The organism is Streptomyces tremellae (genome assembly GCF_039540215.1).
GTDB classification, from domain to species: domain Bacteria; phylum Actinomycetota; class Actinomycetes; order Streptomycetales; family Streptomycetaceae; genus Streptomyces; species Streptomyces tremellae.
Genome location: NZ_BAABEP010000018.1, coordinates 71,430 through 119,422 on the forward strand (window position 1 = coordinate 71,430; position 47,993 = coordinate 119,422).

43 protein-coding genes and 1 pseudogene are annotated in these 47,993 nt (G+C 74.1%); 18 read left to right on the top strand and 26 right to left on the bottom strand.

From position 1 onward, the window contains the following. Positions 1-186 precede the first annotated feature (186 nt). A complete protein-coding gene (locus tag ABEA77_RS15390; protein WP_345646865.1) occupies positions 187-1,341 on the bottom strand; it encodes a hypothetical protein in 1,155 nt (384 codons plus the stop codon). A gap of 74 nt (positions 1,342-1,415) precedes the next feature. On the opposite strand from ABEA77_RS15390, the gene ABEA77_RS15395 reads away from it, so the two are divergent. Continuing rightward, positions 1,416-2,582, top strand: a complete 1,167-nt coding sequence (locus ABEA77_RS15395; RefSeq protein ID WP_345646868.1) for a cystathionine gamma-synthase — start codon at positions 1,416-1,418, stop codon at positions 2,580-2,582. Between the two features lie 47 nt (positions 2,583-2,629). On the opposite strand, the gene ABEA77_RS15400 is transcribed toward ABEA77_RS15395, so the two are convergent. From ABEA77_RS15400 to ABEA77_RS15410, 3 genes are read right to left on the bottom strand one after another with little or no spacing between them, the layout of a single operon-like run. Next, the gene (locus ABEA77_RS15400; protein ID WP_345646871.1) at positions 2,630-2,872 is read right to left on the bottom strand and encodes a hypothetical protein; all 243 of its coding nucleotides are present in this window, start codon (positions 2,870-2,872) and stop codon (positions 2,630-2,632) included. After that, on the bottom strand, positions 2,869-3,372 hold the full coding sequence (locus tag ABEA77_RS15405; protein WP_345646874.1) for a hypothetical protein: 504 nt from the start codon (positions 3,370-3,372) through the stop codon (positions 2,869-2,871). Before ABEA77_RS15405 ends, ABEA77_RS15400 begins: the two co-directional genes overlap by 4 nt. Before the next feature lie 31 nt (positions 3,373-3,403). After that, a complete protein-coding gene (locus ABEA77_RS15410) occupies positions 3,404-3,994 on the bottom strand; it encodes a MarR family winged helix-turn-helix transcriptional regulator (RefSeq protein WP_345646877.1) in 591 nt (196 codons plus the stop codon). Positions 3,995-4,313: 319 nt separating this feature from the next. On the opposite strand from ABEA77_RS15410, the gene ABEA77_RS15415 reads away from it, so the two are divergent. Both ABEA77_RS15415 and ABEA77_RS15420 read left to right on the top strand, forming a co-directional pair. Then, the gene (locus ABEA77_RS15415) at positions 4,314-5,342 is read left to right on the top strand and encodes an ATP-binding cassette domain-containing protein (protein WP_345646879.1); all 1,029 of its coding nucleotides are present in this window, start codon (positions 4,314-4,316) and stop codon (positions 5,340-5,342) included. Then, complete coding sequence (locus ABEA77_RS15420) at positions 5,339-6,178, top strand: ABC transporter permease (RefSeq protein WP_345646882.1); 840 nt, start codon at positions 5,339-5,341, stop codon at positions 6,176-6,178. Before ABEA77_RS15415 ends, ABEA77_RS15420 begins: the two co-directional genes overlap by 4 nt. An 18-nt stretch (positions 6,179-6,196) precedes the next feature. Here ABEA77_RS15420 and ABEA77_RS15425 read toward each other — a convergent pair whose 3' ends face one another. The 3 genes from ABEA77_RS15425 to ABEA77_RS15435 form a co-directional block, all read right to left on the bottom strand. Then, positions 6,197-7,033, bottom strand: coding sequence for a DeoR/GlpR family DNA-binding transcription regulator (locus tag ABEA77_RS15425; protein WP_345646885.1), 837 nt, complete (start codon positions 7,031-7,033; stop codon positions 6,197-6,199). A 145-nt stretch (positions 7,034-7,178) separates the two neighbouring features. Continuing rightward, entirely contained in the window at positions 7,179-8,537 is a 1,359-nt protein-coding gene (locus ABEA77_RS15430) for a GntT/GntP/DsdX family permease (protein ID WP_345646887.1), read from the bottom strand. After that, positions 8,534-9,952 carry a homoserine dehydrogenase gene (locus ABEA77_RS15435; protein ID WP_345646890.1) on the bottom strand — a complete coding sequence of 473 codons (1,419 nt, stop codon included), beginning with the start codon at positions 9,950-9,952 and terminating at the stop codon, positions 8,534-8,536. The genes ABEA77_RS15430 and ABEA77_RS15435 overlap by 4 nt, the downstream gene beginning before the upstream one ends. Before the next feature lie 200 nt (positions 9,953-10,152). On the opposite strand from ABEA77_RS15435, the gene otnK reads away from it, so the two are divergent. Then, positions 10,153-11,424 carry a 3-oxo-tetronate kinase gene (gene otnK / locus ABEA77_RS15440; RefSeq protein WP_345646893.1) on the top strand — a complete coding sequence of 424 codons (1,272 nt, stop codon included), beginning with the start codon at positions 10,153-10,155 and terminating at the stop codon, positions 11,422-11,424. Further along, positions 11,421-12,059: a class II aldolase/adducin family protein gene (locus ABEA77_RS15445; RefSeq protein ID WP_345646896.1), complete on the top strand. Its 639-nt coding sequence runs from the start codon at positions 11,421-11,423 to the stop codon at positions 12,057-12,059. Before otnK ends, ABEA77_RS15445 begins: the two co-directional genes overlap by 4 nt. A 132-nt stretch (positions 12,060-12,191) precedes the next feature. On the opposite strand, the gene greA is transcribed toward ABEA77_RS15445, so the two are convergent. Both greA and ABEA77_RS15455 read right to left on the bottom strand, forming a co-directional pair. Further along, a complete protein-coding gene (gene greA / locus ABEA77_RS15450; RefSeq protein WP_345646899.1) occupies positions 12,192-12,689 on the bottom strand; it encodes a transcription elongation factor GreA in 498 nt (165 codons plus the stop codon). Positions 12,690-12,926: 237 nt separating this feature from the next. After that, positions 12,927-13,328, bottom strand: coding sequence for a DUF4307 domain-containing protein (locus tag ABEA77_RS15455; RefSeq protein ID WP_345646901.1), 402 nt, complete (start codon positions 13,326-13,328; stop codon positions 12,927-12,929). A gap of 101 nt (positions 13,329-13,429) precedes the next feature. On the opposite strand from ABEA77_RS15455, the gene mca reads away from it, so the two are divergent. The 4 genes and pseudogenes from mca to ABEA77_RS33990 all read left to right on the top strand — a co-directional run. Then, positions 13,430-14,311: a mycothiol conjugate amidase Mca gene (gene mca, locus ABEA77_RS15460; RefSeq protein ID WP_345646904.1), complete on the top strand. Its 882-nt coding sequence runs from the start codon at positions 13,430-13,432 to the stop codon at positions 14,309-14,311. After that, the gene (locus tag ABEA77_RS15465) at positions 14,304-14,588 is read left to right on the top strand and encodes a hypothetical protein (protein ID WP_345646907.1); all 285 of its coding nucleotides are present in this window, start codon (positions 14,304-14,306) and stop codon (positions 14,586-14,588) included. Before mca ends, ABEA77_RS15465 begins: the two co-directional genes overlap by 8 nt. 431 nt (positions 14,589-15,019) lie before the next feature. Then, the gene (locus tag ABEA77_RS15470) at positions 15,020-15,847 is read left to right on the top strand and encodes an alpha/beta fold hydrolase (RefSeq protein WP_345646910.1); all 828 of its coding nucleotides are present in this window, start codon (positions 15,020-15,022) and stop codon (positions 15,845-15,847) included. Positions 15,848-16,062: 215 nt separating this feature from the next. Beyond that, positions 16,063-16,824 (top strand): annotated as a pseudogene (locus ABEA77_RS33990) (hypothetical protein); the annotation flags it as partial. 191 nt (positions 16,825-17,015) lie between these two features. Here ABEA77_RS33990 and ABEA77_RS15475 read toward each other — a convergent pair. The 4 genes from ABEA77_RS15475 to ABEA77_RS15490 all read right to left on the bottom strand — a co-directional run bounded on the left by ABEA77_RS15475 (position 17,016) and on the right by ABEA77_RS15490 (position 23,388). Beyond that, positions 17,016-20,291 (bottom strand): tetratricopeptide repeat protein, encoded by a 3,276-nt coding sequence (locus ABEA77_RS15475; protein WP_345646913.1) that lies wholly within the window; start codon positions 20,289-20,291, stop codon positions 17,016-17,018. A gap of 143 nt (positions 20,292-20,434) precedes the next feature. Beyond that, on the bottom strand, positions 20,435-21,133 hold the full coding sequence (locus ABEA77_RS15480) for a cyclase family protein (protein WP_345646916.1): 699 nt from the start codon (positions 21,131-21,133) through the stop codon (positions 20,435-20,437). After that, positions 21,130-22,470, bottom strand: a complete 1,341-nt coding sequence (locus ABEA77_RS15485) for an MFS transporter (RefSeq protein ID WP_345646919.1) — start codon at positions 22,468-22,470, stop codon at positions 21,130-21,132. Before ABEA77_RS15485 ends, ABEA77_RS15480 begins: the two co-directional genes overlap by 4 nt. A gap of 204 nt (positions 22,471-22,674) precedes the next feature. After that, positions 22,675-23,388 carry a GntR family transcriptional regulator gene (locus ABEA77_RS15490; protein ID WP_345646922.1) on the bottom strand — a complete coding sequence of 238 codons (714 nt, stop codon included), beginning with the start codon at positions 23,386-23,388 and terminating at the stop codon, positions 22,675-22,677. Between the two features lie 211 nt (positions 23,389-23,599). Here ABEA77_RS15490 and ABEA77_RS15495 point away from each other — a divergent pair, with 211 nt between their 5' ends. The 4 genes from ABEA77_RS15495 (at position 23,600) to ABEA77_RS15510 (ending at position 28,039) form a co-directional block, all read left to right on the top strand. Next, entirely contained in the window at positions 23,600-25,009 is a 1,410-nt protein-coding gene (locus ABEA77_RS15495; protein WP_345646925.1) for an MFS transporter, read from the top strand. Beyond that, complete coding sequence (locus ABEA77_RS15500; RefSeq protein ID WP_345646928.1) at positions 25,006-26,058, top strand: L-idonate 5-dehydrogenase; 1,053 nt, start codon at positions 25,006-25,008, stop codon at positions 26,056-26,058. Before ABEA77_RS15495 ends, ABEA77_RS15500 begins: the two co-directional genes overlap by 4 nt. An 8-nt stretch (positions 26,059-26,066) precedes the next feature. Then, the gene (locus tag ABEA77_RS15505) at positions 26,067-26,912 is read left to right on the top strand and encodes a PP2C family protein-serine/threonine phosphatase (RefSeq protein ID WP_345646930.1); all 846 of its coding nucleotides are present in this window, start codon (positions 26,067-26,069) and stop codon (positions 26,910-26,912) included. A gap of 80 nt (positions 26,913-26,992) precedes the next feature. Continuing rightward, the gene (locus ABEA77_RS15510; protein ID WP_425588278.1) at positions 26,993-28,039 is read left to right on the top strand and encodes an MASE1 domain-containing protein; all 1,047 of its coding nucleotides are present in this window, start codon (positions 26,993-26,995) and stop codon (positions 28,037-28,039) included. A 12-nt stretch (positions 28,040-28,051) separates the two neighbouring features. Here ABEA77_RS15510 and ABEA77_RS15515 read toward each other — a convergent pair whose 3' ends face one another. From ABEA77_RS15515 to ABEA77_RS15555, 9 genes are all read right to left on the bottom strand, one after another. Beyond that, positions 28,052-29,236 carry a thiolase family protein gene (locus ABEA77_RS15515; RefSeq protein ID WP_345646935.1) on the bottom strand — a complete coding sequence of 395 codons (1,185 nt, stop codon included), beginning with the start codon at positions 29,234-29,236 and terminating at the stop codon, positions 28,052-28,054. Positions 29,237-29,288: 52 nt separating this feature from the next. Then, the gene (gene fabG, locus ABEA77_RS15520) at positions 29,289-30,032 is read right to left on the bottom strand and encodes a 3-oxoacyl-ACP reductase FabG (protein WP_345646938.1); all 744 of its coding nucleotides are present in this window, start codon (positions 30,030-30,032) and stop codon (positions 29,289-29,291) included. Continuing rightward, positions 30,022-30,501, bottom strand: a complete 480-nt coding sequence (locus ABEA77_RS15525; protein WP_345647000.1) for a MaoC/PaaZ C-terminal domain-containing protein — start codon at positions 30,499-30,501, stop codon at positions 30,022-30,024. The genes fabG and ABEA77_RS15525 overlap by 11 nt, the downstream gene beginning before the upstream one ends. Before the next feature lie 5 nt (positions 30,502-30,506). Next, complete coding sequence (locus tag ABEA77_RS15530) at positions 30,507-31,565, bottom strand: MBL fold metallo-hydrolase (RefSeq protein WP_345646941.1); 1,059 nt, start codon at positions 31,563-31,565, stop codon at positions 30,507-30,509. 3 nt (positions 31,566-31,568) lie between these two features. Then, entirely contained in the window at positions 31,569-32,759 is a 1,191-nt protein-coding gene (locus ABEA77_RS15535) for a CaiB/BaiF CoA transferase family protein (protein ID WP_345646944.1), read from the bottom strand. Further along, complete coding sequence (locus ABEA77_RS15540; protein ID WP_345646946.1) at positions 32,756-33,250, bottom strand: hypothetical protein; 495 nt, start codon at positions 33,248-33,250, stop codon at positions 32,756-32,758. The genes ABEA77_RS15535 and ABEA77_RS15540 overlap by 4 nt, the downstream gene beginning before the upstream one ends. Then, the gene (locus ABEA77_RS15545; RefSeq protein ID WP_345646948.1) at positions 33,247-33,699 is read right to left on the bottom strand and encodes a MaoC family dehydratase; all 453 of its coding nucleotides are present in this window, start codon (positions 33,697-33,699) and stop codon (positions 33,247-33,249) included. Before ABEA77_RS15545 ends, ABEA77_RS15540 begins: the two co-directional genes overlap by 4 nt. 79 nt (positions 33,700-33,778) lie before the next feature. Continuing rightward, on the bottom strand, positions 33,779-34,465 hold the full coding sequence (locus tag ABEA77_RS15550) for a GntR family transcriptional regulator (protein ID WP_345646951.1): 687 nt from the start codon (positions 34,463-34,465) through the stop codon (positions 33,779-33,781). Positions 34,466-34,622: 157 nt separating this feature from the next. Beyond that, positions 34,623-36,017, bottom strand: coding sequence for an MFS transporter (locus tag ABEA77_RS15555; RefSeq protein WP_345646954.1), 1,395 nt, complete (start codon positions 36,015-36,017; stop codon positions 34,623-34,625). 335 nt (positions 36,018-36,352) lie between these two features. Here ABEA77_RS15555 and ABEA77_RS15560 point away from each other — a divergent pair, with 335 nt between their 5' ends. The 4 genes from ABEA77_RS15560 to ABEA77_RS15575 all read left to right on the top strand — a co-directional run bounded on the left by ABEA77_RS15560 (position 36,353) and on the right by ABEA77_RS15575 (position 40,904). Next, on the top strand, positions 36,353-37,099 hold the full coding sequence (locus ABEA77_RS15560; RefSeq protein ID WP_345646956.1) for an SDR family NAD(P)-dependent oxidoreductase: 747 nt from the start codon (positions 36,353-36,355) through the stop codon (positions 37,097-37,099). A 61-nt stretch (positions 37,100-37,160) separates the two neighbouring features. Next, positions 37,161-38,069, top strand: coding sequence for a LysR family transcriptional regulator (locus ABEA77_RS15565; protein WP_345646958.1), 909 nt, complete (start codon positions 37,161-37,163; stop codon positions 38,067-38,069). A 135-nt stretch (positions 38,070-38,204) separates the two neighbouring features. After that, on the top strand, positions 38,205-39,335 hold the full coding sequence (locus ABEA77_RS15570) for a zinc-binding dehydrogenase (RefSeq protein ID WP_345646961.1): 1,131 nt from the start codon (positions 38,205-38,207) through the stop codon (positions 39,333-39,335). 51 nt (positions 39,336-39,386) lie between these two features. Then, on the top strand, positions 39,387-40,904 hold the full coding sequence (locus tag ABEA77_RS15575; RefSeq protein WP_345646964.1) for a CoA-acylating methylmalonate-semialdehyde dehydrogenase: 1,518 nt from the start codon (positions 39,387-39,389) through the stop codon (positions 40,902-40,904). 51 nt (positions 40,905-40,955) lie between these two features. On the opposite strand, the gene ABEA77_RS15580 is transcribed toward ABEA77_RS15575, so the two are convergent. From ABEA77_RS15580 to ABEA77_RS15590, 3 genes are all read right to left on the bottom strand, one after another. After that, a complete protein-coding gene (locus ABEA77_RS15580; protein WP_345646967.1) occupies positions 40,956-41,636 on the bottom strand; it encodes an O-methyltransferase in 681 nt (226 codons plus the stop codon). Between the two features lie 54 nt (positions 41,637-41,690). Further along, a complete protein-coding gene (locus ABEA77_RS15585) occupies positions 41,691-42,584 on the bottom strand; it encodes an SDR family oxidoreductase (protein ID WP_345646970.1) in 894 nt (297 codons plus the stop codon). A gap of 97 nt (positions 42,585-42,681) precedes the next feature. Then, on the bottom strand, positions 42,682-44,151 hold the full coding sequence (locus tag ABEA77_RS15590; protein ID WP_345646973.1) for an MFS transporter: 1,470 nt from the start codon (positions 44,149-44,151) through the stop codon (positions 42,682-42,684). A 330-nt stretch (positions 44,152-44,481) separates the two neighbouring features. On the opposite strand from ABEA77_RS15590, the gene ABEA77_RS15595 reads away from it, so the two are divergent. Next, the gene (locus tag ABEA77_RS15595; RefSeq protein ID WP_425588280.1) at positions 44,482-45,051 is read left to right on the top strand and encodes a TetR/AcrR family transcriptional regulator; all 570 of its coding nucleotides are present in this window, start codon (positions 44,482-44,484) and stop codon (positions 45,049-45,051) included. A 135-nt stretch (positions 45,052-45,186) separates the two neighbouring features. On the opposite strand, the gene ABEA77_RS15600 is transcribed toward ABEA77_RS15595, so the two are convergent. After that, entirely contained in the window at positions 45,187-47,244 is a 2,058-nt protein-coding gene (locus ABEA77_RS15600; RefSeq protein ID WP_345646978.1) for a SpoIIE family protein phosphatase, read from the bottom strand. Positions 47,245-47,993: the final 749 nt, after the last annotated feature.

Below are 47,993 nucleotides of genomic sequence, written 5' to 3' on the forward strand. Positions count from 1 at the left end.
CGTACCGCACGGGCGGCGGGGGCGCCCTCGGCCCGCGTACCGCACGGGCGGCGGGGACGCCCTCGGCCCGCGTACCGCACGGGCGGCGGGGACGCCCTCGGCCCGCATATCGCACGGGCGGCAGGGACATCCTTGGCCCGCGTACCACGCGCGGCACCCGGCCACGCGGCGCCTCGGCGGGGCGCCTCAGCGGGGCAGCGTGGCCGGGCTGCCGCCGTTCGCCTCGTACCCGGCGACGGCCAGCGCCCGGTGGAGCGCGTACTCGGCGGCCGGGTCCTCGCTGTACGTCCACGGCACGGCGCCCACCTGCCCGTCGACCCCCACCAGCTGGGCCATCGCCTCACCCCACCGGTCCATCCTGACGAGGAAGAAGACCAGCAGATGCCGCACGTGCGGCAGCACCGGGTCGTCGGGCCGCGCCGAGTGCACCGCGTACAGCGCCCCGGCGACCGCTTTCGTGACAGCCTCGCTGCGGTAGAAGCCCCGGACGAGATTGACCTCGGGCAGGTGCTCGTAGAGCGCGAACAGCGGCAGCGCCGCGAGCAGCGAGCCCCGCGGGGCGCGGGCCGCGGCCGTCCGCGCGAAGCGGTCCGCGTCCTCCCGGGAGCCGTGCCACGCGGCGCCCCAGTAGCGCAGGGCCGCCAGGTGCGCGCCCATGTGCGCGGGCGCGCGGTCCATCACCTCCGCCCACAGCCGGTCGAACTCGGCGGGCGGACAGCCGAGGCCGCGCGCGGCGGACAGCTCCACGATGTACGGCACCGGGTCGCCCGGCGCGAGCAGCGCCGCCTCGCCGCACACCGTCCGCGCCTCCTCCAGCAGGATGCGGAACTCCTCCTCGCCCGGCCGCGAGCTGCGCCACGCCCGCTGCACCAGGAACTCCGCCTGCACCGCCGCGCCGCCGGCGTCCTTCTGCGCCTCCACCCGCCACTCGCGCAGCCACCTGCCGCCCGCGCCGGGCCGCCCGGCGAGTTCGAGCGCGGCGGCGCCCGCGAACCCCTGCACCCGCTGCCAGCGCGCCTCGCCGTCCGCGGGAGTCCCGGCGAGCAGCCGCGACGCGGCCCCCCACTGCTGGGTGCCCTGCACCACGTCGAGCACGTGCAGCAGCTCGTCGTCGGGCCCCGGCACCCGCACGTCGAGCTCCTCCTGGCGCAGGAAGCCGTACGCCTCCGGGTCCGCGGCGTCCGGAGCGTCCGCAGGCACCCGCCGGATCGGCCCCCCGGCCGGCCAGGAAGCCTCGCGCGGGGCGCTGCGGGCCGGGCGCGCGGCGCGCCTGCGCCGCAGGATCGGGCCGAGCGCGGCCGCGAGCAGACCGAGGGCGAACAGGAACCAGAGGATCTCCATGCCTCCATTGTCCCCAAGTCCGCCGCCGACCGGATGGCCGGGAACCGACCTGCGCGCCCGCTACCCTCGGCCCCATGAACCACGAGCACACCGGCGATTCCCTGAACTTCGAGACCCGCGCCATCCACGCGGGCAACACCGCGGACCCCGCGACCGGGGCCGTCGTCCCGCCGATCTACCAGGTCTCCACCTACAAGCAGGACGGCGTGGGCGGGCTGCGCGGCGGCTACGAGTACAGCCGCAGCGCCAACCCCACCCGCAGCGCCCTTGAGGAGAACCTCGCCGCGCTGGAGGGCGGCAGCCGCGCCCTGGCGTTCGCCTCCGGCCTCGCCGCCGAGGACTGCCTGCTGCGCACGCTGCTCGCGCCCGGCGACCACGTGGTCATCCCGAACGACGCCTACGGCGGCACCTTCCGGCTGTTCGCGCGGGTCGCCTCCCGGTGGGGCGTGGAGTGGTCCGTCGCCGACAGCTCCGACCCCGAGGCCGTACGGGCCGCCCTCACCCCGCGGACCAAGGCGGTCTGGGTCGAGACGCCCTCCAACCCGCTCCTCGGCATCAGCGACATCGCGGCGCTCGCGGGCGTCACACGCTCCGCCGGCGTGAAGCTCGTCGTCGACAACACCTTCGCGAGCCCCTACCTCCAGCAGCCGCTCGCGCTCGGCGCCGACGTCGTCGTGCACTCCACCACCAAGTACATGGGCGGCCACTCCGACGTGGTCGGCGGCGCGCTGGTCGTCTCCGACCCGGCGCTCGGCGAGGAACTCGCCTTCCACCAGAACGCGATGGGCGCCATCGCGGGCCCCTTCGACGCGTGGCTCGTGCTGCGCGGCGTCAAGACGCTCGCCGTGCGGATGGACCGGCACAGCGAGAACGCCGAGCGGATCGCGGACATGCTGGCGCACCACCCCCGCGTCTCCCAGGTCCTCTACCCGGGGCTGCCGGGGCACCCGGGCCACGAGGTCGCGGCCAAGCAGATGAAGGCGTTCGGCGGCATGGTGTCCTTCCGGGTCGCGGACGGCGAGGCGGCGGCCGTCGCGGTCTGCGACCGCGCCCGCCTCTTCACCCTCGGCGAGTCCCTCGGCGGCGTCGAGTCGCTGATCGAGCACCCCGGCCGGATGACCCACGCCTCGGCCGCGGGCTCCCCGCTCGAAGTCCCCTCCGACCTGGTGCGCCTCTCGGTGGGCATCGAGTCGGGCGACGACCTGCTCGACGACCTGAAGCAGGCGCTGGCGCGCGACTGAGCCGCCGCGCCGAGGACGCCCGCGCGCTCGGCGCAGAGCGGGCCGCGTCAGAACACCCGGGGCGGCGGCGCGACGACCGAGGGCGGCGCCGCCCACGGCCCGGTGAGCGCGAGCCACACGGCGAGCGCCGCCACCGCGGCGGCCAGCGTCAACACGGCGGCCAGCCGCCTCACCCGTCTGTGGCGGACGATCCGCGCGCCCCGGGCGGCCGCCGCGGGCGCGAGCCCGGGAGGCACCCGCGGGTGCGGCCCTTCGAGCATCCGCCGCACCTGGTCCTCCTTGCGGGTCACCGCGCGGTCCGCCCGTCCGCGGCGGCCCGCGCCAGGTCCCCCTGCCGGGCGGCGCGCGCCCCGGAACGCAGCACGGCGACGCCCCGCGCGCACAGCGCCCGCACCCGCTCGGGCGGCAGCCCGGTCAGCGCCGCGGTCTGCTCCTCGCCCGCACCCTCGTAGAGCCGCAGCACCAGTACGAGCCGCTCCTGCCTGCCGAGCGGTCCGAGTACGCCGCCGCGTCCGCGCCCGCTCCGCCAGGCGGCGTAGCGCGCGTACCGCACCACGAGTTCGCGCCGTGCCCTGTCGTACGGATCCTCGCCGCGCAGCCGCGGCCAGTCGGCGTAGGCGGCGGCGAGCGCGGCCGTCAGCAGCCGCAGCGCACGCGGCGCGGCCTGCGGCGGCTCGCCGGTCAGCAGGGCGGCCAGGTGCAGCAGCCGGCCGGCCGCGCCCGCGACGAACGACTCGAACTCGGGGGCGCGGCCACGCTCTGCTCCCGGGGCCCCGCGCGGCTGCCGCACGCCTTCATGGCAGCGCCGCCGGGGGCCGCGGTCAAGAGGCCGGCGGCGCCTCGTCCGGGTCGAGCCTCGGCTGCTTGGCCGCGGGCAGGCTCCTGTTGAAGCGGGCGAGCAAGGTGGTGAAGGAGATCCGCTCGTCCTCGGTCCAGTCCTCGGTGACCCGCTGCATCAGCAGCCTGCGGGAGCGGCGCACCTCGTCGAGGCGGGCGCGCCCGCGCTCGGAGAGTTCCAGGACGACGGCCCGCCCGTCGTCGGGGTGCGACGTGCGCTTGACCAGGCCGCTGTCGACCAGCGGCGCGACCTGCCTGGTCACGGTCGAGGAGTCGATGCCCATGCCGGCCGCGAGCGCCTTGACGCCCATGGGGCCCTCCAGGTCGAGGCGGTTGAGCAGCAGGTACGCGGCGCGGTCCATCGTGTTGCGCACCTGCCCCACGCCGCCGAGCCTGGTCTGTTCGGCACGCCGGGCGAAGATGGCGACCTGGTGCTGGAGGGCGTCGAGGAGACCGGCGCCGTCCGGGAATTCGGATGCTGCCGGAACGGTGTCCCTGGAATCCTGGCGGTCCAGCGCGCCCGTCGCGTCCTGCGAGACCGACGCATCGGAAGTCATGTCCTGAATGGGGGGCATGGCCGGGGCTCTCTCGTGCGGTGGTCGGTTAATGGTGGTCAAGGGTACGCGGAAGACGTCCTTCCTGTGGCGCTCCCTGCCGGGCGTCCCGGACCTGCGCGGGCGGGGACAGCGGGCGGGGACGGGGGTGGGGCGACGAGTTCCGCCCGCCCGGGGGGTCACCCGTGCGGGGGGTGTGCGGAAACGGCCGCACGGCTAGCCGTGCGCCTCGCTTGAAGCAACGCGATGTATCGCGATACCGTTCGGCCCGCCGGCGGCCCGGGACCCGACCAGTCCCCTGCCGCCGTCGGCCCAGGACCCACCAGTCAGGAGAACCCTCATGCCAGGCGCCATCCATGCCGAGGGTCTGGTCAAGACCTTCGGCGACGTACGGGCTCTGGACGGCGTCGACCTCGACGTACCGGAAGGCACCGTCCTCGGTCTGCTGGGACCCAACGGAGCCGGCAAGACCACCGCCGTCCGCGTCCTGACGACCCTGCTGCGGCCGGACAGCGGCCATGCGGTCGTCGCCGGGATCGACGTCCTCAGGAGGCCCAACGACGTACGCCGCTCCATCGGACTCTCCGGCCAGTTCGCCGCCGTCGACGAGTACCTCACCGGCCGGGAGAACCTCCGGATGGTCGGCCAGCTCTACCAGATGAGCGCGCGGCGGGCGAAGGCCAGGGCCGACGAACTGCTCGAACGCTTCCACCTCGCCGACGCCGCCGACCGCACCACCAAGACGTACTCGGGCGGCATGCGGCGCAGGCTCGACCTCGCCGCCGCGCTCGTCGTCTCCCCGCCCGTGATGTTCATGGACGAGCCCACCACCGGGCTCGACCCGCGCAACCGGCAGCAGCTCTGGTCGATCATCGAGGAGTTGGTGGCGGGCGGCACGACCCTGCTGCTGACCACGCAGTACCTGGAGGAGGCCGACCACCTCGCCCACGACATCGCCGTCGTCGACCGCGGCAGCGTGATCGCGCGCGGCACCGCGGACGAGCTCAAGGCGCGCACGGGCGGCGAGCGCGTCGAGGTCGTGGTGCACCGGCAGGACGACGTCGCCACCGCCCGCACCGTGCTCGGCGGCTTCGGCAAGGCGGGCGCGGTCACGGGCGACGCGGCCGTGACCGTCGCCGAGCACACCCGCAGGCTCACCGTCCCCGTCACCGGCGGCGCCAAGCTGCTCGCCGAGGCGATCAGGGAGCTGGACGCGCGGGGCATCGAGATCGACGACATCGGCCTGCGCAGGCCGACCCTGGACGACGTGTTCCTCTCCCTGACGGGCCACGCGGCCGAGGAGGCCGACGACCAGGGGCGCGACACCACGAGCGGCCCGGGGGACCGGGCGGAGGGGACGGCGTCATGACCGCCATCACGACCCAGGCACCGGCGGCGCGCGGCGGCCTCGCGGGCTCCGTGCGGGACTCGCTCGTCGTCGCCCGGCGCAACCTGATCCGCATGACCAGGATTCCCGAGGTCATCCTGTTCGGGCTGTTCCAGCCGATCATGTTCGTGGTGCTGTTCAGCTATGTGTTCGGCGGCTCCCTGACCGTCGGCGGCACCACGGACCCGAGCGTCTACCGCAACTTCCTGATGGCCGGGATCTTCGCGCAGACCGTCACCTTCGCCACCGCGGGGGCGGGCGCGGGCATCGCCGACGACATGCACAAGGGCCTGGTCGACCGCTTCAGGTCGCTGCCCATGGCGCGCGGCGCGGTCCTGACCGGGCGCACCCTCGCCGACCTCGTGCAGACCACCCTGACGGTGGTGGTGCTCGCCGTCGTCGCCGTGCTGGTGGGCTGGCGCATCCACGAGGGCGTGGGGAAGATGTTCGGCGCCTTCGGACTGCTGCTCCTGCTCGGCTACGCCTTCTCCTGGATCGGCGCGCTGATCGGCCTGTCCGTGCGCACCCCGGAGGCCGCCACCTCCGGCGGGCTGATCTGGCTGTTCCCTGTGACGTTCATCTCGAACGCGTTCGTGGACTCCAGCCGGATGCCGGGGTGGCTCCAGCCGGTCGCGGAGTGGAACCCGTTCAGCGCGACCGTGCAGGCGAGCAGGCAGCTGTTCGGCAACCCCGGCGTCTCCACGTCGACGGCCTGGCCGATGCAGCACCCGGTGTGGGCCTCGCTGATCTGGTCCGCGCTGATCATCCTGGTCTTCCGCACGCTGGCCGTGCGCGCGTACCGCTCCGCCGCCTCCTGACGGGCCGCCGGCCCGTTCTCAGGGCAGCTCGGCCCGCGCGCCGTCCCGGGCCGGCGCCGCGAGGCGCAGGTCCTGGACCTCGGCGCGGATGCCGTCCGCCGCGGCCCCCGCGAGACCCGCGTCCGTGACGAGGACGTCGAAGGCGCTCAGCGGCGCGACCTTGTACAGCCCGAACGTGCCGTACTTCGACGCCCCCGCGACCAGGACCGACTGCGCGGCCGAGGCCATCACCGCGCGCTTCACCTCGACCTTGTCCTGCGAGGGGGTGGTCACCCCGCGCAGCAGGTCCCAGGAGCTCGCGCTGACGAACGCGATGTCGAAGGCGAGCTGGCGGACGGTGGCGGCGGCGAGCGGGCCGACGGTCGAGCGGTTGTCGGGCTCGACCCGGCCGCCGACGTGCACCACCTCGATGTGCCGTGCCCGGCCCAGCTGTTCGACGGCGTTGAAGTCGTTGGTGACCACCGTCAGCGCCGCGTGCTCGGTGAGGGCGGGGATCATGGCGAGCATCGTCGTGCCGGCGTCGAGGTAGACGGTCATGCCCTCGCGCACCAGGGTGGCGGCCTCCCGTGCCATGGCGTGCTTCTCCGGCTGCTCCACCAGGGACTTGGCGGCGAAGCCGGGCTCCGAGCGCATCCCGTTGGCGATCCGTACGCCGCCGGGCACGGAGTAGACGAGGCCCTGCTGTTCGAGCTCCGCGATGTCCCTGCGGACCGTCATGTGGGAGACGCCGAACAGCTGGGTGATCTGCTGGACGCTCAGCACCCCCTCGCGCCGCAGGTGCTTCAGCAGTACCTCGCGCCGCTGGTCGGGGATGAGCGGCGGCCTTTCCTGCGAGCTTTCCTGCGAGGAGGTCACGCGGGTACTCCGTCTCGTGTACGGCGGCCGGCGGCCGCGTTGCCGTCCATTGTCCGATGGCGGGTGGCGGCGCCGCCGCCCGGTGCCGGTGCGGCCCCGGTGCGGGACCGGCGTACGGCAGCGGGCGGCGGGCTCCCGGCGGGCGTCAGCTCACCACCGTGCTGAGCAGCAGGACACCGCCGAGGCTCAGCAGGGACTGGAGCGACAGCATGAGCGTCCAGGTGCGGAACGTCTGGGCCACGGACAGCTGGAAGTACTCCTTGAACATCCAGAAGCCGGAGTCGTTGACGTGCGACAGCATGACCGCGCCCGACGCCGTCGCCAGGACGAGCAGCTCGGGCGAGAGCCCGGGATAGGAGCCCATCAGCGGTGCCATGATGCCCGCGGCGGTGACGGTGGCGACGGTCGCGGAGCCCAGGCAGATCCGCAGCAGCGCGGCCACGCCCCATGCGAGGACCAGTGGCGATATGGACCAGTGGGAGGCGTTGTCGGAGATCACCTTGCCCACACCGGTCGCGGTGAGCATCTCGCTCAGCGCGCCGCCCGCGCCCAGGATGAGGATGATGGTGCCCGCGGGCCCGAGGCCCTTGGAGGTCATCGCCCGCAGCTGGCCGAGGCCGAACCCGGAGCGCACGCCGAGCGCGAAGAACGCGAAGATCACCGCGATCGACAGCGAGAGCACCGGGTTGTCGCAGAACTCGAAGACGGGATGCGCCCAGGAGCCCTCGGAGACCTGCCCCTTGCCGAGGGTCCCGACGAGCATCAGGGCGGCGGGCAGCGCCACGGTGATCAGCGCGAAGGCCAGCGAGACCGGCCGGCCCCGGCGGTCGGGCTCGATCCGCTCCTCCGGCATCGGGCCGCCCGTGCTGAGGTCGGGCGCCGGGCCGAACCAGCGGCTGAGCACGCGGGTCAGGACGGGCCCGTTGAGCGCGGCGATCGGGATGCCGATGGCCAGCCCGTACAGCAGGGTCAGACCGGTGTTGGCGTGGTACGTGCCGATCGCGGCGGTCGGCGAGGGGTGCGGCGGCAGCAGGCCGTGCGAGATGTACAGGCCCGCGGCCATCGGCAGGCCCACGTACAGCAGATGGGTGCCGGTGCGCCTGGCCGTCGCGTAGACCAGCGGGACCAGCATGATGAAGCTGACGTCGAAGATGTGCGGCATGCCGATGAGCAGGGCCGCGGCGGTGATGGCGGTCGGCACCCACTTGATCGGGCGGGCCCCGATGAAGGAGGTCGCGATCCGGTCGGCACCGCCGGAGCCCAGCAGGATGCCGCCGAGCACGGTGCCGAGGCCGATGATCGGGCCGGTGTCGCTGAGCGAGTCGCCGAACCCCTTCTCGAAGGCGTCGACCGCCCCGCCGGGGCCGAGGCCGGCCGCGAGGCCGAGCCCGAGCGCCGCGACCGAGAGCGCGAGGAACGGCATCAGCCTGACCTTGGTGATCAGCAGCACCAGGACGACGATGGCCACCGCGGCCATGATCACGTGTTCCATGGCGGTGCTCATCGGTGTCCGCCCTCCTCTCCCTCGGTGCCCCGCGCGGCGTCGTCCGCCGCGTCGGCGCCGGCCAGCCAGGCACGCGCCAGGGCGGGGTCGGCCCCTGCCAGGTCGTCGAGGCCGATCAGCTCGCCTGCCGCGACGGGCCGGGCGAGGCGGGCGCCCGCGGCCAGGTAGAGCGGGGCGGTCTCGGCGGGTGCCTCCTCGGCGCGCAGCAGGACGGCCTGCACACCGGCGACGTCGTGGTGGTGGCCGCCCATCGACAGGGTGTCGCCGACGGCCAGGTCCTGGCGGGCCCGCCCGGCGAGCACCGCGCTGCGGCGCGGGCGGGCCGCGCCCCTGCCGCGGCCCCCGGCTGCGGCCCGCAGCGTCGCCGGGGCCTCGACACCCATCAGGTGGTACGGCAGGTAGATCGCCGCGTAGCGCCCGTCCCGGCTCACGACGTGGCCCTTGCCCGCCAGCATCCGCCAGGTCTCGGCGTCGTGGGTGCGGACGACGGCGAAGACGCCCCCGGCGAAGGACGCCTCACCGGGAAGCCGCAGCGCGCGGAAGACGTCGACCGCGCCGGGGCGCCGCAGGACGCCGCCGTGCTCGCGCAGCGCGTACACGTCGGCGAGCTCCGCGGGGCGTGCGACCGGGTAGTGCAGCAGCTCGGTGTCGGGGCGGAAGCCGGTGTGGTCGGCGACGACGGCCATCTCGCAGTAGTCGGCGGTGGCGCCGACGGGCAGCGCGCCGACGGCGCGGGCGCGGGCCGCCAGGGTGGCGCGCGGGTCGTCGCCGAGGTCGAGCAGGCCGGCGAGTTCCGGCGCGTGGACGGTGGCGTCGAGCTGCGTGACGGTGCCCGTGGCGGGGTCGAGCACCAGGTCGTACTCGCTCGACTTGCCGATGGCGACGATGTCGAGGCCGAGGCCGCGGACCCGTGAGACGAGGCCGATGAGGTTGGCGGGCTGGTCGCCCTCGACGGGCGTGTGGACGAGGCCGCGGGCCGCGGCGGTGCGGGCCAGGTGGATGCCGGCGACGGAGTCCACCTCCTTGCTCACCATCGCCACGTGCCGGCCGGCCGCGAGTGCCTCCTCGGCCATCGCGAGGCCGTGCGCGGGGCTGCCGGTTGCCTCGACGAGGACGTCCCACTCGGCGGCGGCCAGCGCGCCCGCGTCGGATGTGACGGCGGTCAGGCCCGCGGCTGCGGCCCGCGCCACGGCGTCGGCGTCCTCGCACACCGCGAGGGTGTCCGCCGCGTAACCGAGCTCGGTGCACAGGGCGACGACCCGGTCGGTGTCGAGGTCGCACAGGACGGCCGGGGTCAGCCAGGACAGCAGGCGGCTCTGGGCGAGCAGGGTGCGGGCGAAGCCGCCTCCGGCCCCGGTCAGCGCGTACCGGACCGGCGGGCCGCCGGCGGCTGGTGACTGGTCGCGCACGTTCATCGCGGACTCTCCTCGTCGGGTTCTCACGACGGCGGGGCGAAGAACGCGAGGGAGAAACGCGCCGGCGACCGCCGATTAACGCAAACTAAACACTTCTTCACGCTTGCGTCAACAGTGGTAACATCATTTCACATCCGGGTGGCGTGGGGGCCCAGCTCCGCCCAGGGAAGACACCCACCGGTGACCGATCAGGAGGACCGATGCCACACCTCGGGGCGATCGCGGACGACTTCACGGGAGCGACGGACCTGGCCACCATGCTCGTCGCCCGCGGCTTCAGAACCGTCGTCGCGGTCGGCGTCCCCGGCGGGGGACAGGACGCGGCGGACGTGCCCGCCGAAGCGGACGCCGTCGTCGTGGCGCTCAAGTCGCGCACCGCGCCCACCGGGCAGGCGGTGGCCGAGTCGGTCGCCGCCCTGCGCGCGCTGCGTGCCGCCGGGTGCGAGCGCTTCTACTTCAAGTACTGCTCGACCTTCGACTCGACACCGCGGGGCAACATCGGCCCCGTCGCCGACGCGCTGCTCGACGAGCTCGGCGCGCCGGGCACCGTCGTGGTGCCCGCCTTCCCCGCGACCGGCCGCACCGTCTACCGCGCCCGCCTCTTCGTCCACGACGACCTGCTCGACGAGAGCCCGATGCGCGACCACCCGCTGACCCCGATGCGCGACTCCCACCTCGGCAGGCTGCTCGCGCCGCAGACCGTACGGGCGGTGCACCGCGTCCCCCACGAGACGGTACGTGCCGGGGCGGGCGCCGTGCGTGAGGCGCTCGACGCCCCGCAGGCGCGCGACGCCCTCACCGTCGTCGACGCCACCACCGACGACGACCTGCGGACCATCGCCGCGGCCACCGCCCACCTGCCGCTCGTCACGGGCGCGGCCGGGCTCGCGCTCGGCCTCACGGGGCCGCACGGCGACCAGGAGTCCGCGCGGGCCCGCGCGACGGGCCGCGGCCCCGCCGCGGTCCTGTCGGGGAGCGCGTCGGCCGCCACCCGCGCGCAGGTCGGGCACGCCAGGCGGGTGCTGCCGTCCCGCGCGCTCGACCCGCAGGCGCTCCGCGCCGACCTCGAAGGCGCCGTGGCCGGACTGGTCGCGTTCGCGACCGGCTGCTGGCGCGAGGACCCCGGGCGGCCACCCCTGATCTACGCCACGGGCGAGGAGACCGCCGTGCCCGGCTCCGCGGACCCGGGGGCCGCGCAGCTCGTGGAGACGGCCCTCGCGCGCTGCGCCACCGCGCTGGTGGCCGCGGGCGCCCGCCATCTGCTGGTGGCCGGGGGCGAGACCTCGGGCGCCGTCGTCACGGCGCTCGGCGCACGCACCCTGCGCATCGGCGCGCCGATCGCGCCCGGCGTCGCCTGGGCGCACACGGAGGCCGTTTCCGACGGGTCCGCGCACCCGGTCGACCTGGCCCTGAAGTCGGGGAACTTCGGCGGCACCGACCTGTTCACCACGGCGTGGGGAGCGCTCTCATGAGCACGCCGCGGCAGGACCTCGTCGCCGCAGGCACCAGGCTCGCCGGGCTCGGGCTGAGCCCCGGCGCGTCGGGCAACCTCAGCGTCCGCACGGGCGACCGGGTGCTGATCACGCCCACAGGGGCCGAGCTCGGCGCTCTCGACCCCGGCGCGCTCACGGTCCTCGACCTCGACGGCGGACACCTGGAGGGGCCCAGGCCGTCGAAGGAGTTCCCGCTGCACACGGCGTTCTACCGACGCCACCCGGACACCACGGCCGTCGTGCACCTGCACTCCCGCAGTGCGACCGCCGTCAGCTGCCGGCCCGCCTGGTCGGAGCGGAGCGCCGTGCCGCCGCTGACGCCGTACTTCGTGATGCGCGTGGGCCAGACGCCGCTCGTCCCGTACGCCGCCCCGGGCGACGCCGTCCAGGCCGCGGTCATCGAGGCGATGCCCCTCGCGTTCCGCGCCGTCCTGCTGGCCAACCACGGCCCCGTCACGTCGGGCCGCGACCTGGCGGCCGCGGTCGACGCCGCGATCGAGCTCGAAGAGGTCTGCACCCTGCTGCTGCTCCTGCCCGAGGGCGAGCGGCGCCTCCTCGCGCCCCCCGAGATAGCGGAGCTGACCGCGCGCTACGGGTCCGACTGGGACCTGTGACGCCGGAAGGCGCGCCGGGGTACCGCTCGGCGACCTCCTGGTCGCGCCCCGTGCACGGCAAGGGCCGTGCGGCACCGGTGGATCGGTGCCGCACGGCCCGTGCGTGGAGTGTGGAGCGTCGAGTCGGCCGCGTCAGCCGGAGTACGGCTTCGCGGCGAGGATCCTCACCGTCGCCGTCTTGCCGTTCGGCAGCTCGTACTGCGCGTCCTCGCCGACCTTCTTGCCGTTCACACCGGAGCCGAGCGGCGACTGCGGCGAGTACGTCTCGATGTCGGCGCTCGCGTACTCGCGGGACGCCATCAGGAAGGTGAGCGTGTCGTCCTCGTCGCCGTCGAAGGCGATCGTCACGACCATGCCGGGCTCCACGACGCCGTCGTCCGCGGGCGCCTCACCGACCTTCGCGTGTTCCAGGAGCTGGGTCAGCTGGCGCACGCGGAGCTCCTGCTTGCCCTGCTCCTCCTTGGCCGCGTGGTACCCGCCGTTCTCCCGCAGGTCCCCCTCCTCGCGCGCAGCCTCGATCTTCTTGGCGATCTCGGTGCGGGCGGGACCAGACAGGTATTCCAGCTCTGCCTTGAGCTGGTTGTACGCCTCCTGGGTGAGCCAGGTGACGTTCTCGCTGGTCTGGGTCACAGGTGCTCCTCGTAGGTACTGGGAATACAAATGAACGCCCTACCAGTAAGGATGGGGCCTTCCCGGTCGGGCGAAACCACGAGCCTAACAATTTCCCGGCCACAGGGGGAAGGCAAAAGCCGCCTACCTGGCATCGCCGCTGGTCGGCGCGGTGTTTCGGCGGCCTGGGCGGGCGGGGCGGGGAGGCGCGGCAGGCGGGCGCCCGGCGCACTCCCGGCGTGATCCGAACGAAAGGCCCTAGCTGTCGGAGCAGCCCACGAGCTCGGCGGCCGTCGCCCTCCCGGTGGTGCGGAGCGTGACGACCTCGTCGACCTGCGTCCTGTGCTGGTCGTAGCGGACCGTCTTGCGGCCGACCTCGACGTGGTCGGTGTCGAGCGCGCGGACCGTGCAGCTGCCGGTGGTGGTCTCGCCCTTGCGCACTTCCAGGTGGATGCGCATCGCGGACGCGTCGACCGCCTCGTACGAGATGACCTGGCCGGACAGGCTCCGGTCGGTGAGGCTGTGGAACCCGTAGTAGCCGAGGCCGAGCACCGCGAGGGCGCCGAGCACCACGCCGATGATCTTCAGCCTGTGGTCCGCACGCTCGTCCGCCGAGCGGCCGTAGCGGCCCGCGGGGGCCTGCGTGCCTGCCTGGGCCATGGTCCGTCCTCTCGCGGCGGGCGCCGATGCCGGAATTTTCGCCCCCCGGTATCCGTCACTATAGAAGCCGCCCTTTGCGACGAATCACTGAGGATCGAGTCTTGACTGAGCAGCTGCGACTGATGGCCGTTCACGCCCACCCCGACGACGAGTCGAGCAAGGGCGCGGCCACGATGGCCAAGTACGTCTCCGAGGGGGTGGACGTGGTTGTCGTGACCTGCACGGGCGGCGAGCGCGGCGACATCCTCAACCCGAAGCTCCAGGGGGACACGTACATCGAGGAGCACATCCACGAGGTGCGCAAGCGCGAGATGGACGAGGCGCGGGAGATCCTCGGCATCAAGCAGGAGTGGCTCGGCTATGTGGACTCCGGGCTGCCCGAGGGCGACCCGCTGCCCCCGCTGCCGGAGGGCTGCTTCGGCCTCGCGGACGTGGACGAGGCGGCGGGCCGGCTGGTGCGGCTCATCCGCTCCTTCCGCCCGCAGGTCGTCACCACGTACGACGAGAACGGCGGCTATCCGCACCCCGACCACATCATGACCCACAAGATCTCGATGGTCGCCTTCGAGCACGCGGCGGACACCGAGAAGTACCCCGAGGCCGAGTTCGGCCCGGCCTTCCAGCCGCAGAAGCTCTACTACAACCAGGGCTTCAACCGGGCCCGTACGGTCGCGCTGCACGAGGCGCTGCTCGCGCGCGGCCTTGAGTCGCCGTACGGGGAGTGGCTGGAGCGGTGGGACAAGAGCGACCGCCCCGAGCGGACGCTCACCACGCACGTGCCGTGCGCCGACTTCTTCGAGATCCGCGACAAGGCGCTGCTCGCGCACGCCACGCAGATCGACCCGGACGGCGGCTGGTTCCGCGTCCCGCTCGACCTCCAGAAGGAGGTCTGGCCGACCGAGGAGTACGAGCTCGCTCGGTCGCTTGTCGACACCTCCCTCCCCGAGGACGACCTCTTCGCGGGCATCCGCGACAATGCATGACATGGATGCGACTCACGCAGTGACGCACATGGTCACGCTCGCCGAGGTCAACGAGAACAAGGTGACCCCCGGCCTGCTGGGGTTCGTCGTCTTCGCGGTGCTGGCGCTCGGTGTCTGGCTGCTGATGAAGTCGATGCACCGGCACATGGGCCGGGTGGACTTCACGGAGGAGCCGGCCAAGGCCCCCGGGGGCAAGGCCGTCGCCGCGCGCGGCACGGCTCCCGCGCAGCGCACGGCGGAGGCGACGGGCGCCAGGAAGGCCCCCTCGGACCAGTAGGCGCAGGCGGCGGGCCGCCGGTTTCCGGCGCCCGTCTGCCCGCGCTTGTGGCGCCCCCGCACCCACGGGGGCGCCATCTCGCGTTGTCCGGGGGCCGCGCACCGCGAGGCGCCCCCGACCCGCTGTGAGCGGCCCGCCCGGTGTTCGCGGCAGGCGCGGACCGGACGGTCAACCGGCCGCGGCACCAGGCGTGTTGAGGCCCCGGCGACCCGCGGAGGATGGCCGTGTCCCGCCCGAACTGCCGGATATGTCCCCAGCGGGTACCGTCGGTGGGACGAGGTGCTCGCGCGCACCGGGACGACCCGCTGCCGACCGACTCCGCTTCGCCTTCCCGTGCGTCCGCCGCCGGCCTGTGGTGTGAGAACCGCGTTCCGCCCCGGGCACCGGGCTCCGCCGGCGCGGAGCCGTCCCCGGCACCGAAAGGAACCACCATGCCCTTCGCCACCGCCGCCGACGGTACGCAGATCTTCTACAAGGACTGGGGGTCGGGGCAGCCCGTCGTGTTCTCGCACGGCTGGCCGCTCACCGCCGACGCCTGGGACGCCCAGCTCAAGGTGGTGGCCGACCACGGGTTCCGCGCCGTCGCCCACGACCGCCGGGGCGGCGGGCGCTCGGGGCAGACCTGGGAGGGCAACGACCTCGACACGTACGCGGACGACCTGTCCGCCGTGATCGAGGCGCTCGACCTGCGCGACGCCATCCTCGTCGGCCACTCGACCGGCGGCGGAGAGGTCGCGCGCTACATCGGCCGCCACGGCACGGGCCGGGTCGCGAAGGCCGTGCTGCTCGCCGCGATCCCGCCGCTCATGCTGAAGACCGAGGCCAACCCGGAGGGCCTGCCCATCGAGGTCTTCGACGAGATACGGCAGGGCATCCTGAAGGACCGCTCCCAGTTCTACCGGGACCTGAGCGCGCCCTTCTACGGCGCCAACCGCGACGGGTCCGCCGTGACGCAGGGCATCAGGGACCAGTTCTGGCTGTGGTCCATGACGGTCGGGATCAAGGGCGCGTACGACTGCGTCAAGGCGTTCTCCGAGACCGATCTCACCGAGGACCTGCGGAGGTTCGACGTGCCGACGCTGATCGCCCACGGTGACGACGACCAGATCGTGCCCATCGTGGCGTCCGGCGAGAAGTCGTCCGAGCTGGTCTCGGGATCGACCTACCGCGTCTACCGGGGCGCGCCCCACGGGCTCGCGATGGTGCCGGGGTTCGCCGAGACCTTCAACGCCGACCTGCTCGACTTCGCGCGCGGCTGAGGCGTGCTCGACTTCGCGCGCGGCTGAGGCGCGGGAGCCGGGCGCAGAGGAGCCGTCCTCCCTGGTCACGGTCGGCGAGGCCGTCTACGGCATCCTGCGCAAGCGCGGGGTGCGGGCCGTCTTCGGCCGACCCCGGCTCCCACGGGCTCTCCTTCCCCACCGGACTGCCCGACGACGTCCACTACTGCCCGGCCCTCCGGGAGGGTGCCGCCGCCATGGCGGACGCGTACGCGCCCAGGCGTCGCACACCACGGGCTTCCTCAGCCTGCACGCGGCCTCCGGCACGGGCAACGCCGTGGGCGGGCTCACCGACACGGCGGCCTGCCACACCCCGCTCGCGGTGCTCGCCGGCGGGCAGACCCGCCGATACGTGCCGTTGGGCGGCGACACTCACCCATGTCGACGCGACGAGACTGTGCGACCCCTGGTCAAGTGGTCCGGCGAAGCGCTGCCGCCCGAGGACGGCCCGGTCCTGCTCGCGCGCGCCGCCGGCCTCGCCAACAGCGCGCCGTGCGGCCCCGCCCACCTGTCGGTGCCGCTCGACGACCGGGACGCGGAGGCCGACGAGGACGCCGTGGGGCACCTGCTCGGGCGCAACGTCCCGCCGCCCCCGGGTGGTCGAGCCCGCCGCGCTCGGCGGGACCAGCGGCGCCCTGCGCGCCGCGCGCCACCCCGCGCTGATCCTCGGTACCGGCGCCGACACGGAGTGCGGCTTCACCGCCGCGGGCGCGCTCGCCGAGCGCGCCCGGCGGCCCGTGTACGTCGCGCCCAGCGCGCCGCGTCCGCCCTTCCCCACCAAGCACCCCTGCTACCAGGGGCTGCTGCCCTCGTCGGTCGGCGCCGTCGCGGACACGCTCGCGGAACACGATGTGGTCCCCGCCGTCGGCGCGCCGGTCTTCCGCTACCACGCCCCGGGCGGCGCCGGCTTCCTCGCACCCGGCTGCCGGCTCTACGGCGTCACCGACGATCCGGACGAGGCGGCCCGCGCCCCGTCCGGGCACCTCCTGACCGGGGACCCGGCGGACGCGCTCGTACGGTGTGCTCGCGCACCGTGCCGAGAGCCTCGACGAGCTGACGGACTTCCTCAAGGCCGCGGACGGCGAGCAGGCGCCCCGGCTGATCGAGGCGCCGCAGCGCTGAACGGGCCCGCGCGACAGCATAGTTGCCGTCAGGCCCGGTCCCTGGCCGTCTCCACCCCCATCACCTCCTGCGCGTGGCGCCCCGGCACGAGCCCCAGCGACCAGGCGCGCCAGCCGTCCTCCAGGGTCGTGCCCCTGGCCAGCATCACGGCGAGCGCCTCAGCGCACTCGTCCAGCTTCTGGTCGCGCAACGCGTGGTGCTCTGCCGCCAGTTCGGCCAGTTCCTGCTCCGCGACCGCCGTGCCGACCTCCGTGCCGCCGGGCGACGCGTACGGCAGCAGCGTGCAGCGCAGGAAGCGGGACCAGTCGGCGCCCCGCCGGTCGCCGTACGAGCCGAACAGCTCCGTCGCCTCGTCGCACAGGGCGAGCGCCTGCGCCGCCCGGTTGTTGCCCGCGTCCACGATCGCCAGCTCCACGCAGGTCCACCCCTCGCCATAGGCGACACCCGCCCTGCGGAAGTCGGCGCGCGCGTCCGCGAGGAGCTGCCGCGCGAAGCCGGAGTTGCGCAGGTTGCCGGTGCGCGCGGCGCGCTGGTCGCGGGTGGCGCGGCCCAGGTGGTGGCGCGCGCAGCCGAGCCCGTACACGTCCCGCATGCGGGAGAACATCGTGCGGGCGCGCTCCAGTTCGCGCACCGCCTGGTCGCGGTCGCCCGCGTCTTCGAGGGCCTGGCCGAGGTAATACAGGGTCCACGCCTCGCCGCGCGCGTCCTCGTTGTCCCGGTGGCGGGCGAGCGCGGCGCGCAGGTCCTCCGCGGCCTCGGCCGGCTCGCCCGCCATCAGGCGCGTACGGGCCAGCTGCGTCAGCGCCCACGCCTCGCCGCGCCCGTCCCCGGTGCGCCCGTACAGGTCGAGCGCGAGCCGCAGCGACTCCTCGGCGCCCGCCGGCTCGTCGAGCCGCAGCAGCACCTGCCCCAGCTGGAAGTGGGCCCACGCCTCACCGTGCACCGAGCCGTTGGCGCCGTGCAGTTCGAGCGCCTCCGTCAGCATCGCGAGCGCCTCGCGGACCCGGCCGCGGTCGCGCTCCACCGCGGCCAGCGCGTGCAGCGTCCACGCGCGGTCGCCCGCGAGCGGCTCGGGCTCCTGGAGCGCGAGCGCCTCCCGCAGCCTCCCCGCCGCGCCCGCCAGGTCGCCCTGGTGGTGCAGGGTGATGCCGAGCGAGCACAGCGCGAGCGCCTCGCCCGCGGCCTGCTCGGCCTCCCGGTAGAGCTCCACCACGGACGTCAGCGTCGTACGCGCCGTGTCCAGGTCGCCGACCTGGCGCGCGGCGATGCCCGTACGCCACTGCACGGAGCGCACCAGCAGGCCCTGGCCCACGGCGTGCGCCAACTCGTTGATCTCGCCGAGCCGGTAGAGGTCGCCGCGGAGCAGGCAGTAGTCGCACAGCGCGCCGAGCAGCCCCAGCACGGCCTGCTGGTCGACGCCCTCCGCCTGCCGCAGCGCCGCCGTGATGAAGCTCGACTCCTCGTCGAGCCAGCGCAGCGCCGCGTCGGGCGAGGTGAAGCCGTGCGCGTCCGCCGTGGTGCGGAACAGGTCGGCGCGCGTCGACATGTTGCCGTCGACCAGCCGGATCACGGTGTCGGCGAGCTCGCTGTAGTTCCTGATCAGCCGCTCCTGCGCGGCCGTACGCTCCTCGGCGCCCTCCTCGTCGAGCAGCCGGGCGAGCGCGAACCCGCGCACCACGTCGTGCAGCCGGTAGCGTCGGCCCCGCACATGGTCGATGAGCCCGGCGTCCGCAAGCGCCGTCAGCAGCCGCTGCGCCTCCTGCTCGCCCGTCGCGAGCAGCGCTGCGGCCGCCGAAGCGCCGAGCGACGCCCGGCCCGCGAGCGCGAGCCGTCGCAGCAGGCGGCGCGCCAGGTCGTCCTGGTCCGTGTAGCGCAGCCACAGCGCGCGCTCCGCCGACGGCACGGGGCCGTACGCGGCGAGGTCGCCGGCGAGCCGGGCCGCGGAGCGCGCGCCGAGCGCGGAGCCCGCGACCCGCAGGGCGAGCGGCAGCCCGCCGCACAGGCCGGCGATCCGGTCGACCGACGGTGCGTCGTACACCTCGCCCGCGGTCACCGGGGCCCCCGCCTCCTGCTCGGCCGCCGCGGCCGCGGCGGCCGCCTCCCGCAGCAGTTCCTCCGCGCCCGCCACGTCCAGCGGCTCCACCGGCAGCCGGTGCACCCAGGCGCCCAGGTCGTCCGGCAGGGCGAGGTCCTGACGTGCCGTCACCAGGATGAGGCTGTCGGAGCGTTCCGGCACCAGCGGCAGCACCTGCGCGGCGTCGGACGCGTCGTCGAGCACGATCACCACGGGCAGCCGCGCGAGGTGCCTGTGGTACAGCCCGGTGAGCCGCCGGACCTGCTGCTCCTGCGACGACGAGTCGCGGAACAGCAGCTGCTCCTTGGGCGCCCCGAGGCGGTTCAGCAGGTGCAGCAGAGCGTCCCGGGTGGACAGCGGGGCGAGCGGAGCCGCGGCCGGGTGCTCCACGCCGCCGCCGCGCATGTCGACCACGCACGCGCCCCTGAACTCGTCGCGCAGCTCGTGGGTGGCGCGCACCGCGAGCGTCGTGCGGCCGGATCCCGGCTCGCCGTGCAGCACCACCACCGTGGGCCTGGTCTCGGTGGCGGCGCGGGCCGCGCGCACCCACTGCGCGATCTGCGCCACCTCGCGCCGCCGCCCCGCGAACGGGCCCGCCGCCTCCGGGAGATGGCCGAAGGACTGGTCGAGCAGCGAGCGCCGCCTGGCCGCCGCGCTGCGGTCCTGGCCGCGCAGCGAGGCCACCTGCGAGGCGCGTCCGCGCGTCTCGCGGCTCGTCGCCGACCTGACGACCCGCTGCCGGTCGAGGAACGGCCGGATGCCGCGCACGTCGAGCGCGCCGAGCCAGGCCAGCCTCAACTGCTCGACCCGCGCCGGGTCCTGTGCGGTGGCGCCCGCGGGCCGCTGCCCCGAGGTCGTCCGCACGACCGTCGTCGCGGCGCCCGCCACGGCGGCGACGGCGCCCGCGCCGAGCGCGGTGGCGGGGCCCGTGCCGAACGCGGCGTCGGCGCAGGCGGCGGCGACCGCGGCGACCGCCGTCACCAGCACGGGCGTCGCCACGGCCCCCTTGCCGAACCGTCCGCCGAGCGGACCTCTGCCCGCCTCCAGGTCCCGGAGGGCCGTCTCGTACGCCTCGTACTCCTCGGCGGCCGTCGCCAGCAGTTCGTCGAAGTGTGCGCGGGCCCGCACGAGCAGCGCGGCGCCGTCGATCCCGCCGCCGGCGCGCCGCACCTCCTCCTCCACAGCCCGCACCAACAGCCGCTCCGCCTCGGCCCGATGGCGCTCCCGCATCTGCCGTCCCCCTCCGCGTCCGTGTCGTGTGTGCCAGGCTCCTGCCCGCCCCGCACCCGCGTGAAGCGGCGCCAGGAACACCCGTACGAAACCGCGACCGAACCGCGACAGCCCGGGACCGCGCGGCGGCCGGGCGCGGTGTATCAGGGACGGTACGCGACGGCGCGTACGGGGGAGCCCGAGCCGCCCCGCACGGGCAGGGGAGCCGTGGTGAGCAGGGTCCAGGGGGCCAGCTCCCCGAGGCGGGCGAAGTTCTCGCCGATGAGGACGCCCGCGCCGAGCAGCAGCCGGTGCGCGGGGCAGGCCTCGGAGCCGTACGGGTCGGGGGACGGGGTGTCCACGGCGACCAGCGCGACGCCGCGGTCGAGCAGCTCGGCGGCCAGCTCGGCCGTGACGTACGGCCAGGGCTCCAGGTAGCCCGGGGTGTTCCAGCGCGCGCTCCAGCCGGTGTCGACCAGGACGCGGTCGCCGGGGCCCACGGGGCCGTGCGCGGCCTCGAACGCGGTGAGCGCGGCCGGTGCCACCGCCGCCGTGCCCGCGGGGGCGCGCAGGGTGGCGGCACGGCCGGTGAACACCCCGGGCGGTGTGTCCGCGATGCCGGCGCCGCCCGGCACGAAGTGCACGGGTGCGTCGAGGTGGGTGCCGGTGTGTTCGCCGAGTGCGACGCGGTGGTGCCTGGAGAGGTCGCCGCGGCTGTAGCACTCGACGAGTTCGTGTTCGAAGCGCGGGTGGCCGGGCCAGACCGTCATGCCCTCCTGGAGCGGATGGCTGAGGTCGACGGGGGTCAACAGGCCGATGGAGTCGGCGAGTCGGGTCATCCGGTGGGCTGCGTCTGTGGTCATGCGGGTGTGCTCCCCGGTGTCTCGGGGCGCCGTGCGGCGCCCTTGATCCGCAGCAGGGGTACCAGGCCGAGTACCGGGCCCGCGACGAGCACGCAGAAGGTGGCGCCCCAGCCCCAGTGGTCGATCAGCCAGCCGGCCGCTGTGGAGACCACCGCGCCGCCGAGGCCGGTCGTGATGCCGATCATCAGGCCCATCGAGGAGCCGGCCTGCTCGGGCGCCGCGTCGATGACGACGGAGTAGATGACCGGGTAGGGCGCGTTGCGGAACAGCCCCCACAGCAGCAGGAGCAGCCACGCCTGCCACGCGGTGTGCACCAGCAGCAGGGGCAGTGTGGTCGCGATCCACCCCGCCACGCACACCACGAGGACCGGGCGCCTGCCGATGTGGTCGGAGAGCGTGCCCCAGACGATCTGCCCCACCCAGCCGGTGAGGCCGGAGGCCCCGGAGGCGAGTACGGCGGCCCCGGTGCTCATGGTGGTGCGGTCGTGCAGGAACACCACGAGGAAGGTCATCAGCCCCAGTTCGCACCAGAGGAAGCCGAAGTTGACCATGATGGCGCGGCGCACGTCGGCGACCGCAAGCACATCCCTCAGCAGGCGGAACGGGCTGCGCGCGGCGGCGGGCGCCCGCTCGACCGAGGGCAGCGGCGTGGTCAGGCCCCTGGCCCTGATCCACTCGTACACCCGCTCCTGGTTGCGCCGGGTGCCCACCCGCACCTGGGCCAGCATGATGGGCACGCCGATCAGCGGCAGCACCAGGAAGGTCGCCTGCCAGCTCATCACGCTCATCAGCGCGGCCACCAGCGCGGGGCCCGCGAACTGCCCGAGCGGGAAGCCGACATGGTGGGTGCCGACCGCGAAGCCGCGGTTCTCCACCTGCCACCACTCGCCGACGATGGCCACATTGGTGGGTTCGCTGCCGCCACGGCTTACCCCCATCACGACCCGCATCAGCTGGAAGGCGACCCAGCTCGACGCCAGCAGGAAGGTGAAGGTGCCGCCGATCACCGAGAGGGCCATCGCCGCGGCCCACACCCAGCTGCGCCGGTAGCCGTTGCCGACCACGTCGGAGAGCCAGCCGAACAGCACCGCGCCGGCGACCGTGCTGACGAAGAACACCGAGTTGAGGGCGCCCGCCGCGGTGTCGCTCAGTCCGTAGGACGCCTTCACCTGGGGCAGTACCGAGGGCAGGATCGCCGCGTCGAGCGAGGTCATCAGGATCGCGAGCGAGGTGATCAGCAGGGTCCACCAGGAGACGGGATGGGCCCGGATCGCCCAGCGGCGGCCCCTCCCCGGTCGCGGCCCTGACGTCCTCACGGTGGGCGGTACGGCGCTCATCGGCCCTCACCTTGCCTTGACGGATGTGTCGCTGCGGCCCCGCGCTTGCCGGGCGGCCTGCTCGGGCCGCGGCGGGGAGAGCCGGTGTGACGGCGTGCACGCCAGGCGTCCTCCTGGCGTACCAGCGCTGGTATACAAGCACCGGTCGGGCAGGGGGTCAAGGGTGGTGCGCACGCCGGGGCCGGAGGGCGGGAGAGCGGGGGCTCACTCCCAGACGACGACGTTCCGCCGAACCGGGACCGTGTCGGAGTCGGAGGCGAACAACTCGGGGGAGCGGGTCCTGATCTGCTCGATGTCCTCGAAGACTGCCCGCAGGTGCCGGCGCATGGTGGCGCGGGCCCGGTCGACGTCGCTGTCCAGGACCGCCCGGAGGATCTCCTCGTGCTGCCCGGCGAAGACCGCCGGCGAGCTGGCCTCGTACAGGCCGAGGCGGCGCGCGCGGTCGAGGTGGCCCTTGGCCGACACGACGGTCGACCAGGACCTGCCGTGGCCGCTCAGCCGCAGCAGCCCCCGGTGGAACTCCTCGTCGAGCGCGAAGAACTCCTCCACGTCGCTGCCGTGCCGCTGCTGCTGCGCGAGGTTGTCGCGCAGCTCCGCGACGAGCGCGGGGTCGAGCTTGGCGGGGAGGTCGTCGAGCGCCGCGAGCTCCACCGCCTCCCGCAGGAACTGCGCGTCGGCGACGCGGTCGGGCGCGACGCGCGAGACGAACGACCCGACCTGCGGAAAGACCTGTACGAGCCCCTCCTCGGCCAGCAGGATCAGGCTCTCGCGGACCGGCGTCCTGCTCACCCCGAGCGACGCGGCGAGCTCGTTCTCCGACAGGGCGCTGCCCGGCGGCAGTTCCAGGGTCAGCACCCTGCGCCTGAGGGTCTCGTAGACGACCCGGCGGTTGGTGCGCCGTCTGTCGGATGCGGCCATGCCGTTCACCTTAGTCGACCGTCCGGACGTGCCGGTCCGCCCGTCCCCCGGCCCTGCGCGGGCCCTCCGCCAACCTTGACCCACTCATCGACCGATGCTTGTATACCAGTACTGCTATGCCAGCTGGACGCCGCAGCGCCCGCCCTACCGGCCGTCCCCGCCACGGCACGGCGGCACAGGCGAACGGTACGGACGCAAGGAGGCGCCCACGATGACGCACACCACCCAGGCACCGCCCGGGCCCGCCACCAGGACCACCGGCGACCTGGCCAGGGCCGCCGTGTCCGGATGGCTCGGCACGGCGCTGGAGTTCATGGACTTCCAGCTGTACTCGCTCGCCGCGGCCGTCGTCTTCAACAAGATCTTCTTCCCGGACGTCAGCCCCGCCATCGGCCTGATCGCCGCGATGGCGACCTACGGCGTCGGCTATGTGGCCCGGCTCGCAGGGGCCGTCTACTTCGGCCGCCTCGGCGACCGGATCGGCCGCAGGAAGGTCCTGCTCGTCACGATCGTGCTGATGGGCGCCTCGACCACGCTCATCGGCGCCCTGCCGTCGTACGGCGCCATCGGCATCGCCGCGCCCTGCCTGCTCGTCGCGCTCCGCCTGATCCAGGGTTTCGGCGCGGGCGCGGAGATCGCGGGCGCCACCGCGCTGCTCACCGAGTACGCCCCCGTGCGCCGCCGCGGCCTGATCTCCTCCCTGGTCTCGCTCGGCACCAACTCGGGCACGCTCGCCGCCTCCGGGCTGTGGGCCGTGCTCCTCGGCACGCTCTCCGACAGCCAACTGCTCAGCTGGGGCTGGCGCGTGCCGTTCCTCTCCAGCTTCCTGCTGCTGGTCTTCGCGGTGTGGCTGCGCTCGCGGCTCAAGGAGAGCCCGGTCTTCGAGGAGCGCCCCGACGTGGTCGACGGGGTCGCGCTCTCCCGCAAGGAACTGAAGGAACTGGAGGACGGGGCAGGCGCCGAGGGCGCCGCCGCGGACAGGGAGGCGCGCCGCGCCATCGAGGCAGGGCTGCGCCAGCGCAAGGGCAGGGCGTTCTTCCTCGCGCTGGGCCTGCGCCTCGGCCAGGCAGGCAACTCCGGCCTCGTGCAGACCTTCCTCGTCGGCTACATCGCCACCAGTGTGGCGGTGAACGACTCCGTGCCGACCACCGCCATCGTCTACGGCTCGCTGCTCGGCTTCGCCACCGTGCCCTTCGTCGGCATGCTGGGCGACCGCTTCGGCCGCAGGCCCGTCTACCTCGCCGTCACCGCGCTCACCGCGCTCCTCGCGGTGCCGATGATGTACACCGTCGTCCACGGCGGCACCGCGGCCCTGACCCTGGCGATGGTCGTGGGACTCAACTGCGGCGTCCTCGGCCTGTTCGCGCTCGAAAGCGTCACCATGGCCGAACTCTTCGGCTCCCGCACCCGCTTCACCCAGCTCGCCCTCGCCAAGGAGCTCGGCGGCATCCTGACCACCGCCGCAGGGCCCGTCATCGCGGCCTCGCTGACCGCCGCCACCCACCACTGGTGGCCGATCGCCGCGATGCTCATCGCCTACTCGCTCATCACGTTCACCGCCACCTGGTTCTCCCCCGAGACGAAGGGGCGCGACCTCGTCCGATTGGAGGACGCGGCATGAAGGCCGTCGTCGTACACGGCGCGGGCGATCTGCGGATCGACCACCTGCCCGACCCCGAGCCGGGGCCGGGAGAGGTCCTCGTCGCCATGGAGTGGGGCGGGATCTGCGGCTCCGACCTCGCCTACTGGCGCCACGGCCGCTCCGGCACCGCGATCCTGCGGCACCCCATGGTCCTCGGGCACGAGGTCGCCGGCCGTGTCGTACGGCCGGGGCCCGGCGTCGAGGGGTACGAGCCGGGCCTGCCGGTCACCGTGCACCCGGCCCTGACCGTCGGCGACGCCGCGCTGCCCGACAGGATCGCCGGGCGCACCAACCTGCACCCGCACGTCAGGTACTTCGGCTCCGCCGCCTTCGACCCGCACACGGACGGCGGGTTCAGCGAGCTGCGGGCCGTGCCCGCACGGCAGCTGCGGCCCCTGCCCGAGGGGGTGGGCACCCGTGAGGGGGCGCTCGCCGAACCGCTGGCCGTCGCCCTGCACGCGGTGCGCCGCGCCGGCGACCTGCGCGGTCGCCGCGTCCTCGTCAACGGCGCGGGCCCGATCGGCTCACTCGTCGTCGCCGCGGCCGGGCTCGCGGGCGCCGCCGGGGTCACCGCCGCGGACATCGCGGACTCCTCGCTCGCCGTCGCCCGCGCCCTCGGCGCCGACGACCTGCGCAACACCGCCGCGGGCGACGCGCTCCCCGACGACGTCGAGGTGGTCTTCGAGGCGTCGGGCGCGCCCGGGGCCCTCGGCCCTGTCCTGCGCGCCACGGCGCGCGGCGGCACCCTGGTCCAGGTGGGCAACCTGCCGGGCGCCCCGGCGCCCGCCGCCCTCGGGGACCTGGTCAGCCGCGAGATCACCTGGATCGGCTCGTACCGCTTCGTGGAGGAGATCACCGACGCGCTGGGCGCCCTGCGCGGCGGGCTCGACCTTTCGCCGCTCGTCACCCATGTCTTCGACCTCGACGACGCGGCCGAGGCGCTCGCCGTGGCCGCCGACCGCTCCACCGGCAGCAGCAAGGTGCTGCTCCGGCTCGGCACGGAGAGGGATGCATATAGTAGTAAATGAGGTGATAGATGTATCGCAGTGGGACGGCCGACGACGGCGAGGAGCTGCTCGCCGAGCTCCAGTCGCTGACCACCCAGGCGCGGAAGCTGGCCGAGATGCAGCGCTCCCGGGTCGAGCTGGCGGTGGCGTTGCAGCGGGGCATGCTCCCCAGGGAGCTCCCGCAGCCGCCCGGCGTCCGGCTCGCCGTCGGATACGTGCCGGCCAACCACGGGCTCAACGTCGGCGGCGACTGGTACGACGTGTTCGCCCTGCCGGACGGCCGCGTCGGTATGTCCGTGGGCGACGTGCAGGGGCACAACATCGAGGCCGCCGCCTTCATGGGCCAGGTACGGGTCTGCCTGCGCGCGCTCGCCTCCGTGACCGGGGACCCGGGCGAGCTGCTCGCCCGCACCAACGACCTGCTGGTCTCCCTCGGCGCGGACCTCTTCGCCACCTGCACCTTCCTGCTGCTCGACCCGGCCGAGGGCACCCTCGACTGCGCCAGGGCGGGCCACATCCCCCATGTCTGGGCCACCGCGGACGGCGCGGCCGGCGTGGACGACGGGGAGGGCGGCCCCCCGCTCGGCGTGCTGCACGGCGCCGAGTACCCGGTCACCCGGCACCGGATCGCCACGGGCGGCGTCTTCGTCCTGCTCACGGACGGTGTGGTGGAGGGACCCTCGCTCGTCCTCGAAGAGGGCCTGCGCCAGGTGATGGCGCTCGCCTCCACGGCCGCCGTCGAGGGCGGCGACATCGACGCCCTCGTGGCCTCGGTGATGCGGCTCGCCGGGACCGTGGGGCACGAGGACGACGCCGCCGTCCTCGTCGTCGGCCACGACGGCGGCGCCGCGCGCCCAGGGCCGCCGGGGGAGTGAGACCGGGCCCGGGCCGGGACCGGCTCGCCGGGACACGGAAGGCCGCGCTCACCTGGCACTCCCGGCCCGGCCGGTGTCAGATGGCTGGTGTGTGGCGTACTCGGCAGCTCCGGCCCTCCGTGCAGGCGGTCCTGAGGGTGCTGGGCGTGGCCGCCTGCTACTACGCGGCGGGCCGGCTCGGCCTGCTCGGCAGGCTCGTCGTCGAGGGCGTGGTCGTCACCCCCATCTGGCCGCCCACCGGCGTCGCCGTCGCCGCGCTGCTGCTGTACGGGATGCGGGTATGGCCCGGGATCGCGCTGGGGTCCCTGCTGGTCATCGCGTCCCTCACCACCCCCACGTTCTCCACGCTCATCACGGTGGCGAGCAACACGGCCGCACCGCTCTGCGCCTACCTGCTGCTGCGCCGGGTGGGCTTCAGGCTGGACGTGTCCCGGCTGCGCGACGGGCTCGCCCTGGTCTTCCTCGCCGGTCTCGGCGCCATGCTGATCAGCTCGACGGCGGGAGTCGGGCTGCAGGCGTGGGCCGGGCAGCTCGCCGGCCGGGACTTCTGGCCCGTGTGGCTCGCCTGGTGGGTCGGGGACGCGATGGGCGTCCTGCTCGTCGCCCCGCTGCTGCTCGTCGCCGTGCGCGGCAGGCCCAGGATGCGGCGGTGGAAGGAGGCGATGGGCCTCGCCCTCGCGGCCTGTGTGATCGTCCCGGTGACCGTGCTCAGCCCGATCAGCCTGCTTTTCCTCGTCTTCCCGCTGCTGATCTGGGCCGCGCTGCGCTTCCAGCTCACCGGCAGTGTGCTGTGCGCGCTGTTCGCCTCCGTGCTGACCACCTTCGAGGCGAACGCAGGTCGCGGCGCGTTCCTCCACCTCTCGGGCGTCGAGATCATGACCAAGCTCCAGGCGTTCAACGGCACCGCGGCCCTCACCGCCCTGCTGCTGTCCTCCGTCATCGCCGAGCAGCGCACCACCCGCCGCTCGGTGCAGCGCGCCTGCCAGGAACTCGCCGAGCTGCTCGAACACCTCGCGGCGGGCGAACCCACGCCGCAGCTCACCACGGGCGACGCCGCCCAGGCCGGCCCTGGCGGGCCCCGGGCCGCCGCCCGCGGCGAGGACAGGGCCGCGCGGCCCCCGCCGTGACGGGCGGGCGGCTCACGCTCCGGCGCGCGGGTTCTCCAGGACGACGGCGAGGCCCTGGCCCACGCCGATGCAGATCGCGGCCACGCCGTAGCGCTCGCCGCGCTCGCGCAGCACCTTCGCCAGGGTGCCGAGGATCCGGGCGCCCGACGCGCCGAGGGGGTGGCCGATGGCGAGGGCGCCGCCGTGGACGTTGACGATCTCCGGATCGATCCGCCACGCGTCCACACAGGCGAGGGACTGGACCGCGAACGCCTCGTTCAGCTCGACCGCGCCCACCCGGTCCCAGCCGATGCCCGCGCGGGCGAGTGCGCGCTCCGCCGCCGCCACCGGCGCGTAGCCGAACCGCTGCGGCTCCAGCGCGCAGGAGCCGCGGCCCGCGATCCTGGCGAGCGGGTCGAGGCCGATCGCGCCCGCGGCCCGCCCGGAGCCGAGCAGGAGCGCGGCCGCGCCGTCGTTGAGCGGGCTCGCGTTGCCCGCCGTGATGGTGCCGCCCTCGCGGAACGCGGGTCTGAGCCCGGCGAGCACCTCGGCCGTGGAGGCCGGGCGGATGCTCTCGTCGCGCGTCAGGGCCGTACCGGGCACGGGGGTGACCAGGTCGTCGTAGAACCCCGACTCCCAGGCGTCGTGCGCGCGCAGGTGGGAGCGGGCGGCGAAGGCGTCCTGCCGCTCGCGGGAGATCCCGTGGATCTCCTGGAGCTGCTCGTTGGCCTCGCCGAGGCTGACCGTCCACTCGGCGGGCATCCGCGGGTTGACAAGACGCCAGCCGAGCGTCGTCGATACGGCCGTCACGTCACCCGCGGGGAAGGGCCGCTCGGGCTTGGGCAGCACCCACGGCGCGCGGGTCATCGACTCCACACCGCCGGCGAGCACGACGTCCGCGTCGCCGGTCTCGATCTGCCTGCTCGCCGCCATCGCCGCGTCGAGGCTCGAACCGCACAGCCGGTTGACCGTCGTGCCGGGCACGCTGACGGGCAGCCCGGCGAGCAGCGCCGCCATGCGCCCCACGTTGCGGTTCTCCTCACCGGCACCGTTGGCGTTGCCCCACACCACCTCGTCGACGCGCGCGGGGTCGAGCCGGGGTGCCTTGGCCAGCACCGCCGTGATCGCGTGCGCGGCCAGGTCGTCGGGGCGCACGCCCGCGAGCCCGCCGCCCCACCGGCCGAACGGCGTGCGGTCCGCGGCGTAGAGGTACGTCATCGGTCACTCCTTGGTCTGCTGTGCGAAATGGGCGCGCCCGCGGGCGCCACTCCTACATGTGGCGTCCGCCGGTGACCTCGACGACCGTCCCCGTGATGTACGAGGAGAGGTCGCTCGCGAGGAAGAGGGCGGCGTCGGCGACGTTCCCGATCTCGCCGATCCGGCCGAGCGGGACGTCCCGCAGCCGTTCGCCGAGCACCTCGGGCGGCATCGCCGCGGTCATCGCGGTGTCGATGAGCCCCGGCTGCACGGCGTTGACGCGGACGCCGTAGCGCGCCGCCTCCTTGGCCGCGGCCTTGGTCAGGCCGACGATGCCGGCCTTCGCCGCGCTGTAGTTGGTCTGGCCGGGGTTGCCCACCTTGCCGGAGATGGACGACATGTTGACGACGGAGCCGCGCGTGCCCGCCGCCCGCATCGCCGCGCAGGCCGCGCGGGTGCCGAGCCAGGCGCCGAGCACATGGACGTGCAGCACCGAGACGAAGTCGTCGACGCTCATCTTCCGCATCACCGCGTCGCGGGTGAAGCCCGCGTTGTTCACGTACACGTCGAGGCTTCCGAAGGCCGAGACGGCCGCGTCCACCGCGCCCGTCACCGACGCCTCGTCCGTGACGTCGCAGCGCACGCCCGCCGCGGCCACGCCCTCGGCCATGAGCTCGGCGGCGGCCCGCTCGGCCGCCGCGCCGTCGATGTCGGCGACGACGATCCGCGCGCCCTCGCGGCCGAAGCGCGCCGCGATGCCCCGGCCGATCCCGGTGGCGGCGCCGGTGATGACCGCCGTACGCCCCTCAAGCAGCATCGCCGGCCTCCTCCCGCGCGCCCGCGGAAGCTGGCTCGCGGCACAGGATCAGCACGGTGATCACACCGTCCTGCACCACGGCGCCGTGCTGGTTGACCAGCTTCAGCCGCCGCCGTACGACTCCCGACGTGCCCTTGCTCGTCAGCCGGGTGGACTCGATGGTGAGCTCCAGGTGGATCGTGTCGTTGATGAGGATCGGCCCGGTGAACCGCCAGTCCTCGATGGCGAGCATCGCGCCCATCGACTCCTTGAAGAGGCCGAGGCTGTCGAGGAGCCCGGTGGCCATCGACAGCCCGAGGACGCCGTGGGCGACGCGCTCGCCGAACATGCCGTCCTTGGTCGACTCGCGGTCCAGGTGGATCGGGTTGAAGTCCCCGCTCAGCCCCGCGAAGTTGACCACGTCCGACTCCGTCACGGTCCTGCCCTTGCTCACGAACGTCTGGCCCTCGACCAGATCCTCGAAGAACATGCTGGTCACGTCCGGTGTTCCTTTCGATCGTCCCGCGGGCCGACGGCCGTCGGCGTGCTCGTCCAGAGCCGCGGTGTGCTTGTCGTGCCGGTCACCAGGCCGGCGTCCCGCGCGTCCAGCAGGTAGGCGAGCGCCTCTCCCGTGGCGGCCAGCCTCGCGTTGCCGTTCAGGTCCTCCCAGCGCTGCCGCCTGCGCATCCGCCGCGCGACCTGCCACGCCGTCGCGGGCTCGGCGGCGAGGCCGACCACCTCGGCCCGCTTGCGCTCCCGGAAGCCCGCAAGCTCCCCGGCGCGCGCGGCGAGGTCCGTGAAGGGTTCCCCGTGACCGGGCAGCACCGTGCCCGCGCCGGTCGCCAGGAGCTTCGCCATGCTCTGCCAGTACGAGGCGACAGGGCGCGGCACGGAGGGCGGCCGTGCCACGGCGTTGCCGCGCCGCCGCCGGAAGACGTGGTCGCCGGCGAAGACCAGGCCGCGCCGCCGCTCCACGAAGCAGAGGTGACCGGGGGTGTGGCCCGGGGTCTCGACCACGTCGAGGCACCAGTCGCCGACCCGTACGGTGTCGCCGTCCCCCGCGCACCGCACCCGCGGCAGCGCGTACAGCCGGGCGCCGAGGGCGCGTTGCTGGTCGAAGGCGTACGCGCGGGTTCCTGTGTCTGCGCCCACCGCGTCGAGCCAGTCGCCGAGCTCCGCGCCGTACCCGCCCTGGTCGGGCCCGGTCCTGCGGCGCAGTACCGCGTGGTCGCGCGCGCTCATCACGACCTCGCTGCCGGAGTGCTCCTGGAGCCACCCCGCGGCGCCCGAGTGGTCCTCGTGGTGGTGGGTGACGAGGACGTGCCCGACGGCGGACGGGCTGGTGCCGGTCGCGGCGATCCGGTCGGCGAACGCCCCGATGACGTCCGGTGTGCCCCACGGGGTGTCCACGACGGCGGCCCGGCCGCCTCCGGTGATCAGATACGAGTTGAGGGAGCCCGTGCTGTGGCCCGGCAGGGGGGTGCGCAGCAGCCACAGCCCGGGGGCCAGCTCCCTGACGTCCGCGGCTGCGTCCCGCGGTGGTACCTGTGCCACCTGTCAGATCACGCCCGCGGTGCCGAGGTCGGTGAGCTCCTCCTCGGTGAGGCCCAGTTCGCCGAGGACCTCGCGGGTGTGCTCGCCCAGCGCGGGCACGCCCCTGCGCACGTCGAGCGGTGTGTCCGTGTAGTGCAGCGGTGTGGCGACCACCCTGGCCTGTCCGCCGTCGCCGCGCGGCACGTCGAGGAAGGCGCCGAGCTCGGCGAGCTGTTCGTCGGCCGCGACCTCGTCGAGGGTGTTGAGCCCCGCGCAGGACACGCCCTTGGCCTCAAGTCCCGCCAGGCACTCTGCCGTTGTCCTCTCCGCTGTGATGGCGGAGAACGTCGACACCAGCTCCTCGGTGTTCCGGTAGCGGTCGCCGAGGGTGGCGAAGCGCGGGTCGTCGGCGACCTCGGGCCGGCTGAGGCCCTCGCAGCACCGCCGCCACATCGACTCGTTGGCCGTCGAGATGACGACCCAGCCGTCCTTGGTGCGGAACGCCTGGTTGGGGATGCCGAGGCGGTTGGCGGTGCCGAGCGGCTTCGGCACGATCCCCTTGAGCCAGTAGTCGGCGAAGAAGTAGTTCATGATGCTGACCTGGCTCTCCAGCATCGAGGTGCGCACGTGCTGCCCCTGCCCGGTGCGCTCGCGGTGGGCGACCGCGCCCAGGATGCCGATGGCCGCGTAGAGCCCGGCGGAGAAGTCGGAGACGGCGGTGCCGCAGCGCACCGGGTCGCCGTCCGGCTCGCCGGTGAAGCTCATCAGCCCGCTGTACGCCTGGACCACCAGGTCGTTGGCCGCCTTGGTCGCCAGCGGCCCGGTGTGGCCGAAGCCGTTCATCGAGCAGTAGATCAGGGAGGGCTTCTCGCGCGACAGCGACTCGTAGTCGAGGCCCCACCGCTCCATCAGCCCGAGCCGGAAGTTCTGCACCACCACGTCGGCGGAGAGGATCAGCCGCCGCACGACCTCGATGCCGCGCTCGGCGGAGAGGTCGATGGCGACACTGCGCTTGTTGCGGTTGAGCGCGAGGAAGGCGCCGCCCATGTCGTCCTCGCCGGTGTGCTGCCCGTACCGCCTCGCCGCGTCGCCGCCGGGGCGCTCGATCTTGATGACTTCGGCGCCCATGTCGCCGAGGGTCTGCGTGGCGAGGGGGCCCGCGAAGATGTGCGTGAAGTCGACGACGCGCAGGCCTTCGAGGAGTCGCCCGGTCATGCCGCGCCGCCCGCGTCGTGCGGCTGCCCGCCCGCGGCCCGCACCGGCTCCTTGCCGGGGGAGTAGTTGAGCAGCGCGGTGTCCTGGTAGGTGATCACGAGGTCGCCGGTCTCCGTCTCGCGCACCTCGATCTCCATGTCGAGGTAGACCCGGCCCTTCTTCTCGTACCGGCGGGCCACCACACCCGAGCAGGTCAGGCTCGCGCCGACCGGCGTCAGCTTGTGCTGCTTCGTGCGGAACTCGTAGTGGATACGGGCGTTGGGCCCCGGGCCGTCCGGGCAGTTCTCCTTGATCAGCCTGATCTTGTCGATGTGCGCGAGCGGGGGAGGCACGAGCTGGCCCTCGAAGCCGGGCAGGGCGCGGTGGAACTCCTCTGCGCTCTCGCCCACGCCGTGGCAGTACTCGCGCACGACGAACGGCGTCATCACGTAGGTGACGGGCCTGAGTTCGTCACCGACCTCCAGGTCGCTGACATAGCGTCCCACCGTCATGCGGGCACCTCCTCCTGGGACGCCGGCACCGACGCGGTGCCGACGGTGACCTTCTGACCCGACTCCGTCTCCACCCAGAGCTCCAGGGTGCGGCGCCCGTCCTCGACGCCGGTGACCACGGCATGGGCCTGGAGCACGTCGTCCTCGTACACGGGGCGGATGAACTTCGTGGCCAGCTCGCCGCCGCGCAGGTAGGCCACCCCGAAGTGCCGGTAGAGCAGGCTGGAGAGGTAGTTGGCCGACAGCATCCCGTCGGCGATGATGCCGGGCAGCCCCTGCGCCCTGGCGTACTCGGCGTCGGTGTGGATGGTCGGCTCGGCGACGACGAACTCGCCGCTCTGCGAGGCGGCCGTCTCCAGCGCGTCGCAGTACCAGCGCATCCGCTCCCTGGTCATCATCAGCGGGCGGGAGCTGACGTGCGCGCCCACCGCGAGGTCCGAAGCAGTCATGGTCCCCTTCATTTCAGATCAAGTATCTTTGATATTTAGTGTAGGCGTAAAAAACGGCTGTGTTCAACCGTCTCCCCGTCTACTCCGTGCCCGCCCAGAAGCCGACGGCCTCCAGGTGCCGTACGGCCTGCTCGCCGGTGTGGACGAAGTGCTTGGCCAGCGCCTCGGCGGCGGCCTTGCCCTCGCCCTCGCGGATGTGCGTGACGATCTGCTCGTGCTCCGCGAAGGTCTGCTCCCTGAACTCCCACTCGGTGTTGGAGGCGAAGAAGTTCGAGGGCATGTTGTTCGCCAGGATGCGCAGGACGGAGATGAGCCTGCGCGAGCCGCCCGCGCGGTTGATCGTCTTGTGGAACAGGTAGTTGAGCTCGTCGTGCTGGGCGGGCTCCGAGCTGGCCCGCATCTGCTGCATCAGCGTGGTCAGCCGTTCCACCACCTCGGGGGGCCGCTGCTCGGCCACCCGCTCGGCCGCGATCCCCGACAGCAGCCCGTACATCCTGAAGTGGTCGAGGATGTCCTCGGGTTCGAGGGCCGCCACGAAGGCGCCCCTGCGCACCACGTTGGTCACCATGCCCTCGGCCTCCAGGGTGATCAGCGCCTCCCTGATCGGGAGCCTGCTCACTTCGAGGGCCGCCGCGATGCCGTCCTGGTCGAGCCGTTCCCCGGCACGCACCTTCCCGGAGAAGATCAGGTCGCGGATGTAGTTGGCCGCCTCCTGCTTGAGGCTGAGCCGCCTGCGCCGGGTTCGGCTCGGGTCGACGTCGGTCATGGGGGGCTTCCGGTCACCTTCTGGTGCGAGAGACATCTGCTGGGCGCCGGCCCGCCGTCGCGGCGGGCCGATGGTGAAACAGCTTAGACGTTCCCGCTCCGGACGTAGGTGGAGCCGCCTGGGCGGTGCCCGGCCGCCTGGGCGGCCGGGCACCGCCTCACGGGCCTGCCGTCCCGCGGCCGGCCCGTGCCGGGTCCGCCGGGCGGCCGGGCGCCGGCGCCTCCTGGGCGTACTCGTCGGCGATCTCCTCAAGGACCTTGCCCTTGGTCTCGGGCGCCATGAAGACGGAGAGCACGACCGCGGCGACGCCGACGGCGACGAACATCCACAGCGAGCGCTGGAGCCCCCAGTCCTCGATCATGTGCGGGAAGACCAGGACGCCGAGCACGGCGCCGATCCGCCCCGCGGCCACCGAGACGCCGACGCCCGCGCCGCGCAGCGCGGTCGGGAACAGCTCGCCGGGGTAGAGCAGGATCATCACGCCTGGGCCGATGTTCGCGGAGAACAGGCCCGCGGCGAAGATCAGCACCACGACCGCGAACGGCGGGCTCGCGACCAGCGCGAGAACCGTCAGCAGCACCGCCTGGCAGGCGAGCCCGAGGATCACCAGCGGGCGCCGCCCCCACCGGTCGATCAGCAGGGAGCCGGCGAAGATGCCGAGCATGCCGACGGCCGAGACGCAGGCCGAGCCCACCGAGGCGAGCTTGTCCGAGCTGCCGGTGATCCCGGAGAGCACCGTGGGCGTGTACAGCTGGATGCCGTAGAACACCACGTCGAAGAGGAAGAAGAAGGCGCACACGAAGACCGTGGCCCGCAGGTACTGCCGGGACAGCAGGCTCGCCCGCGCGGACGGCTTCGCGCCGGCCTCGGCGGCCGCGTCGATCCGCGGCGCGCTGCCGACCAGGCCGCCGAGCACCTCGGCCGCCTCGCCGGTGCGGCCCTGGGAGGTCAGCCAGCGCGGCGACTCGGGCACCGACTGCCGCATCAGCGCGACGATCAGCGCGAGCAGCGCACCGAACAGCAGCATCCACCGCCAGGAGCTGTCCCCTAGGCCGCCGAAGACGATGCCCATCAGATAGGCCACCATCGCGCCCGCGCTGTAGAGGGACGACATGTACGCCAGGTGTCGGCCCCGGCTGCGGGTCGCGGAGAACTCGCTGGTCAGCGAGGTGGAGATCGGATAGTCCGCGCCGACCGCGATGCCCAGCAGGAAGCGGAAGACGATCAGCTCGGCGGGGTTCTGCGAGAGCGCGGCGAGACCGGCGAAGACGATGAAGAGGATGAGGTCGAACGCGTAGACCTTGCGCCGGCCGATCTTGTCGGTGAGGCGGCCGAGCACGACCGCGCCCACGAACATGCCGATCAGCGCCGACGAGCTGGTCAACCCGACGACCCAGCCGGAGATGTGCCACTGCTTCTCCAGCAGCGGCAGTGCGACGGCGATGACGGTGAGGTCGAACCCGTCGAGGAACATCCCGGCAGACGAGAGTGCGGTGACCTTTCGCCTGAACCGGGTCAGCTCCTGGTTGTCCAGTGATTCTGAGAGTGTCATCTGTTCCGTTCCTCAGGGGTTCGGTCGGCTCTTGACAGGGTGCCGACTGCGACCGGCAGTCCGGCGCTCTCTTCTGGGGGGCCCGCGGTGGGGCGGTCGCAAGAGGTGCGACCCGTCGGACGCTCGCCCTGCTGTCCGGTGGTGCACGTCACGCTAGAACTGGTGATATCAATAATCAAGTATTAGATCTGCGGTGCTCGGATGTACAGGGTTCGCGCGGCGCAGCGGAGGAGAGGGAGGGCCATGCCGAGCACAACGAGCGCACTGAGCACACTGAGCGCACCGGGCACACCGAGGCCGACGCGGGCACACCGCGCCAGGGAAGCGGGGCAGCGGTGATCGGGCAGCCGGAGGCACTCACGGGCAGGACGGCCGTCGTCACCGGCGGCGCCTCGGGGATCGGCGCGCGCACGGTGGAGGTGCTGCGGGCGCTCGGCGCGCGCGTCGTCGCCGTCGACAAGAGCTTCGGCCCCGCGGACGGCGAAGACACCGAGCACTGCGACCTCGGCGACGTCGCGGAGATCCGCGCCTGTGCCGACCGGATCGGCCGCCGCACGGGACGCATCGACATCCTGGTCAACTGCGCGGGCATCGTGGGCCCGGAGGCGAGCGTCGCCGACATCGCGGAGGACGCGTGGGACCTGGTGCAGGCCGTCAACCTCAAGGCGGTCGTCTTCATGTCGCAGGCGGTGATCCCGTACATGACCCGCGGCGCCCGGGGCGGGAACATCGTCAACGTCTCCTCGGCCTCCGCACACCGCGCCACCGCGCGCTCCGTCGCCTACGCGAGCTCCAAGGCGGCGGTCGAGTCGGTGACGCGCGTCCTCGCGGGCGAACTCGCGCCGCACGACGTCAACGTCAACGCCGTGGCGCCCGGCGTGACGGCGACCGCGATCTTCGGCGCGGCGCAGGACTCCGACGAGGACCGCGCGCGGCGCGCCTCGCAGGGCGCCACAGGCAACCTGTTCAACCGGTTCGCGCAGCCCGACGACATCGCGCAGGTGATCGCGTTCCTCTGCCTGCCGGAGAGCCGGCAGATCACCGGCCAGACCGTGCACGCCTCCGCGGGGTCCATCGTCTGAGGGGTCCGGCCGGCCCCGGCCAGAACGTCCGCTGGGCCGGCCGCCCCGCACAAGGAGTCCCATGACCGCGCACGACGACGTCTCCACCGACGACCTGCGACTCCTGCTCGCCCTCGCCCGCACCGGCAGGCTGGTGGCAGCGGCCGCCGTCGTCGGTGTCGACCACACCACCGTGCGCCGCAGGCTGCGCAGGCTGGAGTCCGGCCTCGGCGTCACACTGATCGAGCACGGACACGACGGCTGGGTCCTCACCGAGGTCGGCCGGGCCGTCGTGGAACGGTCGAGGCGCATCGAGGACATCGTCAAGGACGTGCGCGCCGCGATCCGCGGCGACGGCGAGACCGTGCGCGGCACCGTCCGCATCGCCGCCCCCGACGGCTTCGGCTCGACCCTGGCCGCCGCCGCGATCGCCGAGGTCGTGCGCGAGCACCCCGGCATCGCGGTCGAGCTGGTGACCTCGACGAGGCCGCTGAGCCCGCGCGCCGCCGGCTACGACCTGTCGGTCAGCATCGGCGAGCCCCGGCAGGGCTGGCTCGCCTCCGAGCTCCTCACCCGCTACGAACTCGGCCTCTACGCCACCCGCGACTACCTGCGCGGACACGGCCCGCTCACCGGCACCGCCGGCCTCGCGCGCCACCGCCTGGTGTTCTACGTCGAGTCCCACCTCGCCGTCGCCGAACTCGACCTCGCCCGCAGCTTCGCGGGCACGGGCGTGGGCCTCGCCTGCACCAGCGTGCTCGCCCAGCTCGCCGCGACCAGGGCGGGCGCGGGCCTCGGCCTGCTGCCCGCCTTCCTCGCCGAGCCCGAGCCCGACCTCGTGCGCGTGCTGCCGGACGAGGTGCGCTTCGTCCTCGCGTACTCGCTGAGCCTGCGCAGGGACAGCCCGGCCCCCGACGCCGTCCGGCTCGTCAGGGCCGCCCTGCACCGCCATGTCGCACGCCACCGGGAGGAACTGCTGCCCCTGGGCTGACCGGCCGTCCCGCCGCGGGCCCCGGCGGGACCCGGTGTGCGAAAACGCAGATCCGGTGTGCTCGATCAGTACTTGTCCGCCCGCTTCGGCGGGGCGCAGGCTGGGCGCTGATCGCCCCCTCACCGTGGAGGACCCGTGTCCGCTGTTGCCCTGCCGAGCGAGATGAAGGCGGCCGTCCTCACGGCCGACGCGCCGGAGCTTGAGATCCTGCGGATCCCGGTGCCGCGGCCGCGCGCGGGGGAGGCACTGGTCAAGGTGGGCTCCTGCGGCGTCTGCCACACCGATCTGCACGTCATCAAGGGCGAGGTCGGCTTCCCGCGCCCCGCGGTACTCGGCCACGAGATCAGCGGCAGCGTCGTGGCGCTCGGCGACGGGGGCGAGGAGGCCGGCGGCCTGCGCGTCGGCGACGAGGTCGTGGGCGCGTTCATCATGCCGTGCACCGCCTGCGCGTCCTGCGCGAAGGGCCGCGACGACCTGTGCGAGAACTTCTTCGCCCAGAACCGGCTGCGCGGCACCCTCTACGACGGTGAGAGCCGGCTCTCGATGCCGGACGGCTCCTTCCTCGCCATGTACTCCATGGGCGGGCTCGCCGAGTACGCGGTCGTGCCGCTGGCCGGCCTGACCGCGCTCGCGCCGGGCCTCGAAGCGGACTCCGCCGCCATCCTCGGCTGCGCCGCCTTCACCGCGTACGGCGCCGTCCACCGCGCCGGCCGGGTCGGGCCGGGCGACGCGGTCGCGGTGGTCGCGGTCGGCGGGGTCGGCTCCGGGGTGGTGCAGCTGGCCAGGGCCGCGGGCGCCGACCCGGTGATCGCCGTCGACGTCGCCGACGACAAGCTGGCGGCCGCCCGCCGGATGGGCGCCACCCACACCGTCAACTCCCGTACCACCGACGCCCGCGCCGCGGTCCGGGAGATCTGCGGCGGCGTCGACGTCGCCTTCGAGGCGCTCGGCCACCCCGGCACGTTCACCCAGGCGGTCGAACTGCTCGGCGACGGAGGCCGGATGGTCGCCATCGGCATCGCCGCGGGCCGCGCGAAGGCCGAGATCGAGATCACCCCGCTGGTCAGGCGCGGCTACACCGTCACGGGCTCCTTCGGCGCACGGACCCGCGAGGACCTGCCCGCCGTGGTGGAGGCCGCGGCCCGCGGGGGCTTCGACGCGGCAGGGCTCGTCACCCGCCGCTACTCCCTGGACGAGGCGGACGAGGCGTACCGGGCGCTCGCCCGCGGCGAGATCACCGGCCGCGCCGTCGTCGTCATGGACTGACCGCGCGCCCCGCCGCCACCCCGCACCCGACCCGTCAGCGAAAGGCCAGCCATGTCCGAGTCCGCCACCGCCGCGGCACCCGCGCGCATCCCGCACTGGATCGACGGCGCGCCGTCCGACCCCGAGGGCTCACGCCTCGGGCCTGTCTACGACCCCGCGCTCGGGGTGCGGACCGCCTCGGTCGTGCTCGCGGGCCCCGACGACGTGGAGCGCGCCGTCGCGGCAGCGGCCCGCGCCTTCCCCGCCTGGAGCGCCCTGTCGATGGCCCGCAGGCAGGCGATCCTCTTCCGCTTCCGCGAACTGCTCAACGCGCGCAAGGACGAGCTGGCCGAGGTCATCACCGCCCAGCACGGCAAGGTGCTCTCCGACGCGCTCGGCGAGATCGCCCGGGGCCAGGAGGTGCTCGAATTCGCCCTCGGCTTCCCCGAGATCCTCAAAGGGGCGTTCTCGCGGAACGTGTCGAGCGGCGTCGACGTGCACTCCTTCCGCGAGCCGCTGGGCGTGACCGCGATCGTCAGCCCCTTCAACTTCCCCGCCATGGTGCCGATGTGGTTCTTCCCCGTGGCGCTCGCCGCGGGGAACACCGTCGTGCTCAAGCCGAGCGAGAAGGACCCGTCAGCCGCGCTGTGGCTCGCCGCGCTGCTCGGCGAGGCGGGCCTGCCTGACGGGGTGTTCAACGTGGTGCAGGGCGACAAGGAGGCCGTGGACGCGCTGCTCGAACACCCGGGCGTCGCCTCCGTCTCCTTCGTCGGCTCCACCCCGATCGCGGCGTCCCTCTACGAGCGCGCGGCCCGCGCGGGCAAGCGCGTCCAGGCGCTCGGCGGCGCCAAGAACCACATGCTCGTCCTCCCCGACGCCGACCTCGACCTGGTGGCGGACGCCGCGGTCAACGCGGGCTTCGGCTCCGCGGGCGAGCGGTGCATGGCGGTGTCCGTGGTGGTCGCGGTGGAGCCGGGCGCCGACGCCCTCGTCGAGGGGATCACCGCGCGCATGGCGAAGCTGCGCACCGGGGACGGCAGGCGCGGCTGCGACATGGGCCCGCTGGTCACGCGGGAGCACCGCGACAAGGTCGCCTCGTACATCGACCTCGCGCGGCGGGACGGCGCCTCGGTCGTCGTGGACGGCAGGACGGTCGAGCCGGACGGCGCCCCCGAGGGCTTCTGGCTCGGCCCCACCCTGATCGACCGGGTGCCGGTCACGTCGAAGGTCTACACCGAGGAGATCTTCGGCCCGGTGCTCTCCGTCGTGCGGGTCACCTCGTACGAGGACGGCGTGGCCCTGGTCAACTCCGGGGCCTTCGGCAACGGCACCGCGATCTTCACCAACGACGGCGGAGCCGCCCGGCGCTTCCAGAGCGAGGTGCAGGTCGGGATGATCGGCGTCAACGTCCCCATCCCCGTGCCGGTCGCCTACCACTCCTTCGGCGGCTGGAAGGCGTCCGCGTTCGGTGACACCAAGGCGTACGGCACGCAGGGGTTCCACTTCTTCACCCGGGAGAAGGCCGTCACCACCCGCTGGCCCGACCCGAGCCACGGCGGCATCGACCTCGGCTTCCCGCGCAGCGAGTGAGCCGTACGCGGGGGCCGGGCGCCACGCGGCACCCGGCCCCCGCGCGTGCGGTCAGAGGCGGCAGCTGATCTCCATGCCGTCCTCCACGGGGAACGTGACGCTGTGGTAGCCGTTCGCGGTGTCCCGCACGTACTCCAGGTAGGGGCCGAGATTCGGCAGGACGACGTCGTCCGCGACGACCAGGGTGCCGGGCGCGAGGCGCGGTTCGAGGAGCCGCAGGACCGGCAGGCACAGGTCCTTCCAGCCGTCGAGGAAGAGGAAGTCGACCGGGCCCTCCAGCGCGGCCAGCGTCTCCAGCGCGTCGCCCTCCAGCAGGGTGACCGCGTCGGCGAGGCCGGTCTCGGCGAAGGTGCGGCGGGCCGCGTCCGCCTTGGTGCGGCTCATCTCGGTGGTGACGACGCGGCCCGTGCCGTTGTCGCGCACGGCGGCGGCCAGGTGCAGCGTGGAGATGCCGTACGAGGTGCCGAACTCGACAACGGTGTGGGGCCTGGCCGCACGGACCAGGTTGTAGAGGAGCCGGCCGCCTTCGGCGGAGACCGGCATGTAGATCTCCTGGGCCGCGTCGGCGAGTTGCTGTGCCGTCAGGGCGGCGAGCGCGGCCGGCTCCTCGGGCGGCCGCGACTCGGCCTGCTCGTCGCGGGCCGCCGCGTCGAACATGTCGGCCAGGGCGGTGGCGACCCGGGGGTCTGCCAGGGTGTGGGGATACGTGGTGACTTCGGGTACTTCGGGCACTGTGGACTCCTCGGAAGCGGTGTGGCGTGCTGCGGTGGTGGGGAACGGAAGGGATCAGGCCGTATAGGCGCCGGTCCTGATGTCCGTGAGCAGCGTCGGACCGGTGGGCTCCCAGGACAGGAGCCGCCTGGTCGCGACGCTCGACGCGGTCATGGTCGAGGCGAAGAAGCCGCCGACGAACCCGAAATGGCCGCCGGCGTCGCCGGGTTCGACGGAGACCACGGGCAGCCCGAGGGCGTCGCCGATCGCCTCCGCGACGGCCCGGGTCGGCACGGCCTCCTCGGCGACGGCGTGCAGGCGCGTCCCCGCGGGCGCGTGCTCCATGCCGAGGCGGACCAGGCGGGCCGCGTCGGCGCGGTGCACCGCGGACCAGGCGGCCGAGCCGTCGCCGACATAGCCGGAGACACCGCGCTCGCGGGCCGCAGTGGTGAGGAAGTTGACGAATCCCCAGTCGCCGCGGCCGTGCACGCTCGGCGCGAACCGGGTGATCACCGTGCGCACGCCCCTGGCGGCGTAGTCGAGCGCGAGGTTCTCGCTGCCGCCCCTGTCGGACCCCGGCCCGACGGCGGGGGACGGGTCGTCCTCGGTCGCCGGCCTGCCCTCGGCGATGCCGGAGAGCGGGGCCGCCACCACGAACGGTCGGCCGGTGCCGGTCAGTTCGTCGCCGAGCGCCCCGACGGCGGCGCGCTCGGAACGGTCCGACTCGGCGGGGTCGCCCCAGTCGTGCTTGTTGGCCAGGTGGATGACGGCGTCGGCGGCGGCCGCGCCGCGGCGCAGCGAGTCGAGGTCGTCCAGGTCGCCGCGGAGCACTGCAGCGCCCTTGGTCTTGAGGGCCTCCTCGGCCGCGTCGGACCGGGCGAGGCCGAGGGGCTCGTGGCCCGCGGAGAGGAGCTCGTCGACGACGGCCGAGCCGATCCAGCCGGTGGCTCCGGTGACGAACACACGCATGAGCGTGACCTCCTTCGCCCCTCAACGGGGCGTGTTGGCAGCCCCTCAACGGGGCGTGTCGGTAATGGACTTGATGGATCCGGTGGGAAGCCCCCGGTCACGGCCCGGCCGGCCGCCCGGGGGAGGCGGGGCCCGGCCCCTGGCCGGCGGGGGCGGTGCCGCGTGCGCGCAGCAGACCGGCGACGACGAGTGCTCCCGCGACGAGCACGACGAGGGCGGCGGCGCGCAGCGCGGTGTCGGCGCCCTGGGTGAAGGCGCTGGTGACGGCGGTGTGGTCGGTGGGGGACAGCGCGAGCGCCTCTCCCACGGTGCGGGGGGCCGGCGTGTGCCCGGCCAGGCCGGCGGGCAGGTGCCGGGTGAATCCCGCGGTCAGTACGGTGCCGACGACGGCGACCCCGAGTGCGCTGCCCAACTCGCGGGTGGCGGACTGGAGTCCGCCCGCGATCCCGGCGCGCTCCACGGGCAGCGCGGAGGCGATCCGCGCGGTCAGACAGGGAGCGGCCAGCATGATCCCGAGGCCGATGACGACCAGCCCCGCCGCGTACACCGGGTAGCCGGCGCCCGAGGAGTACGAGAGGGCGAACAGGCCGGCGCCGGTGAGGGCGAAGGCCGCGCTGAGGGTGGCGGGGACGCCGAACCGGCGGATCAGCCCCGGCACGTACCGGGTGCCGAGCAGCAGCGGGACGGTCAGCGGCACGATGCCGAGCCCCGTCTCCAGCACGGAGAAGCCGCGGCCGTACTGGAGGAGCGAGGCGTTGACGTAGAAGAGGCCGAAGTTGCCGAAGAAGGTGACCGCCATGCCGAGGCAGGCGCTGCCGAGCGCCGCGTCGCGCAGCAGCCGCGGGTCGAGCACCGGGTGGGCGACGCGCAGTTCGACCAGGGCCCAGCACACGCCGAGCAGCGCCGCGCAGACGAAGGCCCCGAGGACGGCCGCGCTGCCCCAGCCGTGCTCGGGCCCCTCGATGATGCCGATCAGCAGTGCCACGACGGCCGCGACGAACAGCAGCGTGCCGGGTATGTCGAGGGCGCGGTCGTGGCGCGCGCTGCGCGGGGCCGAGCGTGCCGCCCACACCAGGCAGCACGCCGCGACGAGCGCGACGGCGAGGAACAGCGCGTGCCAGGAGCCACCGGTCAGTACGGCCCCGCCGCCGACGTTGCCGACGACCCCGCCGATGCCGGAGGCGGCCGCCCAGACGGCCAGCGCGTGCGGGCGGCGCTCCGGCGCGGTGGCGTGCAGGAGGACGCCGACGCAGTTGGGCAGGACGCAGGCGGCGCCGAGGCCGGTGACGGCGCGCCCCGCCAGCATGACCGCCACGTTGGGCGCGGCGGCGGAGACGAGGGCGCCCGCCGCGAAGACGCCGAGGCCGGTCAGGAGGGTCCCCTTGCGGCCGAACTTGTCGCCGGCCGCGCCGGCGGGGATGACCAGGCAGGCGAAGATCACGACATAGGCGTCGACGATCCACAGCAGGCCTGACGACGTCGGGTGCAGGGAGCTCGCGGCCAGCTTCGGCACCGCCAGGTTGATGGCCGCGACGAAGCCGACGACCAGCGCGGTGCACACACTCATGCAGGCGAGCACAGGACCGGACCTCTGCGCCGGGCGCGGGGGGCTTTCCAGGGTGGCAGCCATGGCTCTCGTTTCCTCGTGGACTGGGTGTGCGGTGCGGGGCCCGGCGGAGGGGCGGGGGCGCCGTGCCCTCGCCGCCCCGCCGGGGCACGGCGGGGCGGCGTTTCTCCGGACGCGCCGGGGGTGCCGTCTCCCCGGGTGCGGCGGCTCCGCTTCCCGGGGCGCGGGTTCGCCGCTTTCCCGGTCGCGGCGGGCCGCTTTCCGAGTCACCGTGCACCGTAAAGGTACCACGAATACGAGACGACGTGCCTCGTTTAAAGTGGACCCATGATGGATGGGAGCGGGCGCGGACGGCCCCGCAGCGAGAGCGCACGCACGGCCGTGCTGCACGCCGTCGACGACCTGCTGGTGGAAGTCGGGTACGCCGCCCTGACGATGAAGGGCATCGCCGAGCGCGCGGGCGTGGGCCGCCAGACCGTGTACCGCTGGTGGTCGAACAAGGCCGAGGTGCTGTACGAGGCCAGCGTCACGGACGCGCGCGAGGAGCTCTCCGTACCCCGCGGCGGTGATCCGCGCGCGGACCTCACCGCGTACCTCGACGCCCTCGTCGCCTTCCTCGCCCGCTCCCACGCGGGCGCCGCCTACCGCGCCCTCGTCGGCGAGGCCCAGCACAACGCGGACGTGGCCGCCCTGCTCGCGTCGGGCGACCCCCTCAGGCAGAGCGCGGCCGAGGTGGTCGAACCCCTGCGGTCGGCCGCCGCCACCGCCCTCACGCCCGATCAGGCGAGCGCCCTCCTGATCGGCCCGCCCTTCTTCCACGTTCTCTCGGGCCGCGACGCGGCCACCCTCGACACCGCCGCACTCGCGGAGCAGTTCCTCCGCGCGCTGCACCGGTCCTGACCGGTTCGCGCGCCGGGCACCGGTCCCGGCCTGTCCGTGCGTCGCGAGAGGGGTCCTGCGCCGGGCGCGGGGGCCGGGTGTACGTCGGGCGCGGAGCCGGGGGCGTGCGTCGGACGCGGGCCGCCCGTACCGGCGTTACGGCCGCGGTGGCCGCCCGGACCCCGCGGCCACGCGGAAGGCGATGACCGCGATGTCGTCGCCCGCGTCCTCCGCGCCGCCCGTGGGCGGCAGCAGCGCGGTGACGAGGCCGGCGAGCGGCCGGTCCGCGCGGCGCAGGCAGGCGGCGCGGTCGGCGAGCCGCCTCATGCCCTCGGAGATGTCGGTGCCCGGCGCCTCCACCAGGCCGTCCGTGTAGAACAGCAGGGTGTCGCCCGCCCCGAGGCCGTGGTGCCAGTCCGTACGTTCCACGTCGGGCGCGACGCACAGCGGCGGGTCGGGGCAGACGTCGCCGTGCAGGTAGCGCGCCGGTCCCGAGGCCGGGACGAGCAGCGGCGGCGGATGGCCCGCGTTGGACAGGGTCGCGTCCCAGAGGCCCTCGCGCACCGGCCGGAGCACGGCGTGCAGCGCGGTGATGAGCGCGGCCGTGCTGACGCCCTGGGTGACGTGGTCGAGCCGGCTGAGCGCGCGGGCGGGCCCGGCGGCACCGTCCGAGTAGGCGAACGCCCGCAGCATGCTGCTCGCCTTCGTCATCTCCGTCGCCGCCGCCAGGTCGTGGCCCGCGACGTCGCCGATGGAGAGGGTGACGGTGCCGTCGGGCAGGGCGACCGCGTCGTACCAGTCGCCGCCGATCTCCGCCGTCGTGCTCGCGGGCTCGTACACGGCCGCCACCTCGGCGCCCGTCACCCGCGGCGGCGTGATCAGGAACGAGCGCTGGAGCACGAGGGCCGTGTCGCGGACGCTCTGGAGCTCAAGGGTGCGCCGCAGCGGGTCCTGCACGCTGCGCAGGACCTCTTCGAGCAGGCCGAGCTCGGACTCGGCGGGCGGCGGGTTGCCGGAGCAGGTCGCGGCCGAGGCCAGTGCCACGGTCCGGTCGTCGATGACGATGGGCACGATCGCCAGGCTGGTGGCCCGCGCCTCGGTCAGCCAGTCGGCCGAGGGCCCCGACACCAGGTCCTTCGGCGGCTCGCCCGGCGGGAAGGCCAGCAGCTCGGTCCTGCCCTCGTCGATCACCCTCCGCGACATCGCGCCGAGCGCGAAGTCGTCCGTCAGCGGGGGCAGCGGCGGCACGCCGGGGGCGAGCGCCCGCCGTCCCCTGGTGGCGTACAGGACGTCGCGGCCCGCGCCCGCGTCCGGGTACGGTCCAGGACGCCGCAGCTGGAAGACGACGAAGGCGTCGACGAGGTCGGGTACCACGGCCGTGGCGGTGGCCGCGAACGCCTCCTCCAGGTCACGGGCCGAGGACACCGCGGAGGCGCGCTCCAGCAGCCGGTCCCTGGTCCGTACGCGCCACTGGTCCTCCGCGTCCGTCACGGTGCCGACCCACTCGCGGACCTCGCCCCCGTCGAGGACCGGCACGGCGACGATCTGCACATGGCGGTAGCGCGGCGGCTCCCCGGCCCGCCGCACCCGCACCACGGTGTCGAGCAGGGCGTCGCCCCTGGCCGTCGCGGCCCACCGCGCACCGAACGCGGCACGGTCCTTCGGGTGCACGGCGTCCATCCACGAGAGGCCACCGCCGGGGTGCCAGAGGCCGCCCGCGGCCTCACCCAGCCGGCCGACCAGCGCGGACACCTCGCCGTCCCGGTCCATCCGCCAGACGACCTGCGGCACCGCGGAGAGCAGCGCCTCGTACCGCGCCAGGTCCGCCTCGCGCTCCGCCGCGCCCCGCGGCCGTGTGCCCACGGCGGCCGCGGCCTCCTCGGGGACCCTGGCGGCAAGCAGCAGGACCGAGGGGCCGTGCCGGGAGACCACCGGCACGCAGTTCACCACCCACGAGCGGTGCCCGTACGAGCCGTCGCCCGCGTCCCCCGCCGCGTCGACCAGGGGCGATGAGCGCTCGGTGCCCGCCAGGTCGAGGGCGCGCAGGACCGGCCGCAGCCCCGGCCCGCTCAGGGCGACGCCCGCCTCCTGGCCGGGGCGCCAGAAACCGAAGAGATCCCGGAAGGACTCGTTGTGCTGCACCAGGCGGTGGCCGGGGCCCGTGACCAGCGCGGCAGCGACAGCGGCGTCCTCCAGGCTCTCGATCTCGAACATCCAACCGCCCTTCCGGCCCGTCGGTCAGCACATACCGATGATCCTCCGAGTCGGGGGAGCGGGCACGCGCTGCACCACGCGGGCCGCCGGACGCGCCGGTGTACGCCCCGTCCGGAACCGGGTCCTCGGCTTGCCCCCCCGGGTCGCCCGTCCGCCGCGCCCCGCCGGGCTGATCCGCAGGCGGTCGCCGAAATCCGTGTCGGCGTCCCCGTCCGGCCCTCCGGCTGCCTCCAGGGCACTGGCCGTCGGAGCGCGCCCGCTTGCCGGACTCCGACGCCTGCTGGAAGGCCGTCCGGGAGATCGCCGCGCCTCTCGACACGGCGCCGTGACGGGTCACGACCGAGGCTCCGGCGCGCCCGCGCCCGCGCCCGCACCCGCGTCGAGAGGCGGGCGCGGCGGAGGGCTGACCCCTGCGGGCGATCAGGGCCGGGCGACCCGGGCCTGGGTGTGGGCGACCGCCCAAGGGTGCTGCCTCGGTGCCGGGGACGGGGGAGAAGGCCGTCGCGATCCTCGGGACCTCCGCGTCCGGCGCGCCGGACGGGCCCGTCCTTGGCCGGAGCCCGCGAGATGCGCCGGGCCCTTCACCGTCCGCGGCGGTACTCCGCCATGAGACCGCGTCGCCGCGCGGCGGGCCGCCTCCCGGACGGGGTCAGGTGCCGCTGCCGCCGACCGCGGCGGCCACCGCGTTGAACCGCCCGGCCCCTACCCGGCCGAGGCGGACGGAGTATTCCGGCGCGCAGCGAGCCGCG

What these genes read in the sequence shown, in the direction of transcription:
- ABEA77_RS15430 (WP_345646887.1), bottom strand. Translation starts at nt 8,537, where the DNA reads ATGAGCACCGCCATGGAACACGTGATCATGGCCGCGGTGGCCATCGTC.
- ABEA77_RS15465 (WP_345646907.1), top strand. Translation starts at nt 14,304, where the DNA reads ATGCATGACATGGATGCGACTCACGCAGTGACGCACATGGTCACGCTC.
- ABEA77_RS15475 (WP_345646913.1), bottom strand. Translation starts at nt 20,291, where the DNA reads ATGCGGGAGCGCCATCGGGCCGAGGCGGAGCGGCTGTTGGTGCGGGCT.
- ABEA77_RS15495 (WP_345646925.1), top strand. Translation starts at nt 23,600, where the DNA reads ATGACGCACACCACCCAGGCACCGCCCGGGCCCGCCACCAGGACCACC.
- ABEA77_RS15505 (WP_345646930.1), top strand. Translation starts at nt 26,067, where the DNA reads ATGTATCGCAGTGGGACGGCCGACGACGGCGAGGAGCTGCTCGCCGAG.
- ABEA77_RS15525 (WP_345647000.1), bottom strand. Translation starts at nt 30,501, where the DNA reads ATGTTCTTCGAGGATCTGGTCGAGGGCCAGACGTTCGTGAGCAAGGGC.
- ABEA77_RS15535 (WP_345646944.1), bottom strand. Translation starts at nt 32,759, where the DNA reads ATGACCGGGCGACTCCTCGAAGGCCTGCGCGTCGTCGACTTCACGCAC.
- ABEA77_RS15445 (WP_345646896.1), top strand. Translation starts at nt 11,421, where the DNA reads ATGAGCACGCCGCGGCAGGACCTCGTCGCCGCAGGCACCAGGCTCGCC.
- ABEA77_RS15415 (WP_345646879.1), top strand. Translation starts at nt 4,314, where the DNA reads ATGCCAGGCGCCATCCATGCCGAGGGTCTGGTCAAGACCTTCGGCGAC.
- ABEA77_RS15435 (WP_345646890.1), bottom strand. Translation starts at nt 9,952, where the DNA reads ATGAACGTGCGCGACCAGTCACCAGCCGCCGGCGGCCCGCCGGTCCGG.
- ABEA77_RS15540 (WP_345646946.1), bottom strand. Translation starts at nt 33,250, where the DNA reads ATGACGGTGGGACGCTATGTCAGCGACCTGGAGGTCGGTGACGAACTC.
- ABEA77_RS15585 (WP_345646970.1), bottom strand. Translation starts at nt 42,584, where the DNA reads ATGCGTGTGTTCGTCACCGGAGCCACCGGCTGGATCGGCTCGGCCGTC.
- ABEA77_RS15590 (WP_345646973.1), bottom strand. Translation starts at nt 44,151, where the DNA reads ATGAGTGTGTGCACCGCGCTGGTCGTCGGCTTCGTCGCGGCCATCAAC.
- ABEA77_RS15595 (WP_425588280.1), top strand. Translation starts at nt 44,482, where the DNA reads ATGGATGGGAGCGGGCGCGGACGGCCCCGCAGCGAGAGCGCACGCACG.
- ABEA77_RS15455 (WP_345646901.1), bottom strand. Translation starts at nt 13,328, where the DNA reads ATGGCCCAGGCAGGCACGCAGGCCCCCGCGGGCCGCTACGGCCGCTCG.
- fabG (WP_345646938.1), bottom strand. Translation starts at nt 30,032, where the DNA reads ATGCTGCTTGAGGGGCGTACGGCGGTCATCACCGGCGCCGCCACCGGG.
- ABEA77_RS15575 (WP_345646964.1), top strand. Translation starts at nt 39,387, where the DNA reads ATGTCCGAGTCCGCCACCGCCGCGGCACCCGCGCGCATCCCGCACTGG.
- ABEA77_RS15470 (WP_345646910.1), top strand. Translation starts at nt 15,020, where the DNA reads ATGCCCTTCGCCACCGCCGCCGACGGTACGCAGATCTTCTACAAGGAC.
- ABEA77_RS15510 (WP_425588278.1), top strand. Translation starts at nt 26,993, where the DNA reads ATGGCTGGTGTGTGGCGTACTCGGCAGCTCCGGCCCTCCGTGCAGGCG.
- ABEA77_RS15515 (WP_345646935.1), bottom strand. Translation starts at nt 29,236, where the DNA reads ATGACGTACCTCTACGCCGCGGACCGCACGCCGTTCGGCCGGTGGGGC.
- ABEA77_RS15410 (WP_345646877.1), bottom strand. Translation starts at nt 3,994, where the DNA reads ATGCCCCCCATTCAGGACATGACTTCCGATGCGTCGGTCTCGCAGGAC.
- otnK (WP_345646893.1), top strand. Translation starts at nt 10,153, where the DNA reads ATGCCACACCTCGGGGCGATCGCGGACGACTTCACGGGAGCGACGGAC.
- ABEA77_RS15500 (WP_345646928.1), top strand. Translation starts at nt 25,006, where the DNA reads ATGAAGGCCGTCGTCGTACACGGCGCGGGCGATCTGCGGATCGACCAC.
- ABEA77_RS15485 (WP_345646919.1), bottom strand. Translation starts at nt 22,470, where the DNA reads ATGAGCGCCGTACCGCCCACCGTGAGGACGTCAGGGCCGCGACCGGGG.
- ABEA77_RS15550 (WP_345646951.1), bottom strand. Translation starts at nt 34,465, where the DNA reads ATGACCGACGTCGACCCGAGCCGAACCCGGCGCAGGCGGCTCAGCCTC.
- ABEA77_RS15490 (WP_345646922.1), bottom strand. Translation starts at nt 23,388, where the DNA reads ATGGCCGCATCCGACAGACGGCGCACCAACCGCCGGGTCGTCTACGAG.
- ABEA77_RS15480 (WP_345646916.1), bottom strand. Translation starts at nt 21,133, where the DNA reads ATGACCACAGACGCAGCCCACCGGATGACCCGACTCGCCGACTCCATC.
- ABEA77_RS15395 (WP_345646868.1), top strand. Translation starts at nt 1,416, where the DNA reads ATGAACCACGAGCACACCGGCGATTCCCTGAACTTCGAGACCCGCGCC.
- ABEA77_RS15390 (WP_345646865.1), bottom strand. Translation starts at nt 1,341, where the DNA reads ATGGAGATCCTCTGGTTCCTGTTCGCCCTCGGTCTGCTCGCGGCCGCG.
- ABEA77_RS15420 (WP_345646882.1), top strand. Translation starts at nt 5,339, where the DNA reads ATGACCGCCATCACGACCCAGGCACCGGCGGCGCGCGGCGGCCTCGCG.
- ABEA77_RS15565 (WP_345646958.1), top strand. Translation starts at nt 37,161, where the DNA reads ATGACCGCGCACGACGACGTCTCCACCGACGACCTGCGACTCCTGCTC.
- ABEA77_RS15555 (WP_345646954.1), bottom strand. Translation starts at nt 36,017, where the DNA reads ATGACACTCTCAGAATCACTGGACAACCAGGAGCTGACCCGGTTCAGG.
- ABEA77_RS15545 (WP_345646948.1), bottom strand. Translation starts at nt 33,699, where the DNA reads ATGACTGCTTCGGACCTCGCGGTGGGCGCGCACGTCAGCTCCCGCCCG.
- ABEA77_RS15600 (WP_345646978.1), bottom strand. Translation starts at nt 47,244, where the DNA reads ATGTTCGAGATCGAGAGCCTGGAGGACGCCGCTGTCGCTGCCGCGCTG.